The organism is Arcticibacterium sp. GJ41-1 (assembly GCF_055808875.1).
The window spans coordinates 987,917-1,045,587 of sequence record NZ_CM147888.1 but is presented as its reverse complement, the minus strand read 5'-3'; the positions used below and the strand labels follow the sequence as shown (position 1 = coordinate 1,045,587).

Here is a 57,671-nt window from a genome sequence, read left to right as displayed (position 1 = left end):
CACTACCCTCAGCAAAACAAGAACTTTCTCAAAAACTCTATTTCAAAAAAATAAGCTCTTCAGATGGCCTTCCATCTACTGAAATAACCAGCACCTTTCATGACTATCTGGGATACACATGGATTAGCACAGGCAAAGGTGTGGCCCGATATGATGGCTATGATATCAAACTTTACACCACTACTCCAGAGAAAAACATCTATTTAGATGGAGCTAGCAGCTTCTTCGAAGACAACAATAAAAAACTATGGCTCATATCAGGCAATGGTTATTTACACTGGTTTGACAGAAAATTAGACCAATTTGTGGCTAAAACTTCTCACTTCGAAGATGGCTGGGCCATTGAAAAAGGGCACAACTTCTTTTCGGACAGTCTAGGAAACTTTTGGTTTACCGCATATGGAGGACTACAGTATTATGATCAAAAAACCGACAGCATCTCTAGCTTCCCTTTAAATAAGGTGAGAGATCCTAGCTGGCCTCATGAAGAGAAAGTACATTTAGAAAGTATTTTAAAAGACAATCATGGTCAACTATGGTTAGGTAGCAGGAAATTTGGACTGATTAGATTTAACATTAAAAATAAAGAATTCCATTTTTTTCGAGACGTTCCAGGCTTTTATAGCACGCACTTAGAAGAATGGATAAGCGATTTGGCTTTTGATCCAAAAGGAAACATTTGGGCAGCTGATTTATATACTGGCTTATATCTGATAGAGCCTAAAAGTGGAAACATCATTAAGAGAGTTGACTTAGAAAACTTATTGGATACGCCAAAAACCGTTGAAATATGGGACATAGAAGCAAAAGCCAACATTATTTGGCTTGCCACTCAAAACCACGGCCTTATTATTTACGATGCTGAAAAAGACCAGATTTTAAACAACTACACCTTTCAAGAAGACGAAATTCAAGGCATTTCTTCCAACACTATAAAAGACGTTTCTATTGACAATGCTTCAAATGTATGGCTCTCTGGAAATGGGGTAAACATTGGTTCACCTTCTTTTTATAAGTTTCAAAATATTTCTATCCCAAAAGTTGACAAAAACGCACCTCCCATTTATGACCTAAGCACTACAGAAAACGGAACCCTACTTATTTCTACCAAAGAAGGCATACTTAATTACAACTCCCAAAACTCCACATTTAGCAACTACAAAACTTTTGACAAAACGTATAAAGAGACCTTTGGAGTTTTGACTTCTAATGGTAGTGATTTTTGGACAAGTAATGAGCAAGGAATATTTGAATTTAACCCAATAAAAAACAAAAAAACTCAATCGTACTCGCGTTATCATCCTCTCTCTCATGGCAATACATTAAGAACAGGTAGACGTTTTCTAGAAGATAGTGAAGGAACCATCTGGTTCATTGACCACTGGAACAGACTTAAATTCATTAAACCACATACTCAGGAAGTTGGAAACGTTTTTGACCTAGCCCAAGACAAAGAATCTGGACGCTTTATTGAAATTCTTTCTTTAACAGACAACCCAAAAAATAAAGAGATTATAGTAGGCTCAAATTTGGGTACAGCACAAGTCTCTTATCAAAGTCATAACACTAAATGGTTGCCATTAAAGTATCAATCAAAAGACTATGGAAAATCTAAATGCACGTATGCTTATAACGACTTAGATAACAACATTTGGCTTATTATTGAGAATAAAATATTTCAATTAAACACCGAAACTCATGAGCTCAAAGAAATTGAGAACTTCAGTTCTTATAAAACCAAAAGTTTTAAATGGCTGATAGAATCTGAAAAAGGTATACTATGGATTGGTACTTTCGATGGTTTAATACACTATGACAAAGAAAGTAAAGCTTCGCAATTCTATACATCCGATAATGTAAGTGAAGGTACTTTTTCTAAACCTAGTCCAGTGGTTAGCCTAGGAAATCAAATCTACTTTGGAGGACAGAAGGGGCTTACACATATTAATCCATCAAAAATTAACAAAGACCTAAAAGCCCCTATTCCAATTTTAGAAAGGCTAAAATATCCAATTAAGACAGCGACAGGAATCTTAAAAGACACGACTATACAAACCGTTTTAAAAGAAAAAGTAAAGCTCAAACATTTTCAAAACGACTTAAGCTTTAGCTATATAGGTATACATTTAAAAAATCCATTACTTAACTCATTTCAATATCAACTTATAGGCTATGACAAAAATTGGGTAAATGCAGGAAATCAGAGAACTGCTACCTATACTAACTTAAACCCTGGGGAATATACATTCCAGATTAAAACTGCCAATAGTGATGCGGTCTGGAGTACTCCCTCTAAGGCCATAGAAGTCATTATTCTACCTCCTTGGTGGCAAACCTGGTGGGCATATTTAATTTATACCATTTCAGCAGGTCTGCTGCTATATGCTTGGATTCGTTACCGCGTATTTTTAAACCTCGAAAAATATAAAGCCACAGAAAATATCAGAACTAAAATATCAGCAGACCTTCATGATGATGTAGGAAGTATCTTAACAGGGCTTTCTATGAAGTCTGAGTTAATGGCTTTAGGAATAAAAGAAATAGAACCAGAAAGCCTGAATAAAATAAGTGAAATGGCCAGAGAGGCTATGGAGCGTATGCGAGACACTGTATGGGCTATTGACTCCCGAAAAGATAAGTATGAAAACCTCTTAGATAGGATGAATGCTTATGCCAACACTAACCTTCCGCTAAAAAACTTTAAATACAATTTTGACACTACTGGTTTTAATCCAAAATCTTTTATTCAACCAGATATTCGTCAAAACCTCTATCTAATTTTCAAAGAAGCTATCACCAATCTCTTAAAACACTCTAACGGAGATACAGTTTCTATTAATATGCATCAAGAATCGAAAGTATTCTACATGCAAATTAAAGATAACGGTGTTTTGAAAAACAAATTCCCATCTGATGGATTAGGGCAAAGTAACATGAAAGCTCGTGCAGAGAAAATTGGAGGTGTTTTTAAAACTTATTACGACCAAGGTTTTATAGTAGAGGTAGCATTAAAACAAGCCTAAGTACAAAAGTTGGGGGATTGCAGTTAAATAAATTTTATTAAACCCTTAAAATGTCAAAAGCCCTCCTGATTTCTCAAGAGGGCTTTGTGACCCGTACGGGAATCGAACCCGTGTTTCAGCCGTGAAAGGGCCGTGTCCTAACCGCTAGACGAACGGGCCGACTGGTCCCATAATTCGTTGCAAGAAGCGTAAAAACTTACCTGTTTTTGACATTATGTCTCAACTCGTTTCCGAATCGAGATGCAAAAGTAAGGCATGGAATTGGATTACACAACTTCTGGCTAAAAATATTTGATTTATTTTTCAAAATAAATCTCAAACACACCAAATATGGCCTTTCAAGCCAATTATCGTACTTTTGGGTACTTAAAAAAATGAGAAAAATAATTTACACCCTTATTGGATTTTTGGCGTTCATCTCTATAAACGCACAAAATGCCTTTACACCGTCTGAGTTTTTAGATTATGAATTAGGTTCACGTTTTACCTTTCATGCTGATATTGAGCGGTATTGCGATTATCTTGTTAATTCTAACCCACACCAGTTCAAAAAAATCAACTACGGAAAGACAGAAGAGGGCCGAAACCTTTTTGTGGTGATTCATGCTAATGAGTCAAATTTGAAAAACCTCCAATCACTTCGAGAGAATCATCTTAATAACATTGAAATATATAATGGCGAAAAAAAAACGGAGGATGTATTAATTGCATGGTATAGTTTTAACATTCATGGTGATGAGGCCTCCAGTTCTGAGGCTGCATTAAAATACCTTCACCATTTAGCCTCTAGAAATACTTCTTCATCTGAAATCATCATTGTAGACCCATGCCTAAACCCAGATGGTAGAGAGCACTATGTGCAATGGTTTAGTTCTGTTTATCATAATCACAGCCTATATAACGAAAAAGCCAACCAACATCAGAAACCATGGCCCCAAGGAAGGTATAACCATTACTTGAGCGACTTAAATAGAGATTGGGCATGGCAAGTACAAAAGGAAAGCCAACAAAGGCTAGCTCTTTACAACTCATGGATGCCGCATCTTCACGCCGACTTTCATGAAATGGAGCCCAATAAGAGTTATTTTTTCCCTCCTGCAGCAGAACCATTACATGAAGCTGTGGAACCTTATCAAAAAGAAATTCTAGAGACTATTGGGAAAGATTTAGAACGAGGTTTTGATAATCGAAACTGGGACTACTTCTCCAAAAAAGAATTTGACCTCTTATACCCATCTTATGCCGATACCTATGCCACATTTAATGGGGCTATTGGCCTTACCTTAGAGCAAGGCGGTGGTGAGTCGGCTGGCCTAATGTACATTCAGAATAATGGAGACACATTGACTTTGGCGAAAAGAATTGACAAACACTTTTACACCGCAAAAAGCGTACACGAAACAGCCTTCAGAAATAAAACTAATATCATAAGCAGCTTTCAGGGTTTTCATAAAGACACCAGAAAAAATGGAAATGGATCTTACAAAAACTATGTAATCAAAAATGCCCTCAAAGCCAAGACCGTTCCCTTAATCCAGCTTCTTGAAAATAATGGTATTAGCTACCACTATGCTTATGAATCTAAAACATTAGAAGGTTATAACTTTCATAGCAAGGGGCTAGATTCTTTCAAAGTAGAGCCAAATGACCTAATCATTTCTACTTTCCAGCCAAAGGGTAGACTTGTAAGGGTTCTCTTTGAACCAAAAACAGCAATGAACGCTACCAAAACCTATGACATCAGCAGCTGGGCTGTGCCATACTTACACCACATTAACGCATACGCCGTCCCTGACAGCTTTACTTTAATTAAAGGGCAATCTGTACTGCAAATCGAAAACGAAGCCCCAGAGGAAGATTACTTAGCTTTCTCCGCAACTTTAAACTCCGCTGCTTCCACTGCCTTTCTTGCAGAAGCTATTCGAATGAAAGCTCTAATTCGTGAAGACGAAGGTGTTCTTATTATCACCAAAAGCACAAATAAAGATATTTTTGAGAGCTTGTTAGAAAGAGCCAACTCTCTTCAACTTGATATACAAAACTTAAAAAAATCTGACCTCAAACTTCTGAAAAAGAAAGATTTAGATTTTATAGGCAAACCTAAAGTCGCGGTTCTGGTAGGTCCTGGTGTTTTTGAAGAAGAACTTGGAGACCTTTTATTTTATTTAGACAAATATCTCTCTTTCCCCTTTTCTGAAATATCGACCGAAGGTTTTGAGAATATAAACCTCAATGACTTTGATGTCCTGATAGTTTCCAACGGAATCTATAATAAGCTAAAAATGGACGAAGAAAAGCTTAAAAGGTGGCTTGCCGAAGGTGGCAAATTAATTTTAATAGAAGGAGGAATTGCTATTAGTGAATTATTAGACATTGGAAAATTGGCAGAAACCAACACGGACGAAATCAAATACTCCACAGACAAAAACGAACCTTTTAATTTAATTCAAGGTGCCATATTCAATACCAAAATTGACAATGCTAGTTCTTTACGCTTTGGATTAGAAGACGGGCTTAACTTTAACCTAACAGGCATTCCAAAGTATACTTTAAAAAACTCTAAGACCTATTTACCTTCTACCATCAACCCTGGCGACCACTTAAGTGGTTTTGTTGGTAAAAATGCGAATACTTTCCTAAATGATTCTTTTATATTGGGTACCTACTTTTTCGGCAATGGTATAGTGCATCAGTTTGCAATAAATCCGCTATTCAGAGGTATCCTGGAAGATGGTAAAATACTTATGGGAAATGCAATCTTTCTTTCTAAACCAACCAAGCCATTGGCAGATTAAAGTCTTTAGCAGGAATACTAATTCTGAAAATATGCTATGAATTCGCCAAACTATAAATAATCCTACAGTTTGTATTTGTCAAATTAAAGTACACAAAGCGTTCTTTGACCATTCTCGTTTCACAATAAGCCGTCTTAATTAGCTAATACTTTTCTAAACTATACCCTTATTTTTTGACAGCAATTGACTAAAAGCTTCACCAAAACTGTCAGAAAACACTGTCCTTATAAATTCACTTAAAGCGAAGCCTCTACTCTTAAAATTTAAACCAAAGGAAACTCTTCTTGGCTTTAATTAAATCGTCTTACCCTAAGGCAGAATATCTTTTTTTTTAAACTCATTTTGAGCCCTATACGCCAATCTTAGCTAATAATATTGGAATACTTTATTATAAAGTCCGTGAGCCCCGTTAAACCAGTAAAAAGAAGCATCAAAATCACTACACCTTCTGAACACCGTAGGAACAAACACTATTTCTATTCTCATAGACTTATAAATAGCCTTTTCATCTACTACCTTGACACAAAAAAGTCCGCCAAAGCAAAGCTTTGACGGACTCTAGGTTTAAAGTTTAGGTTTATATTATCTAGCTATGGTAATATAACCAACAAGTGGTTTACCAGCACTGTCTGTTTTGATGTTATAGAAGTAAGTGCCATCTGGAACAAACTCTTCACTATCAAATCTCATTCCTTGATTTGAACTACCGTCCCACTCAATAACCGTTTCTAGGTCATCAATGTTATCAGGTCTCCAAACTAAGTGCCCCCATCTATTATAAACTTCAAGGTCGGTGATTCTAACACCTGTTGGCTTATTCAGCTTCCAAGTATCGTTTACTCCGTCACCATTTGGAGAGAAACCACCAGGCATTACCAGAAGAACATCAGAAGAGATTGGAAGATTGATAACCGTAGGCGATGAATCACCAGGGTTAATATCCTCACCATCGTTAGAGTTATCTGTTACCGTGCTATCAGCTCCATGTCCTACTGCCGTTACATAATTGTTATATGGACCTGCATGACCTTCATGATAAAGTCTTACCGTAAAGAATACACTATCCGTATGACCAACTTGTAAGATACTATTGCTATCACCTACCAACAGATTATTGTCAGTTTTACCGTCATAGTTAGTATTCACAGTAAGCTGTCCATTGTTATTTGCCACCGGCGTACCCACTATTTCGAAATCAAGCGTATCGCTGAATGTTAACAATAGACTGTCAATTAACTGAACACTATCAAGGTCAACATTACCGATATTCTTAACCATCACTCTGTAAGTTATGTCATAGCTCAGGTCATCATGCTTCTCAGCATCCACTACACTAAGCCCAACCGCAATTGCTGGAGCAGAAGTAAGACTATCAACATCAAACTTAACTGGTGTTGCTTCATCATTATTTCTTGGGTCTCCGTCATTATCAGGGTCAGCCAATAGTCCGTTTGTAGATGTATCAGAAACTTTGTTAGAATCTGTTCCTGCTTCTGCCATAGCAGTGTTGAAGTATTGGTCTGTACTTGCTCCAGAGATATCTACTATCACCTTAAAGTCAATACTAAACCTATCTCCCACAGCCAATGTACTCAATGAGTCAATTAACAGTGACTGGCCATCTATTCTACCCGTGTAGTTTGGATTAGCGGTTAATGTTCCTGTGGTAGTTACCTCCATAGTGTCACTAACTATTACCGCTCCGTTACCAAATGTTCTATCCAAGTCGTCAGTTACCTGAACATTGTTTAGAACACCACCTCCCATGTTAGAAACATAAATAGTGTATGGTACTTCGAATTGGTTATTTCCAAGACTTACAAAGTCTCCAACAACTTTAGACAATCCAATCAGGTTTCCGTCAATCGGATTGTTGATAACAAACTCACTCACGTTGTTAGACAGGGTATTGTCAATTTGGTCAAGTTCTAGTAACTCAGCCTTGTTAACAATCTTACCAGCTGCAGACACTTTAGATAGGTAAGTTATGCTTACACTTTCTCCAGCTTTCAGCGAGTCGATGCTTGTAGACACTATTCCATTTACAAAGCTTGCATTGCTGCTTGCTGAGATGAACGCTAATCCACCTGGAAGTATATCTCTCACTACCACGCCTGTTGCTGGGAATGTGCTTAGATTCTTCACTGCTACTGTATAAGTAACAGTATCACCAACATCCACCGTGCTTGCTGAACCTGTTTTGCTTACTGCAATATCAACATACTGCGTAGAATCAATTACCACAGGGTCTCCTTCACATTCTGTGATTGACACATTGATAGCCGATGCCTCACTGTAACATCCTAATTTACTTCTCTCAAAGACATAGAACGTTCCTTCTGATACCATTCCGATGTTTGTTACAATCGGAGCGTTGATTGAATTACTTGTATGGAATTCAAAGCTTCCATTTGGCGAGCTCATCATTGCACTACTTAAATCAACCGTTTCAAAAGGACACACATTAGAAATATCAGCAATCACTGTAGGTTTAGACACTGTCGCTCCTACTGTAATTGTTACCTCGTTTGATGTCTCACTCACACAGTCGCCAATGTTAGACCTACAGATGGCAGTGTATTTATAAACACCCGCTTCGGTTGGGTTAATGGCTAGAACGCCACCTTCATCACCTGTTGACCATACAATAGTACCAGTACATCCAGTTCCTGTTAGAGAAGCTGTTTGACCAATACAGATTGAAGAGTTCTTACAGCTAATGAATGGTTTGTTTGGTAAGCCAACTGCTATTTCTAACGAATCAGCACTCTCACTCACACAAATACCATTTGTACAGAATGCTGAGTATTTCGTATTCTCATCTAAGGTTACTGAAATGGTATTTCCAGTAGCTCCCGTTGACCACGTTACTATACCATCACATCCGTAAGCTTTAAGTGTTACAGACTCACCAGGACAAACTAGGTCTGTGCTACATGCTAACGTTGGTTTGTTAGCAGCACCTACCGTAATAGTTACTGGGTCAGATAATACACTTATACAGTTATCACCTTCTTTACAGATGGCCGTGTATTTCGTGGTAGTAAATGGTCTTACTGTGATAGAGCTTGTTGTTTGACCAGAAGACCAAATAACTGCTCCGTTACAATTATCAACAGATAATGTTACATCAGCGATTTCACAAAGGCTTAATGCACTAGCTGTAATAATTGGTTTCACTACATCACAAGTACCACATCCGTTAAACTTGTCTTCTATAATAATTCCTTCAGAACTATCACTAGTACCACAAGTATTAGTACACTTCACAGAATATGTTCCTGCCGAATCAACCACAATGGATGCCGTAATGGCTCCCGTGTTCCAAGTCAATGTGCCCATGCAACCAGATGCTGTAATTATAGCACTCTCATTAGGACATATCTCATTGGTAGTAGTTGACACTACCGGAGCTGATGGCTTACCACCTGAAGTAATGACCTTACTTTCAGAAGGCATACTTGTTCCACATGCATTCGTACATGTAGCGGTGTAAGTTCCTGCTTGAACTACATAAATTGTATCTCCCATAGCACCATTGCTCCACTTCACAGTTCCTGTACAAACATCTCCAATCAGCATAGCTGAATCTGGTAAGCATAAGCTTGTTTTGTTTGCAAGTATTCTTGGAGGCGATGGATTACCATTACTTCCTATTTCTATCACTCCTGACGGAGCACTCTCACCACAACTGTTTACACATTTGACGGTATAAGAACCTGCTCCTACTTTAATCATTTCACCAGTGGCTCCATTACTCCAAACATATTCAAAATCACAACCAATACCTTTCAGAGTAGCCTTCTCTTCTCCACAAACATTTACTCTGTCTGTAGTGATGATTGGCGTATTCGGAACACTAGTCTTAATGATTTGAACTTTGTTACTCACTGGACTATCTCCACAAGTTCCTTGACAAACTGCTGAGTAAGTTCCTGCAACATTGACCGATATAGAAGCTCCAGTGGCTCCTGTTGACCAAAGTATTGTTTCAGTACAATTTACTGCCGTCAGTGTCACACTTTCATCTCCGCATATTTCAAACTTAGGAGCCGAAACAATTGGTGCTTCTGGTGTTTCTACAGTATTAATTGTCAATTCAGTACTCTTGTCAGACAAACCACAAGCACTTGTACATGTTGCTGAGTATGTTCCAGCTCCTACCTGAATAGTTGCTCCGGTCTCACTAGTACTCCATGTTATTACTCCAGAACAGTTAGTAGCTGTTAAAGTTGCCTTATCCGTACCACAAACCTCTGTTTTATCTGAAGTCACATTTGGAGCTATAGGTGTTGAGCCTGTTCCTATTGAGATTGCATCACTATCAGGAGATGTACCACATGCATTACTACATGTTGCTGTATACGATCCTGCTCCCACTTGAATAGTAAGACCAGTTGCTCCTGTGTTCCAAACTACTGTACCGTTACAGTCTGCAGCAGTAAGTGTTGCTTTATCAGTTCCACAAACCTCTGTTGCATTTGAAGTAAGTGTTGGTGCTACTGGTGTAGTTCCACCACCTATGATAACCTCATTACTATCATCGGAAGCTCCACAAGCATTGCTACATGTAGCAGTATAAGTTCCTACGCCTACTTGAATAGTAGTACCAGATGCTCCTGTACTCCATGTTACTGTTCCGTTGCAATTTTCAGCAGTAAGTGTTGCTTTCTCAGCACCACATATTTGCGTATCATTTGCAGAAATCGTAGGTGCATTAGGTGTAACTCCACCACCCACTGTCACCTCATTACTATTGCCCGATGATCCACATGAACTGCCACACGTTGCAGTATAAGTTCCTGCTCCTACTTGAATAGTAGTACCAGTTGCTCCCGTACTCCATGTTACTGTTCCGTTGCAATTTTCAGCAGTAAGTGTCGCTTTTTCAGTTCCACAAACCTGCGTCTTATCTGATGTAATGTTTGGTACATTTGGTGCTTCTCCTCCTCCAATAATTACCACATTGCTGTTTTCAGAGGTTCCACATGAACTACTACACGTTGCGGTGTAAGTTCCTGCTCCTACCTGAATGGAAGTACCAGTTGCTCCTGTGCTCCATGTCACAGTACCATTACAGTTAGTAGCAGTAAGTGTTGCTTTATCAGTTCCACATACTTGGTCTTTATCAGATGCAATGGTTGGTGCGTTTGGCAAGGCTCCATTTCCAATAACAATTGGATTTGAATCACTGCTTTCTCCACATTCATTCACACATTTCACTGTATAAGTTCCTGCTCCTACCGAAATCACATCTCCAGTAGCTCCATTACTCCATACATAATTATAGTTACAACCAAGAGCCATTAAGCTGGCTTTTTCCTCTCCACACACTGTTGTCTTATCAGACGTCACTACTGGAGTGTTTGGTGTTCCTACTTTAGTTATTTTGATAATGTTACTTCCTTCAGATGTTCCACAATCAGTAACACACTTAGCCCAGTAAGAACCAGCTCCTACACTTATAGTCGCTGTATTCGCTCCTGTGCTCCAAAGAAGACTGCCAGTACAACTGCTCGCTGTAATAGTAATTTTCTCATCTCCACATATCTGAACTTTATCAGAAGTGATTACTGGTGCTACTGGTGCTGCTCCTTGACCGATTGTAACTGAACCACTATTTCCTGACGTTCCACACGATGTACTACATGTTGCGTAGTATGGTCCACCTGCTCCAACTTCAATCGTACTACCAGTCGCTCCCGTGCTCCATGTTATCGTTCCCAAACAATTTGATGCCGTCAGAGTCACTTTACCCGTACCACAAACTTCCATTTTACTTGATGAAATAGTTGGGGCATCTGGTGGTGTACCCGTTCCTATTACTACAGGGTTTGAGTTTCCACTCTCTCCACAGCTATTTGTACAAGTCGCTGTGTATGTTCCTGCCCCTACACTTATCGTTGCTGTAGTTGCTCCGGTACTCCACTTAAGACTTCCGTCTGTACAACTTGATGACAAGGTCGCTTTCTCTGTACCACATACTTCTGTCTTGTTTGATGTAATAACAGGAGCCGTTGGTGCTGCTCCCTGGCCAATAGTAACTGAACCACTATTTCCTGAGGTACCACATGAGCTGCTACATGTTGCCGTGTAAGTTCCTGCTCCTACCTGAATAGTAGTACCAGTTGCTCCTGTGCTCCATGTTACTGTTCCGCCACAGTTCGCTGCTGTTAAAGTTGCCTTAACTGTGCCACATACTTCCGTCTTATTCGACGTAATCTGTGGTGCTGTTGGTGGCGTTCCTGTAGTGATGGTTACACTATTTGAAGTGCCACTCTCGCCACAGCTATTACTACATGTCGCTGTATATGTTCCTGCTCCTACACTTATTGTCGCTGTAGTTGCTCCTGTACTCCACTTAAAACTACCTGTACAGTTTGTCGCTGTTATAGTTGCCTTCTCCGTGCCACATACTTCTGTCTTAGTTGAACTGATGCTTGGGGCTGCTGGTACATTTCCTTGACCAATAGTAACGGTGTTACTGTTGGCTGATGTTCCGCATGAACTGCTACATGTTGCCGTGTAAGTGCCCGCTCCTACCTGAATAGTAGTACCAGTTGCTCCTGTGCTCCATGTTACTGTTCCGCCACAGTTCGCTGCTGTAAGTGTCGCTTTATCAGTTCCACATACTTCCGTCTTGTTTGACGTAATGCTTGGTGCTGTTGGTGGCGTTCCTGTAGTGATGGTTACACTATTTGAAGTGCCACTCTCGCCACAGCTATTACTACATGTCGCTGTATATGTTCCTGCTCCTACACTTATTGTCGCTGTAGTTGCTCCTGTACTCCACTTAAGACTACCTGTACAGTTTGTCGCTGTTATAGTTGCCTTCTCCGTGCCACATACTTCTGTCTTAGTTGAACTGATGCTTGGGGCTGCTGGTACATTTCCTTGACCAATAGTAACGGTGTTACTGTTGGCTGATGTTCCGCATGAACTGCTACATGTTGCCGTGTAAGTGCCTGCTCCTACCTGAATAGTAGTGCCAGTTGCTCCTGTGCTCCATGTTACTGTTCCTGTACAGTTAGATACTGTCAAGGTCGCTTTCTCAGTGCTACATACTTCCGTCTTGTTTGAAGTAATATTTGGTGCCGTTGGTGGGATTCCTGTTCCGATTGTTATCGTATTAGAATTTACACTCTCACCACAGCTATTACTACAAGTCGCTGTATATGTTCCTGCTCCTACACTTATTGTTGGCGTAGTTGCATTAGTACTCCACTTAAGACTGCCTGTACAATTTGTCGCTGTCAAAGTAGCCTTCTCGGTTCCACAAACTACTGTCTTGTTTGGTGTAATCTGCGGTGCAGCTGGTGCGTTACCTTGACCAATAGTAACTGTGTTACTGTTGCCTGATGTTCCACATGAACTGCTACATGTTGCCATGTAAGTTCCCGCTCCTACTTGAATAGTAGTACCAGTTGCTCCCGTGCTCCATGTTACTGTTCCGCCACAGTTCGCTGCTGTAAGTGTCGCTTTATCAGTTCCACATACTTCCGTCTTGTTTGAAGTAATGCTTGGTGCTGTTGGTGGCGTTCCTGTAGTGATGGTTACACTATTTGAAGTGCCACTCTCGCCACAGCTATTACTACATGTCGCTGTATATGTTCCTGCTCCTACACTTATTGTCGCTGCAGTTGCTCCTGTACTCCACTTAAGACTACCTATGCAGTTTGCTGCTGTTATAGTCGCCTTCTCTGTGCCACATACTTCTGTCTTGTTAGATGTAATCTGCGGTGCAGCTGGTGGTGTGCCAGTTGTTATCGTTAATGGATTAGATGCTGGACTCTCACCACATAGCGTCTTACATACTGCTGAGTAATTTCCTGCCCCTCCGACCTGAATGGTAGTGCCCGTTGCTCCCGTGTTCCATATTACAGTTCCATTACAGTTATTCGCTGTCAATGTAGCCGTCTCACCTGAACATAACTCGTTATCTGTCGTAATGATAACTGGTGTCGTTGGCTGAGGTGGCGTCTGTATCGTTATTGTCTCTGTGCTTGTTGCACTTCCACAATTTGTCGTACATGTTGCTTTGTAATCGCCTGCAACATTCACATCTATTGTTCTGCCGGCTGAACCATTACTCCATGTAATTGTACCACCTGTACATCCTGTCGCTGTTAACGTCGCATATTCGCCGTCACAACAGATGCCTTTGTTGGTACTAATACCTGGGGCTTCTGGGGCGGTGCCTGTAGTGATAGTAACTGTATTACTATTTCCTGAGGTGCCACATGAGCTGCTACATGTTGCTGTGTAAACTCCTGCTCCTACTTGTATCGTAGTACCAGTTGCTCCTGTGCTCCATGTTACGGTGCCTGTGCAGCTTGTCGCTGTCAAAGTCGCTGTCTCTGTTCCACATACTTCCGTCTTGTTTGAAGTAATATTTGGTGCCGTTGGAGGTGTTCCTGTTGTTATTGTGATAACATTAGATTTAACACTCTCACCACAGCTATTACTACAAGTCGCTGTATATGTTCCTGCTCCTACACTTATTGTTGGTGTAGTTGCATTAGTACTCCACTTAAGACTGCCTGTACAGTTTGTCGCTGTCAAAGTAGCCTTCTCGGTTCCACAAACTACTGTCTTGTTTGGTGTAATCTGCGGTGCAGCTGGTGGAGTGCCTGTCGTTATCGTTATTGGATTCGAGGCTGGACTAACGCCACATAAGGTCTTACACGTTGCCGTGTAAACTCCCCCTGTGCTTACCGTGATGCTTACGCCCGTTGCTCCGTTACTCCAAAGCACATCTCCATTACAGTTCGTCGCTGTTAATGTCGCCGTCGCTCCTGAACATAACTCGTTATCGGTTGTCGTGATAACTGGTGTCGTTGGTTTTGGTGGCGTTTGTATCGTAATCGTTTCTGTGCTCGTCGCTGTTCCACAATTAGTCGTACATGTCGCTTTGTAATCGCCTGCTATATTAACATCTATCGTTCTGCCGGCTGTTCCATTACTCCATGTAATTGTACCACCTGTACATCCTGTCGCTGTTAACGTCGCATATTCGCCGTCACAACAGATGCCTTTGTTGGTACTGATACCTGGGGCTTCTGGAGCAGTGCCTGTACCAATAGTTACTGTATTACTATTTCCTGAAGTTCCACATGAGCTGCTACATGTTGCCGTGTAAGTGCCTGCTCCTACCTGAATAGTAGTGCCAGTTGCTCCTGTGCTCCATGTTACTGTTCCTGTACAGTTAGATACTGTCAAGGTCGCTTTCTCAGTGCTACATACTTCCGTCTTGTTTGAAGTAATATTTGGTGCCGTTGGTGGGATTCCTGTTCCGATTGTTATCGTATTAGAATTTACACTCTCACCACAGCTATTACTACAAGTCGCTGTATATGTTCCTGCTCCTACACTTATTGTTGGCGTAGTTGCATTAGTACTCCACTTAAGACTGCCTGTACAATTTGTCGCTGTCAAAGTAGCCTTCTCGGTTCCACAAACTACTGTCTTGTTTGGTGTAATCTGCGGTGCAGCTGGTGGAGTTCCTGTCGTTATCGTTATCTCATTCGATGCTGGACTCACTCCACATAAGGTCTTACACGTTGCCGTGTAAACTCCCCCTGTGCTTACCGTGATGCTTACGCCCGTTGCTCCGTTACTCCAAAGCACATCTCCATTACAGTTCGTCGCTGTTAATGTCGCCGTCGCTCCTGAACATAACTCGTTATCGGTTGTCGTGATAACTGGTGTCGTTGGTTTTGGTGGCGTTTGTATCGTAATCGTTTCTGTGCTCGTCGCTGTTCCACAATTAGTCGTACATGTCGCTTTGTAATCGCCTGCTATATTAACATCTATCGTTCTGCCGGCTGTTCCATTACTCCATGTAATTGTACCACCTGTACATCCTGTCGCTGTTAACGTCGCATATTCGCCGTCACAACAGATGCCTTTGTTGGTACTGATACCTGGGGCTTCTGGAGCAGTGCCTGTACCAATAGTTACTGTATTACTATTTCCTGAAGTTCCACATGAGCTGCTACATGTTGCCGTGTAAGTGCCTGCTCCTACCTGAATAGTAGTGCCAGTTGCTCCTGTGCTCCATGTTACTGTTCCGCCACAGTTAGATGCTGTCAAGGTCGCTTTCTCAGTGCCACATACTTCCGTCTTGTTTGAAGTAATATTTGGTGCCGTTGGTGGGATTCCTGTTCCGATTGTTATCGTATTAGAATTTACACTCTCACCACAGCTATTACTACAAGTCGCTGTAAATGTTCCTGCTCCTACACTTATTGTTGGCGTAGTTGCATTAGTACTCCACTTAAGACTGCCTGTACAATTTGTCGCTGTCAAAGTAGCCTTCTCGGTTCCACAAACTACTGTCTTGTTTGGTGTAATCTGCGGTGCAGCTGGTGGAGTTCCTGTCGTTATCGTTATCTCATTCGATGCTGGACTCACTCCACATAAGGTCTTACACGTTGCCGTGTAAACTCCCCCTGTGCTTACCGTGATGCTTACGCCCGTTGCTCCGTTACTCCAAAGCACATCTCCATTACAGTTCGTCGCTGTTAATGTCGCCGTCGCTCCTGAACATAACTCGTTATCGGTTGTCGTGATAACTGGTGTCGTTGGTTTTGGTGGCGTTTGTATCGTAATCGTTTCTGTGCTCGTCGCTGTTCCACAATTAGTCGTACATGTCGCTTTGTAATCGCCTGCTATATTAACATCTATCGTTCTGCCGGCTGTTCCATTACTCCATGTAATTGTACCACCTGTACATCCTGTCGCTGTTAACGTCGCATATTCGCCGTCACAACAGATGCCTTTGTTGGTACTGATACCTGGGGCTTCTGGAGCAGTGCCTGTACCAATAGTTACTGTATTACTATTTCCTGAAGTTCCACATGAGCTGCTACATGTTGCCGTGTAAGTGCCTGCTCCTACCTGAATAGTAGTGCCAGTTGCTCCTGTGCTCCATGTTACTGTTCCTGTACAGTTAGATGCTGTCAAGGTCGCTTTCTCAGTGCTACATACTTCCGTCTTGTTTGAAGTAATATTTGGTGCCGTTGGTGGGATTCCTGTTCCGATTGTTATCGTATTAGAATTTACACTCTCACCACAGCTATTACTACAAGTCGCTGTATATGTTCCTGCTCCTACACTTATTGTTGGCGTAGTTGCATTAGTACTCCACTTAAGACTGCCTGTACAATTTGTCGCTGTCAAAGTAGCCTTCTCGGTTCCACAAACTACTGTCTTGTTTGGTGTAATCTGCGGTGCAGCTGGTGGAGTTCCTGTCGTTATCGTTATCTCATTCGATGCTGGACTCACTCCACATAAGGTCTTACACGTTGCCGTGTAAACTCCCCCTGTGCTTACCGTGATGCTTACGCCCGTTGCTCCGTTACTCCAAAGCACATCTCCATTACAGTTCGTCGCTGTTAATGTCGCCGTCGCTCCTGAACATAACTCGTTATCGGTTGTCGTGATAACTGGTGTCGTTGGTTTTGGTGGCGTTTGTATCGTAATCGTTTCTGCGCTCGTCGCTGTTCCACAATTAGTCGTACATGTCGCTTTGTAATCGCCTGCTATATTAACATCTATCGTTCTGCCGGCTGTTCCATTACTCCATGTAATTGTACCACCTGTACATCCTGTCGCTGTTAACGTAGCATATTCGCCGTCACAACAGATGCCTTTGTTTGTACTGATACCTGGGGCTTCTGGAGCGGTGCCTGTACCAATAGTTATTTCATTCGATGCTGGACTAACGCCACATAGTGTCTTACACCTTGCAGTGTAAACTCCCGCTACATTTACCGTAATACTTGGGGTTATTGCTCCATTACTCCATATTATAGATCCATTACAGTTTGTTGCTGTTAATATCGCCGTCTCACTTGCACACAACTCGTTATCAGTTGTCGTAATAACTGGCGTTGTTGGTTGAGGCGGCGTTTGAATCGTAATGACCTCAGTACTTGTTGCAGTTCCACAATCCGTTGTACAAGTTGCTTTATATTCACCCGCTACATTAACATCTATTGTTCTGCCTGCTGAACCATTACTCCATGTAATTGTACCACCCGTACATCCTGTTGCTGTTAACGTCGCATATTCACCGTCGCAACAGATGCCTTTGTTGGTACTAATACCTGGGGCTTCTGGGGCGGTGCCATTGCCAATTGTAATTTCATTTGATTTACCGCTTAGGCAGTCATCTGAAGAAGTACAAGTCGCATAATAAGTGCCTACCTGATTAACAGTAATACTTGCTCCTTTTGCTCCTGTTGACCAAGTGACAGTTCCTACACACTGCTCGGCAGTGATTGTTATAGACTCATTATTACAAATGAAGTCTTTACCATCTATTTTGATTACTGGTGGCTGAGGGTTAGGCTTAACTGTAATTACAGCATAAGACTCAGCATTACAACTTTCGTAGCTAAGTGTCAGCGTATAAGTTCCACTATTAATTGCCTGAACATTAGGTATACTAAATGACCTACCGTTGCTAACAAATCCGTTTGGTCCAGTCCATTTGTAAGAATAACCAGTTCCATAATCTGGTGCAGTAACACTCAACTCTTCACCTAGACATAAGCTTTCGTCTATATCTTGAATCTCAGGCATATCCGTTACTGTCACAGATGTAGTTGCCGTTGCTGAACAGCCATTCGCATCTTTTACCGTTACCGAGTAAACTCCCCCATTTATTGCAGTTGCATTAGAAATAGATGGGTTTTGAAGGTTTGATGTAAAGGTGTTTGGACCAGTCCACGAATAGAATGTTCCTCCATTGGCCGTAAGGTTTATAACTGTTCCTTCACAAACTGGAGAATTACTAGAAGCAGTACCAACTAATTGAGCGGGCTCGCCTACTACAATTCCGGTCACCTCTTTAATACATCCTTGTGCATCAGTCACTACAACAGAATAAATACCTGCAGACAGATTAGTAATCTCTTGACTGGTTGCACCAGTGTTCCATTTGTATTTATAAGGAGCTGTTCCACCGAAAGGTGTAACCTTGGCGGTACCATCAACACCATTGTAACATGTTACATCAACCGTTGAAGGATTTGCTCCTAGAACTGTTGGTTGACCGATAGCTACTGTCGCTGTGGCTGTACATAAGTTCGCATCGGTTACTGTTACTGTGTAAGTTCCTGCCGATAGGCCAGTTGCGTTAGCAGTTTTTTGACCATTACTCCAGCTATAAGTATAGCCTGGCGTTCCGTCTTTGCCGACTGCCGTTGCTGTTCCGTCTGCTGAACCATAACACTTAGCATCTACACCTGTAGTCTCGGCTACCAATAAAGTTGGTTGACCGATAGCTACTGTCGCTGTGGCGGTACATAAGTTCGCATCGGTTACTGTTACCGTATAAGTTCCTGCCGATAGGCCTGTTGCTTTCGCTGTTTCTTGACCATTGCTCCAGCTATAAGTATAGCCTGGTGTTCCGTCTATTCCTACAGCGGTCGCTGTTCCATCCGCTGAACCATAACACTTAGCATCTACACCTGTAGTCTCGGCTACCAATAAGGTTGGTTGACCGATAGCTACTGTTGCTGTTGCGGTACATAAGTTCGCATCGGTTACTGTTACCGTATAAGTTCCTGCCGATAGGCCTGTTGCTTTCGCTGTTTCTTGACCATTACTCCAGCTATAAGTATAGCCTGGTGTTCCGTCTATTCCTACAGCGGTCGCTGTTCCATCCGCTGAACCATAACATTTAGCATCTACACCTACAGTTTCTGCCACCAATAAGGTTGGTTGACCGATAGCTACTGTTGCTGTGGCGGTACATAAGTTTGCATCGGTTACTGTTACCGTATAAGTTCCTGCCGATAGGCCTGTTGCTTTCGCTGTTTCTTGACCATTGCTCCAGCTATAAGTATAGCCTGGTGTTCCGTCTATTCCTACAGCGGTCGCTGTTCCATCCGCTGAACCATAACACTTAGCATCTACACCTGTAGTCTCGGCTACCAATAAGGTTGGTTGACCGATAGCTACTGTTGCTGTTGCGGTACATAAGTTCGCATCCGTTACTGTTACCGTATAAGTTCCTGCCGCTAGGCCTGTTGCTTTCGCTGTTTCTTGACCATTGCTCCAGCTATAGGTATAGCCTGGTGTTCCGTCTATTCCTACAGCGGTCGCTGTTCCATCCGCTGAACCAAAACACTTAGCATCTACACCTGTAGTCTCGGCTACCAATAATGGTGGTTGCGTTACTTCTACTGTCGCTGTTGCTGTACAATGCTTATAGTCTGTTACAGTCACTGTGTAAGTTCCTGCTATCAGCCCGGTCGCAGTTTGCGTTATTTGACCATTGCTCCAGGAGTAAGTATATGGTGAAGTACCGCCCGTTGGATTAGCTTTCGCTGTTCCTGTCATATCTCCATAACAATTCAAGGCACTGCCTTCTGTCGTTAATTTCAATAATGGTGGTTGCGTTACTTCTACTGTCGCCGTTGCTGTACAATGCTTATAGTCTGTTACAGTCACTGTGTAAGTTCCTGCTATCAGTCCGGTCGCAGTTTGCGTTATTTGACCATTGCTCCAGGAGTAAGTATATGGTGAAGTACCGCCCGTTGGATTAGCTTTCGCTGTTCCTGTCATATCTCCATAACAATTTAAGGCACTGCCTTCTGTCGTTAATTTCAATAATGGTGGTTGCGTTACTTCTACTGTCGCTGTTGCTGTACAATGCTTATAGTCTGTTACAGTCACTGTGTAAGTTCCTGCTATCAGTCCGGTCGCGGTTTGCGTTATTTGACCATTGCTCCAGGAGTAAGTATATGGTGAAGTACCGCCCGTTGGATTAGCTTTCGCTGTTCCTGTCATATCTCCATAACAATTCAAGGCACTGCCTTCTGTCGTTAATTTCAATAATGGTGGTTGCGTTACTTCTACTGTCGCTGTTGCTGTACAATGCTTATAGTCTGTTACAGTCACTGTATAAGTTCCTGCTATCAGCCCGGTCGCAGTTTGCGTTATTTGACCATTGCTCCAGGAGTAAGTATATGGTGAAGTACCGCCCGTTGGATTAGCTTTCGCTGTTCCTGTCATATCTCCATAACAATTCAAGGCACTGCCTTCTGTCGTTAATTTCAATAATGGTGGTTGCGTTACTTCTACTGTCGCTGTTGCTGTACAATGCTTATAGTCTGTTACAGTCACTGTGTAAGTTCCTGCTATCAGTCCGGTCGCAGTTTGCGTTATTTGACCATTGCTCCAGGAGTAAGTATATGGTGAAGTACCGCCCGTTGGATTAGCTTTCGCTGTTCCTGTCATATCTCCATAACAATTCAATGCACTGCCTTCTGTTGTTACTTTCAATATTGGTGGTTGCGTTACTTCTACTGTCGCCGTTGCTGTACAATGCTTATAGTCTGTTACAGTCACTGTATAAGTTCCTGCTATCAGTCCGGTCGCAGTTTGCGTTATTTGACCATTGCTCCAGGAGTAAGTATATGGTGAAGTACCGCCCGTTGGATTAGCTTTCGCTGTTCCTGTCATATCTCCATAACAATTCAAGGCACTGCCTTCTGTCGTTAATTTCAATAATGGTGGTTGCGTTACTTCTACTGTCGCTGTTGCTGTACAATGCTTATAGTCTGTTACAGTCACTGTGTAAGTTCCTGCTATCAGTCCGGTCGCAGTTTGCGTTATTTGACCATTGCTCCAGGAGTAAGTATATGGTGAAGTACCGCCCGTTGGATTAGCTTTCGCTGTTCCTGTCATATCTCCATAACAATTCAAGGCACTGCCTTCTGTTGTTACTTTCAATATTGGTGGTTGCGTTACTTCTACTGTCGCCGTTGCTGTACAATGCTTATAGTCTGTTACAGTCACTGTATAAGTTCCTGCTATCAGTCCGGTCGCAGTTTGCGTTATTTGACCATTGCTCCAGGAGTAAGTATATGGTGAAGTACCGCCCGTTGGATTAGCTTTCGCTGTTCCTGTCATATCTCCATAACAATTCAAGGCACTGCCTTCTGTTGTTACTTTCAATAATGGTGGTTGCGTTACTTCTACTGTCGCTGTTGCTGTACAGCCATTAACATCTTTCACCGTTACAGAATAAGTACCGACCGTAAGACCTGTAATGTCTTCTGTTGTTGCTCCATTGCTCCAACTGTAAGCTATTGGATCTGTGGCATTGGATACTGTTAAATCAACTTTACCATCATTCCCTTCGAAACAAGAAACATTAGTAACAACTGTTGATACCGTAGTAGTACATGGTACTACTGGTTCATTATCCTCGTCATCTTCACCGTCCGTATCAACACTTCCATCGTTTAGATTAGTATCTTCTGTACCAATCAAACCATCTCCGTCAGGGTCAATACCTGAGTTTGGATTTGAATCAGGGTCAAATTGGTCAGATTTTGTAATCTCTGCAATGTTATCGTAATCAGAGCCTGCTGTTGGTGCAAGTACTTCCACATCAAAGGTTAGTAATGGTATTGCATCATTTGGTGCACTTAAACCTGTCCAAGTAATTACATTACCAACAGCTAATCCTCCATTACTAATATTTTGAATATTAGTAAATCCATTAGGTACATAATCAGTTACCTCTACGTTTGTACCATCCTGTGGCCCAGCATTACGAAGTTCTATTGTAAACGTTACGGTGTCTCCTACATTTGGAGTAGCATCACTCACAACTTTCACAATGCTTAAATCAGCTACTTGTGGGGTTACTGGCTCATCATCTGCATCATCCTCATCGTCTGGGTCAATACCAGTATCGTTTGGATTATCATCTACAGAACCAATTAGACCATCAGCGTCAATATCCACATCGTTTGTTGGATCCGAATCTGAATCGAATTGGTCTACAGCAGTAATCTTAGCTATGTTGTTATAAACAACTCCTGGAAGTGGAGCTTTTACTTTTACATCAAACGTTAAATCTTTCGTATCGCCATTTGCTATGCTTGCTATACTCCAATTGATGATACTTCCTGTCGCTACGCCTAAATCACTAATATTAGTAATTGCTTCGTAGCCATTCGGTACTACATCTTCTACTTTAACATTCGTTGCTGTTTGAGGGCCTTTGTTGGTCACCTTGATAGTAAACGTTACTACATCTCCTACGTTTGGTGTACCATCATTTACCAACTTCACTAACTCTAGGTCAGCTACTTGTGGTGCTACTGGCTCATCATCTGCATCATCCTCATCGTCTGGGTCAATACCAGTATCGTTTGGATTATTATCTACTGAACCGATTAGACCGTCACCGTCTGTATCTGCATCATTCGTTGGGTCTGAATCTGAATCATACTGGTCTACGTCTGTAATCTTAGCGATGTTGTTATAAACAATACCTGCTAATGGTGCTTTCACTTTCGCATCAAACGTTAACTCTTCTGTTACGCCGTTTGGTATGCTTGCTATACTCCAGTTGATAGTACTTCCTGTTGCTACACCTGCATCACTAATGTTAGCGATTGCCTCGTATCCGTTTGGTACTACATCTTCAACTTTTACATTCGTTGCTTCTTGTGGCCCTTTGTTGGTCACCTGGATAGTAAACGTTACTACGTCTCCTACGTTTGGTGTCCCATCATTTACCAATTTCACTAACTCTAGGTCGGCTACTTGTGGTGTTACTGGCTCATCGTCCGCATCATCCTCATCGTCTGGGTCAATACCAGTATCGTTTGGATTATTATCTACTGAACCGATTAGACCGTCACCGTCTGTATCTGCATCATTCGTTGGGTCTGAATCTGAATCATACTGGTCTACGTCTGTAATCTTAGCGATGTTGTTATAAACAATACCTGCTAATGGTGCTTTCACTTTCGCATCAAACGTTAACTCTTCTGTTACGCCGTTTGGTATGCTTGCTATACTCCAGTTGATAGTACTTCCTGTTGCTACACCTGCATCACTAATATTAGTAATTGCTTCGTAACCATTCGGTACTACATCTTCTACTTTAACATTTGTTGCTGCTTGAGGGCCTTTGTTGGTCACCTTGATGGTAAACGTTACTACGTCTCCTACGTTCGGTGTACCATCATTTACCAATTTCACTAACTCTAGGTCAGCTACCTGTGTAAATCCTGCATCAATTGTTGTATCATTTTCAGCAGATACCAAAACGATAATTTGAGATTTACCATTTGTAGTGTTAGCATCACTATCCTTAGTGTCATCACCACCTTGATTTTGTGGAGATGCCATATAGTCCGTTGGACCCGTAAATACAACTACATATTCTAACCCTGGTTTAAGGTTAGTGAAGCTATATTCACCGTTTGGACCCGTAATTACATTTGCAACCACATTTCCATCAGCATCAAGAGCTGGATTTCCTGAAGCACCTTCCAACTTAACTGTTAAGTCAGGAATACCACTTTCATCATCATCCTGAATACCGTCATTATTGTAATCATACCATACATAATTCCCTAAGCTAGCTGGCACGAAATATCCAGCGTCAATGTCTGGCTCATTCTCTCCACTTGTTAAAGTAATAGTATCAGTTAAACCTGTTCCAACATTCGCATCACTATCGTCTGCTCCTTCGTCATCCGCTTCGCCATTGGCATTCTCATCTGTTAATTGACCTGTTAGGCCGTCTACATCGGCTGTCGTTGGGAATGTTACTACATAGTCCCCTGGTACTAGACCCGTGAACTCATAATAACCATCACCATTTGTGCTCGTTGTTTCATTCACTGGCTCGCCGTCGCCGGTTGTTCCTGTTAAAATAACAATAACCCCTTCGATACCTGGCTCACCTGCATCTTGAAGTCCGTTTCCGTTGGTGTCAACAAAGACTGTATCTCCTAAGCTCGCTGGTACATAGTAACCTGCATCGATATCTTTCTCGTCTTCGCCACTTGTTAACGTAATCGTATCTGTCGTTCCGTCTGTCTCATTCGCATCACTATCGTCTGCTCCTTCGTCATCCGCTTCGCCATTGGCATTCTCATCTGTTAATTGACCTGTTAGGCCGTCTACATCGGCTGTCGTTGGGAATGTTACTACATAGTCCCCTGGTACTAGACCCGTGAACTCATAATAACCATCACCATTTGTGCTCGTTGTTTCATTTACTGGGTCACCGTCGCCGGTTGTTCCTGTTAAAATAACAGTAACCCCTTCGATACCTGGCTCACCTGCATCTTGGATTCCGTTTCCGTTGGTGTCAACAAAGACTGTATCTCCTAAGCTCGCTGGTACATAGTAACCTGCATCGATATCTTTCTCGTCTTCGCCACTTGTTAACGTAATCGTATCTGTCGTTCCGTCTGTCTCATTCGCATCACTATCGTCTGCTCCTTCGTCATCCGCTTCGCCATTGGCATTCTCATCTGTTAATTGACCTGTTAGGCCGTCTACATCGGCTGTCGTTGGGAATGTTACTACATAGTCCCCTGGTACTAGACCCGTGAACTCATAATAACCATTATCATCCGTAGTCGTTGTTTCATTCACTGGCTCGCCGTCGCCGGTTGTTCCTGTTAAAATAACAATAACCCCTTCGATACCTGGCTCACCTGCATCTTGAAGTCCGTTTCCGTTGGTGTCAACAAAGACTGTATCTCCTAAGCTCGCTGGTACATAGTAACCTGCATCGATATCTTTCTCGTCTTCGCCACTTGTTAACGTAATCGTATCTGTCGTTCCGTCTGTCTCATTCGCATCACTATCGTCTGCTCCTTCGTCATCCGCTTCGCCATTGGCATTCTCATCTGTTAATTGACCTGTTAGGCCGTCTACATCGGCTGTCGTTGGGAATGTTACTACATAGTCCCCTGGTACTAGACCCGTGAACTCATAATAACCATTATCATCCGTAGTCGTTGTTTCATTCACTGGCTCGCCGTCGCCGGTTGTTCCTGTTAAAATAACAATAACCCCTTCGATACCTGGCTCACCTGCATCTTGAAGTCCGTTTCCGTTGGTGTCAACAAAGACTGTATCTCCTAAGCTCGCTGGTACATAGTAACCTGCATCGATATCTTTCTCGTCTTCGCCACTTGTTAACGTAATCGTATCTGTCGTTCCGTCTGTCTCATTCGCATCACTATCGTCTGCTCCTTCGTCATCCGCTTCGCCATTGGCATTCTCATCTGTTAATTGACCTGTTAGGCCGTCTACATCGGCTGTCGTTGGGAATGTTACTACATAGTCCCCTGGTACTAGACCCGTGAACTCATAATAACCATCACCATTTGTGCTCGTTGTTTCATTCACTGGCTCGCCGTCGCCGGTTGTTCCTGTTAAAATAACAATAACCCCTTCGATACCTGGCTCACCTGCATCTTGAAGTCCGTTTCCGTTGGTGTCAACAAAGACTGTATCTCCTAAGCTCGCTGGTACATAGTAACCTGCATCGATATCTTTCTCGTCTTCGCCACTTGTTAACGTAATCGTATCTGTCGTTCCGTCTGTCTCATTCGCATCACTATCGTCTGCTCCTTCGTCATCCGCTTCGCCATTGGCATTCTCATCTGTTAATTGACCTGTTAGGCCGTCTACATCGGCTGTCGTTGGGAATGTTACTACATAGTCCCCTGGTACTAGACCCGTGAACTCATAATAACCATCACCATTTGTGCTCGTTGTTTCATTCACTGGCTCGCCGTCGCCGGTTGTTCCTGTTAAAATAACAATAACCCCTTCGATACCTGGCTCACCTGCATCTTGAAGTCCGTTTCCGTTGGTGTCAACAAAGACTGTATCTCCTAAGCTCGCTGGTACATAGTAACCTGCATCGATATCTTTCTCGTCTTCGCCACTTGTTAACGTAATCGTATCTGTCGTTCCGTCTGTCTCATTCGCATCACTATCGTCTGCTCCTTCGTCATCCGCTTCGCCATTGGCATTCTCATCTGTTAATTGACCTGTTAGGCCGTCTACATCGGCTGTCGTTGGGAATGTTACTACATAGTCCCCTGGTACTAGACCCGTGAACTCATAATAACCATCACCATTTGTGCTCGTTGTTTCATTCACTGGCTCGCCGTCGCCGGTTGTTCCTGTTAAAATAACAGTAACCCCTTCGATACCTGGCTCACCTGCATCTTGGATTCCGTTTCCGTTGGTGTCAACAAAAACTGTATCTCCTAAGCTCGCTGGTACATAATAACCTGCATCGATATCATTTTCTTCTTCGCCACTTGTTAACGTAATCGTATCTGTCGTTCCGTCTGTCTCATTCGCATCACTATCGTCTGCTCCTTCGTCATCCGCTTCGCCATTGGCATTCTCATCTGTTAATTGACCTGTTAGGCCGTCTACATCGGCTGTCGTTGGGAATGTTACTACATAGTCCCCTGGTACTAGACCCGTGAACTCATAATAACCATCACCATTTGTGCTCGTTGTTTCATTCACTGGCTCGCCGTCGCCGGTTGTTCCTGTTAAAATAACAATAACCCCTTCGATACCTGGCTCACCTGCATCTTGAAGTCCGTTTCCGTTGGTGTCAACAAAGACTGTATCTCCTAAGCTCGCTGGTACATAGTAACCTGCATCGATATCTTTCTCGTCTTCGCCACTTGTTAACGTAATCGTATCTGTCGTTCCGTCTGTCTCATTCGCATCACTATCGTCTGCTCCTTCGTCATCCGCTTCGCCATTGGCATTCTCATCTGTTAATTGACCTGTTAGGCCGTCTACATCGGCTGTCGTTGGGAATGTTACTACATAGTCCCCTGGTACTAGACCCGTGAACTCATAATAACCATCACCATTTGTGCTCGTTGTTTCATTCACTGGCTCGCCGTCGCCGGTTGTTCCTGTTAAAATAACAATAACCCCTTCGATACCTGGCTCACCTGCATCTTGAAGTCCGTTTCCGTTGGTGTCAACAAAGACTGTATCTCCTAAGCTCGCTGGTACATAGTAACCTGCATCGATATCTTTCTCGTCTTCGCCACTTGTTAACGTAATCGTATCTGTCGTTCCGTCTGTCTCATTCGCATCACTATCGTCTGCTCCTTCGTCATCCGCTTCGCCATTGGCATTCTCATCTGTTAATTGACCTGTTAGGCCGTCTACATCGGCTGTCGTTGGGAATGTTACTACATAGTCCCCTGGTACTAGACCCGTGAACTCATAATAACCATCACCATTTGTGCTCGTTGTTTCATTCACTGGCTCGCCGTCGCCGGTTGTTCCTGTTAAAATAACAGTAACCCCTTCGATACCTGGCTCACCTGCATCTTGGATTCCGTTTCCGTTGGTGTCAACAAAAACTGTATCTCCTAAGCTCGCTGGTACATAATAACCTGCATCGATATCATTTTCTTCTTCGCCACTTGTTAACGTAATCGTATCTGTCGTTCCGTCTGTCTCATTCGCATCACTATCGTCTGCTCCTTCGTCATCCGCTTCGCCATTGGCATTCTCATCTGTTAATTGACCTGTTAGGCCGTCTACATCGGCTGTCGTTGGGAATGTTACTACATAGTCCCCTGGTACTAGACCCGTGAACTCATAATAACCATTATCATCCGTAGTCGTTGTTTCATTCACTGGCTCGCCGTCGCCGGTTGTTCCTGTTAAAATAACAATAACCCCTTCGATACCTGGCTCACCTGCATCTTGAAGTCCGTTTCCGTTGGTGTCAACAAAGACTGTATCTCCTAAGCTCGCTGGTACATAGTAACCTGCATCGATATCTTTCTCGTCTTCGCCACTTGTTAACGTAATCGTATCTGTCGTTCCGTCTGTCTCATTCGCATCACTATCGTCTGCTCCTTCGTCATCCGCTTCGCCATTGGCATTCTCATCTGTTAATTGACCTGTTAGGCCGTCTACATCGGCTGTCGTTGGGAATGTTACTACATAGTCCCCTGGTACTAGACCCGTGAACTCATAATAACCATCACCATTTGTGCTCGTTGTTTCATTCACTGGCTCGCCGTCGCCGGTTGTTCCTGTTAAAATAACAATAACCCCTTCGATACCTGGCTCACCTGCATCTTGAAGTCCGTTTCCGTTGGTGTCAACAAAGACTGTATCTCCTAAGCTCGCTGGTACATAGTAACCTGCATCGATATCTTTCTCGTCTTCGCCACTTGTTAACGTAATCGTATCTGTCGTTCCGTCTGTCTCATTCGCATCACTATCGTCTGCTCCTTCGTCATCCGCTTCGCCATTGGCATTCTCATCTGTTAATTGACCTGTTAGGCCGTCTACATCGGCTGTCGTTGGGAATGTTACTACATAGTCCCCTGGTACTAGACCCGTGAACTCATAATAACCATCACCATTTGTGCTCGTTGTTTCATTTACTGGGTCACCGTCGCCGGTTGTTCCTGTTAAAATAACAGTAACCCCTTCGATACCTGGCTCACCTGCATCTTGGATTCCGTTTCCGTTGGTGTCAACAAATACCGTATCTCCTAAGCTTGCTGGTAAGTAATATCCTGCATCTACCCTTGGCTCAAATTCACCGTAAGATAGCGTATATGTTCCTGTTAAGCCTGTGCCTCTGTCAGCATCAGAATCTTTATTTGTATCATTCCCGTCTGTATTTCCTCCTGTAACATCTGCCGTAGTCAATTTACCACCAGCATTACCTCCAATCGTAGCCGTAGTTGGGAAAGTCACTGTATAGTCACCTGGCTCTAATCCTATAAACTCATAGAAACCATTAGCATCTGTAGTAGCCGTTTGAGGAGTAATTGTAACTCCATCAACTGTTCCATTTAAGGTAACAGTTACGTTAGGAATACCTTCTTCTCCTACATCTTGTAAACCATTACCGTTAATATCTACAAAAACAGTATCACCTAGAGCAGCTAACAAGTCAATGCAAGCTGTATCTCTAGCTATTTCTAGTTCATTTAAATCTAATAAGATTGACTCATTGAAAAGACCATGTCCTTTTGTGAAAGAATCCCCAGTATTAGAATTAGAACATTCGTTGTAAACATTATCGCCCGAAGAACCCTCTTCTAGATTTAGTTTAACATCTACTGCTACTATATATGTATGTTTTTGACCCACAGCCAAATTAACATCTTCAGAAAGTGTCCAAACAGCGTCCCCTACATTTAAAGTATTAAGAGCGACGCCAGCATTGTTCGTGTAACTCACTGACTGAATCTCAACATCCGAGTCAAAACCAGGAGCATCTTGAAGACCGTAAACACCCTCTTTACCTCCTTTGTTCTCAACCTCAATCGTATACTCTATGGTATAATCATCACGGTCTATTTGAGTTCTATTTGAAGCAATTTTAGTGTGAACAATATATGGTAAATCTCCACAAGCCGTATCTTTTTCGATAACCGTTCCTTCAAAGTCGGTCAACAAGGACTCATTGAATAATCCTTCACCTGCTTCAAACTCCGTTCCGCCTGCTTTTGAACCACATGCTTCATAAACGTTATCACCGTCTGAACTTGATGACAAGTCTATCTCCGTAGTAACTTTTACAGCATAAGTGTGACTGCCGCCTGCTGCTAGAGAAACGCCGCTAGCTAAGTTCCAAACATTATCGGTTGGATTAAGGGCCGCAGTCGGCACGCCAGATGTAGTCGTATAGCTTACATCTAATATATTGATGTCATCTTCAAAAGAGGTATCATCTTTTAAGCCATATACTCCTGAAGCACCTCCTTCATTATTTACAACAATGTCATAAACAACGTCATACTTATTATCGCCTAAGGCTGTCGTAGATGAAAGTGTTTTCAAATGTGTTATGAAAGGTAAGTCGCCACATGCGGTGTCTTTTGCAATGACCATTCCTTCGCTATCCTTAAGTATAGACTCATTGAATAAGCCTTCGCCTGCTGTATACTCTGTCGTTGTGCTTTTAGAACCACACGCTGTATAAACATTGTCGCCACCCGAACCTTCACTAAGGTCTATCTTCACTTTTACAACTACCTGATAGGTTTCTGTTGCTCCAGCAAGAAGAGTATTGTTCGTAGTTAATGTTAATGGGAATGCATCTCCTGTAAAGGCTGCCGCTCCAGTCTCCGGTGAACTGAAACTTCCATCTATTATCTGAATATCATCCTCAAAGTTTGCATCATCTTCAAGGCTATAAGTCGTGCTTAAGCCTCCCTTGTTTTCTATTTTGATTTCATAGACTACATTAAACTCGTTATTACCTAAATCAGTAATACTTGCTAATGTTTTCTCTTGTACTAAATATGGTAAATCTCCACAAGCTGTATCTTTTTCGATAACCGTTCCTTCAAAGTCGGTTAATAAGGACTCATTGAATAATCCTTCACCTGCTTCAAACTCTGTTCCGCCTGCTTTTGAACCACATGCTTCATAAACGTTGTCACCATCTGAACTTGATGACAAGTCTATCTGTGTAGTAACTTTTACGGAATAAGTGTGACTGCCGCCTGCTGCGAGAGAAACGCCGCTAGCTAAGTTCCAAACATTATCGGTTGGATTAAGGGCCACAGTCGGCACCCCAGATGTAGTCGTATAGCTTACATCTAATATATTGATGTCATCTTCAAAAGAGGCATCATCTTTTAAGCCATATACTCCTGAAGCCCCTCCTTCATTATTTACAACAATGTCATAAACAACGTCATACTTATTATCGCCTAAGGCTGTCGTAGACGAAAGTGTTTTCGAATGTGTTATGAAAGGTAAGTCGCCACATGCGGTGTCTTTTGCAATGACCATTCCTTCGCTATCCTTAAGAATAGACTCATTGAATAAGCCTTCGCCTGCTGTATACTCTGTCGTTGTGCTTTTAGAACCACACGCTGTATAAACATTGTCGCCACCCGAACCTTCACTAAGGTCTATCTTCACTTTTACAACTACCTGATAGGTTTCTGTTGCTCCAGCAAGAAGAGTATTGTTCGTAGTTAATGTTAATGGGAATGCATCACCTGTAAAGGCTGCCGCTCCAGTTTCCGGTGAACTGAAACTTCCATCTATTATCTCAATATCATCCTCAAAGTTTGCATTATCTTCAAGGCTGTAAGTCGTGCTTAAGCCTCCCTTGTTTTCAACTTTGATTTCATAGACTACATTAAACTCGTTATTACCTAAATCAGTAATACTTGCTAATGTTTTCTCTTGTACTAAATATGGTAAATCTCCACAAGCTGTATCTTTTTCGATAACCGTTCCTTCAAAGTCGGTCAATAAGGACTCATTGAATAATCCTTCACCTGCTTCAAACTCTGTTCCGCCTGCTTTTGAACCACATGCTTCATAAACGTTATCACCATCTGAACTTGATGACAAGTCTATCTCTGTAGTAACTTTTACGGAATAAGTGTGACTGCCGCCTGCTGCTAGAGAAACCCCGCTAGCTAAGTTCCAAACATTATCGGTTGGATTGAGGGCCACAGTCGGCACGCCAGATGTAGTCGTATAACTTACATCTAATATACTGATGTCATCTTCAAAAGAGGCATCATCTTTTAAGCCATATACTCCTGAAGCTCCTCCTTCATTATTTACAACAATGTCATAAACAACGTCATACTTATTATCGCCTAAAGCTGTCGTAGACGAAAGTGTTTTCGAATGTGTTATGAAAGGTAAGTCGCCACATGCTGAATCTTTATCTATTACTAATTCATTTCCATCCAAAAGTGAAGCTACATTAAACAAGCCCTCCCCAGCACTAATTGTTGAAGAACCTCCCGAGCCACATTTTTTATAAGTATCATCACCAGAAACCCCATCAGTCAAATCGATTGCAACCTTAACTTTCAATGTGTAAGTATGCTCTAAGCCTCCTCCTAACGTTACATCCGTAGAAAGTGACCAAGGTCCATTTCCTGTTAAATTAGCCCCAGAAAAACCAGGAGCATCTGAAGTATAAGAGGCTTCTAAAATATTCACATCGTTATCGAATGATGGTAGGTCAGATAAACCATAAATAGTCTTAGCACTACCTGAGTTATCAACTACAATATTATAAAGAAGCTCAAATTGATTATTACCTAGGTCGGTGGCTGAAACAAATGTTTTGTTAATATTCAATTTCGGATTCAAAATCAATCCGAAATCAACTGTCATATCACCATAGGAATCCCTTGAATCATCTTGTGCACCACCAGTTTGGTTGTCAGAATTACCTAGTAATTCGTCATTTCCCGTTGGTTCACCGTTTGCTTCCAATGTTACAACTTGCGAACTTATATCTTGACCTCCTGCTACCTGCGACCCATTGTTGTTTCCATCAATTTCCTCTGTATCAATCGTAGTTTCACTAGCATATTGATATTGCGTAGGTAAGTCCGTTCCTAAGATTTTAACCTCGTATTGACCTGGGGCTAGCTCATCGAAGAAGTAATTACCATCTGCATCAGTTGGAACACTTTCAATGAAATTATTTAAACCATCATAAAGAGAGACCGTAACTCCAGATATTCCATCTTCGTTAGCATCTATAATTCCATCATTATCACTATCAATCCAAACCGTTGAACCAATACTTCCACACTGCACAACATTTACCATAACAGTAGCTGTAGCTGTACAATTTTCAGCCGATGTAACTGTCAATGTATAAACACCTTGAGTACTTTCCGTAATACTATTAATTACTGGATTTTGCTGATTTGAAGTATAGGAATTTGGACCAGCCCATGAGTACGAATTTCCATTAGTCCAAGTTCCAGATTGTATCGTTAAATTACCTCCTTCACAAGCATCTGCAACCGCCGGAATAGAACCCACAGGTTTAGGATGTACAATAATTTCTACTTTAGCCGTCTCTTCACAAATTTTACTTGGAGGAGTACACTTTTCCACGGCTGCTGAAACAGCACCAATACCAAAAGAATCACCATTACCATCTGGAGAACAAACTGTTATTTCAGCTATTTCAGCTGTTGCTGGCACATTGCTTAAAGTAATTGAGACTAAGCCAGCTCCATTTGTTCCATTGAGGTTTGATACACTCTGAGTTACACCTCCTGCTGTGATAGTTACAGTTACTGGTCTTACATTGTCAACTTCATGCAAAGGAATTTTAAAATCTATATCCCTTGCTGACGAACTTCCACCAATAGGAATATTAACCGTTACACAATCATCACCTCCAGAAACATATCCATGATACAAGTCAGTATCGCTAGACAAATATGATGATGCACCACCCATCTGATCTCTTTCTACATATGCAGCAACACTACTCATTTGACATGAGCTACTACCAGCAGAAATATTTATTACTCCGTCAGCACTAATACTAGAAAGCGTTGTTCTAAAAATCTTTTCACTATCCGGCTGACCATTAGTTCTAACCACAAACTGACCGGTAACTACCTGACCTTCAATAGTCATAGTATTTGAACATGAACCATTTTCTACCCATACCTCTACAATTACTTTGTTAAGGTTGGATGGATTAGGAACATTTATAGTGTTAGACTGCCCACCGTTTTCCAAGCCTTTTACATAGGTATCTATTATTTTATTAGTACCACAGCCATTTAAAACAGCATCATCAGTAGAATATCCTTGAATAGAATCATTTATTTTATAAACCTGCTTATAAATAAAATTATCCACTCCTGAAAATCCAGGAGTAGGAGTATAAATGAATTCACCATTATTAGATAAATTCAATGTTCCATTAGAAACATTTGAATTTAAGCTATAAGTAATATCAAAAGCATCACTTGGTAATTGATCATTACTTGCAACATTTTCTGTAAGAACTTCGTCTTCACAAATTTCAAAATCATCATCCGTTGGAGGGATGCAATCTTCGTTACAATTCTGAACGAGTATTATTCCCGAAGCAGAACCTGTACAACCATCTTCAGTACACATTGCAGTGTATTCTGTGGTTACCGTAGGATTGTTTATAGTTAATGTATTACCCGTAGCTCCCGTATTCCAAGATACACTTCCATTACAACCAGATGCTGTTAAACTAGCAGAAACACCAGCACAAGTAGTTGTATTACTTACTGTAATTGTAGGTTGATCTTTGAAAACAACCTGTGTGGTAGCGGTTGCAGTACAACTATTTGTTGAGGTTACTGTTATTGTATAAACCCCAGCTTCTGTAGTAGTTACAGTAGAACCCGAAGCACTAAAACCGTTTGGTCCAGTCCAGTCATATGTTAAATTTGATGCCCCTGAATTAACAGATAAAGTTACATCACCACCAATACAAATATTTCCATTATTTGAAGCCGTGGCGGTAATAGCATCTGATTTATTACAAGCTATTATTTCAATGTTGTCTAAATCCCAAGCAGAAATACTTGCTCCATTTCCAACTGGAGAAAAAGCTGTCATTCTAAATTCAAACTCAGTTTCATCACTGAATTTAAAGTCTGGGTCATTACTCAAATCGAACTCCTCTGTACTCCAATTCGTTGGATTAGTTGAACGATTCAAAGATTCATAAACTAAAGCACCTTCTTTATATATTCTCAGAGAGTACCTAGTTGGGTAATTATTATTTGCGGAGCCACCACTTGATGACGGTTCTGGAGCATAATTCAACGTTGCCGTAGCCCTCTGTTTAAATCTCAATTTAGTTATTTCACCTAACTGAGATGGTTTAAAAGTAGCTTTAAACCTGACAGCTTTGTCCCAATCTGCAGAAGATTGTTTATTTGCAGAAATACACATTGCTCTGTCAGTACCTGAATTTCCAGAAGAACCAACTACACAACTATGGAAATTTTCATTTGGATTATTTCTATAAACGTTCGTTGCAGAAACTGATGTAAAATTACCTGAATTAGGATAGTCAGGTAAAAACTCACTATAAGTATAGGCTTCGGTCAAAGCTAAACACTGATCTAGATCCCATTTTACAACTGTTTTTGGCTGACATGTCAAACAAATGTTATTATTACAGTTAGGATCTACAGTTACTTCTACAGATTGTTGGGCACTACAAGAACCCAAAGAACAACTAACTAAATAACTAGTTGTGGATTGAGGGCTTACTATGATCTGAGCAGTAGTAGCTCCAGTACTCCACTGTAAAGTGCCAGAACAATTTGAGGCTGTAAGCGTTACAGACTCTCCTTTACAAATATTTGCATTACTTACGTTAATAATTGGCTTAGCTACAGAATTTCCACAGCAACCTTTTAATTTAACTTCGTCTATTTCCCAAACAGTACATCCACCAGTAGGATTAAATCCAATTAATTCAAATTCATAAGTGGTAGCTGCATCAGAAATAAAATCTTCCGTTTCTGCGAAACTTACTGTTTTCGTTTTCCAAGACTTAGTTAAACCGGTTATCGTTTCTTCATAGACCTTAGTTCCATTTTTGAAAACATATAATACAAGAGACTGAGAACCACCATCATTACACTGATAGCCACTCCTCTTATAACTAAATTGTAAATCACTTAATTTATATGACTTTCCACTTGAAGGAGAAATTGTGGTTGCAAAACGAACAGCTCTATCATTTCCCGAACTAGGTTTCGATGTAGAGTTTATACCATTAATACACATTGCGTCACCAGAAATTCCTGAAGCACACGAATGCTTGTTCACATCTGGGTTTACTCTATATATTGTACTTGCCTCTACCTCGCCGCAGCCACCAGAATTTATACTCGGTGTAAACTCACCATACCAGTTACCTCCAGTACCTGTATTGCAATTATCTAAGTCCCAAGAAACTAAAGAAACTGGTGTACAATCTGGAACACAGACGGGAGTACCTTCACAATTGTCATCTACAATAATATTGACCGTAGCGGTAGCACTACAAACCTGCCCTCCAGAAATAAATGAAGCAGTTACTGTGTAAACACCAGCATCATTTTCGTCAACATTACTAATAGAGAATGACTGAGTAGAACTAACCGACACATTATCAGGTGATTTCCAAGAATAAGAAAGATTACAATCTTCTGGAACCTCTCCCTTAAACTGAGCATTAAAAGTAACTGAACCTTCTAGACATACTGATTGCGAACTTGCCGAAGCCTCTAGTTCAAAAGGAACAATGTTTCCTAGATTAAAGTTGAAATCACCGTGAGACGTTCTTTTTGACCATCCATTACTTCCAGAATTTGTGATATTCATTTCAAACCAACCACTAGCTCCAAAATTATTGGTATTTACATTTCCTCCAGTTCCTAATTGGAAAGCTGGCATTGAATTACTTTGATTGTCAGAAATGCTAATTTCAAGACCATTATAAATCCCGCTTGAAGAACCCTTTATAGTTCCGACCGCATCCTTATAATAGTATAAATCATTTCCATAAGTAGTACATGAGTTTGGCTTAGGACTATTTGAAGGAGTAGTTGCTGTTCGATTTGAAAGGAAATATTCAACATTTATACAATCATTACTTCCTCCACCTGCTGCACAAACTTTACCCCAAATTTTGGCAGTGCCATTACAATATTCTTCAAACTTCAAATCAGAAGTCTGAAAATGTTGATAATTAGGTTTTCCGTTCGAAGAGTTTAAATCTAACCACACCGAATAATAAGTACTAGAAGAAGGCTTACATGCTCCTTCTAATTGATTATCAGTAACAGTTCTTGCCCCAGACAAACAAACAGGGTCATTGGTCCCAATGTTTTTAACTGTAATTATATGTTTAGCAAAAGTACCACAAGGGTCCAATGGCTTAAAACAAGCATAATAATAATAAGTACCTGTAGAAGATGGAGCTGTAGTTTGAATTGTAACACCACCATTAGAAACGTACCCACCACCAACTACTGTTTTAGTTGTTAATTGATCTAACGAATTAACATTCTGTGTTGACCTTACCCATTCTATATAAACCGAACTTGGAGCGTCGGACTTAACGGATAAGTCAAATACTTGACTTGGGTTAACTTCTGCAGAGGTAGGATCTGGTTCTGTTATGGAATAAGGGCAGTAATCTTCACAATCAAGAGTTACAGAAGTAGTTTTCTTACATGTACTGTTTTTATCTTTTACCTCTACTGTGTAAGTACCTTGACCTAAGCCAGTGAATTTATTAGATGTCTGATAACTACCGTTATTAATTCTATACTGATAATCACCACTCCCTCCAGATGCTTGAACCTCTATAGAACCATCTGATGAACCACATTGTGGTTTCACTTTTATTGTATTATTTATAGCAACCTCTGAGTAGCAGGTGTTTAAAACAATATTATCAAACTTTAAAGCTGTTTTTCTAGCATAACCGTAAATACGAACTTTATTAGTTCCTGGTGGTGTATAGCCTTCTATCGGTGTTATACTTTGTAAAGTGCCATCATAGTTCTTGGTGATATTAAAATCAGGCGACATACTAATTAATGTATTTCCTTGATAAAACTCTAATCTCAAGTATGCATTATTACTTGTACCATGCTTTGCCGCATCACCTGTTAATTTGTAATATTTATTTTCACCTAAAGCAATATCTTGATAGACTGTATAGTCATTATCGTAATTGCTATTATTAAGAATACCATATCCTGCAGAAGGTCCACCAGTATATCTTCCAAATTGCCCCTGAGGTGCTATCCAATTATTATCATTAGAATCAAAGTTAGGATTTGATGCAAGATTGTTAGACAAACAAGCACATGATAGTGGAGCTGGATTACACTCTCCATTAATAGCAATAGCACTACCTAAAACCCAAGACTGACCATTTACTCCAGACTGACCATTTTGATTATGTCTTGTGTCTACTTGAATAGCAATACTGTTTACGTTAGCAGGAACATTATTAAGTTCCAGCGTTACAATATTTAAACAACAGTCTCCTAAAGTCTTATCTGAACTATAAATAAATTTCGAAGTCGAACTTGAACCAGCAGTCGCCTTAATCATAAGGTACCTGTTATCGTTCGTCATTTCAGAAATAGGAACATTAATAGTCAAATTCCTCGAAGAAGATGATGTTGGAATTGACATATTGATGGTTTGCACATCATTATAACCACTCCTTTTAGCAAACACACCTGAACTTTGAAAGCCTACAACACTTCTCTCTACATATAATACTAATGACTGAAGATTTGAAGTACTACTTGAATTTGTATATGTCACAGAGGATGCTGCAGAAAGCTCAGCTCTATAAACATAAACGTCAGAGCTACCTCCTACTGGAGTAGTTCTCGATGCTGTCTGCCCTTGAATAGTAATAGAAGACCCCGGATTACCACCCTTATATATTACTTCTGCATAAATACGGCTTACATTACTCGCATTCGGAATACTAATAGTCGAGGTTGTCTGTCCCTTGATACCCCTACCGTAAACATCCATAATCTTTCCATCTGCACATGAATAGTTCCAATCTGAATCAACTCCAGAAGCAACAACTCTTGCTGACACCATTTTGTTAGAGACTACCCCTTCATCATTTTTTACAAAGTCAGAAGTCATGTATCTCTCGACCCTCTCTAGTCGCTCTAAAGCATGTTCATCCCCTTGAAGAAACGGAGCAGCTTTTAAAACAGCAGCTTCGGCCTCTTTAAAGGAAAGACTCTCACCAGCAGTGGAGGATTGCTGATTTAAAGCATTTTTTAACGAAGTGCTTTGGCCCGTTATCCCAGCCCCTTTACTTTGAGCAAAAGTCGGCGAACCAAAGAATGATAAAAGTGTAATTAAAGATAAGGCACTAAATAGCCTTCTCTTCGTTTTTGAAGATAATCTGGACAGACTTCTCATTTCAGTTTTAAGTAAGTGTTCTCTCAATAGAACTAGTTTTTAAATAAATTCAATCAGCAACGTTAAATTCTTTATCAGAATTATCAGTTTTTTTCTAAATAAAAAAAAGCAACATCCAGTTTTCCATATATAAACGACAGTATTCCAAGGGCAGAAACGCCCTTAAAAATTATGCCAAAATACAGGATTGCACGATGTTACTTTCTAAAAAGTCCTCCTAAACACCAATCAAGGCATTTTTTAAGACTTATTTTATTTTACTCTCAAAACGGCATTAGACGTTTTAAGAATACCTAAATATTAGTGCAAATACCGTGCTAAAAATGACCCCGCTTAATATTTCCCCTTTTCAGATTATTAGACTGAGATTTCTCTTTTAGGTCACTTTCTTTGTTTCTTTGTGAGGTTGATAATTAAAAAAATAAGTACATCGTGAAACTGTGGAGTAAAAGCAATGGTAAGAAAGTTCAGGAAAACATTGAACAATTTACCGTAGGTCAAGATAGAGAACTAGATATTCATTTAGCCCGATTTGATGTATTCGGGTCTATGGCTCATGCCATTATGCTAGAAAGCATTGGACTTCTAGAAAAAAAGGAGCTAGAATCACTCCTAAAAGAGTGCAAGAGTATTATATCTGACATTGATAATGGCATTTTTAAGATTGAAGATGATGTAGAAGACGTTCACAGTCAGGTAGAACTAATACTTACTCAGCGATTAGGAGACATTGGAAAGAAGATTCATAGCGGCCGCTCTAGAAACGACCAAGTTTTAGTGGATCTTAAGATGTATCTTAGAAGTAAGATAGAAGACATCTCCTCTCAAACGAATTCGCTTTTTCAAACTCTTATTGAGAAAAGTAATTTACATAGAGGAGATTTACTACCTGGATACACCCACCTTCAGATAGCTATGCCATCTTCTTTCGGCCTTTGGTTTGGAGCGTATGCAGAAAGTCTTATTGATGATATAACACTACTTCAAGCGGCTTATAAGGTAGTCAACAAAAACCCTTTAGGTAGTGGTGCTGGTTATGGTTCTTCTTTCCCACTCAATAGAACCATGACTACAGAGCTACTAGGCTTTGACGACCTTAACTATAATGTAGTATATGCTCAAATGACTCGTGGAAAAATGGAGTATGCGGTTTCTTCCGCTTTGAGTAACATTGCCAATACTATATCAAGGCTAGCAATGGATGTTTGCCTTTACAACAGCCAGAACTTTGCTTTCATTAAGTTACCAGAGGAAATCACAACGGGTAGTAGCATTATGCCTCACAAAAAGAACCCCGATGTTGCCGAAATACTAAGAGGTAAAGCCAATCTTTTAAAAAACCTACCTACACAGATAAACAGCCTACTGTCTAATTTACCGAGCGGCTATCACAGAGAACTTCAATTACTAAAGGAAATCCTTATCCCAGCATTTGATAGCTTTTCAGAGTGCTTAGAGATAACAGAATTTATGGTGCGAGAAATGCAGGTAAAAGAGAATATCCTTGATGACCCTAAATATGACTTACTTTTCAGTGTGGAAAACGTAAATAACCTAGTATTAAAAGGTACACCATTTAGAGATGCTTATAAAATAACTGGCGAAGGCATTAATGATGGCAACTTTGTACCAGACAGAAGCCTTAACCACACCTTAGAAGGAAGTATTGGCAACCTATGTAATGATGCTTTGGTTAAAAACATGAAAAAGCTTATTGAAGGATTTGGATTCAATAAAGTAGATACAGCATTTGAGAGTTTACTAAATCGTTAAAAACTAGCATTTCATTCTATTCCATAAAAAAAGCATCCCTTTTGGAATGCTTTTTTTATATATCTAAAATGAATAGATTCTTAGAAACAAGAATCATCTCCGTTTGAGCAACATCTTGAGAATCTCTTACCCATTTTCTTGTATTGGTTCTCTGTGATTTCTATGTAAACTTTACCATCATCACCTACTTGCATTTCTTGTTTAGTAAAACTTGCATCAAGCTCAATTGGTAAGTCAATGTTTTTATCAGCTGGCTCATCTCCTTCGCCATCACAAATTTCTAATGCGTGAGTAAGATTGCTACTTCCAGTTAGCATATATTTTAGAGCAGAAGCTCCAGCAACACTATACTGACCCAAACATAAATATTTATCAGCCGACTCTCCTTTAGAAAGTTTACCCATTTTCTTGGCATGAGCAATCACAGTTACTGTAGGGTTGTGCTCTTTACTTACCACTTCACTTATGGCATCATTTCCTGCAAAGAACATAGTTTGTTTTTTCTTACCAATCACTCCGTCAGAGGCAGCTTCTGCAACTACTGCATCAGTTGATTCAATTTCTGTAGCAGAAAGACCTTCCATCTCTGTTCCAGCCATATCAGCAGGACATAAAGCATAATCTTTTTTCAAGACAGCAAATCTCTTTTTAGTAACGTCCATTCTAATGGCTCCGTTATCACCAAAACTTGTCTGACCTTCTTCTACATCAAAATCTAAGTTTACTGGAATTTTCAAATCTACAGCAGAAAGTGCATTTCCATTTTGGTTATCTACTCTAACTACTTCCGAAGCACTTGTAGAACCAGATGCTGCATATTCATATGTCACACTTACAGGAACTGTCAATTTACCTAAGCAAAGGCTCTGACCACCATAAGATGCTACTAATTCCACTTCTTTAGTTTCCGTTACTCTGTCTCCACTGGTTATCTCTCCAGCACCTGACAAGTTTATTGTTTGGTCTACTGTATCTTGACAATCTGGGCAAGGCGTACAGTTACAAAATGGATTGGCAGTGTTATTGGCACTCCAAGAAGAGAAATTGTTACACTCTGGGCATGGAATATTTTGGTCACATGAAGGAATGTCTTGGAAGAAGATATTACCACATGTCTTCATTATATAAATGAAACAAGGCCCGTCTTTAACAAAGATTTGAAATCCTTCAAAATCTTTTCCAAACTGAGCTTTGATATATCTCTTACTTCCAGAACCCATCCATCCTACTGAACCGGCTGGTACAATTACAGGAGTAATATCGTCTTTGTCAAATTCAGGATCATTAGAGCCTATATAACCTAGGGTTTTTAAAAGTCTATCAAGTTCGGCACCATTTCTTTTGCTTCTTCTTTTTACTGCTTTAAGATGAGCATAAGCTGAGGCTGAAGTATGTCTTCTAATTCGTCCAAACTGAGGGTTAGTACCAAGCCTATTAAGAACGACTGGAGCCGCCCCTTCTGGCATAGCCTTCACTACCTCCTCATGAAAAAACTGATTAATAGTTTCAACACATGGTACAGTACCTTGAGCATTAGATTGCGTACTAAATGCTACTGTGAGCAAAAAAGCACCGATAAGAAATAAAGGATTCTTCATTGGAAAAATTGTTCTTATTTAGTTATTAGAGGGTAAAAATACAACAAAGAATTAATAGATATAAGCAAACTATCTACTAAAATATTAAACAAAAACATGGTACGATTTTTTACGGTAAAGGCTTTTTTGTCAAAACCAGTCAGTATGGTTCAGGAAATTCAAATGTTACTATTCGGAGAATCGTAGTATTTTTGCATAAAATTTTAAAACTAAACATCATTCATGAGTTTATTAACTGTAGGTTCTGTAGCATTTGACAAAATAGAGACACCTTTTGGCAAGACAGATAAAATTATTGGTGGAGCTGCCACTTATATCTCTTTAACTGCTTCTTACTTTACTAAGAAGAATAATTTAGTGGGGATAGTTGGGGCAGATTTTCCTGCTGAAATGATTGAAACATTTCATAAGCATGGTATTAATACGGATGGACTAGAAATTGACCCAACTGGTAAAACATTTTTCTGGAGCGGTAAGTATCATAATGATATGAATAGCCGCGACACACTAGAGACTCAATTAAATGTTTTAGACGGTTATGAGCCAAAACTACCTGAGCAATACCAAGAATGCGATTACTTAATGTTAGGAAACATGGTGCCTGGTGTGCAGCATGCTACTTTGAATAAGTTTAGCAAACGTCCAAAATTTGTCATGTTGGACACTATGAACTTATGGATGGATATAGCCATGGATGAGTTAAAGGCAGTTATTGCTGACATAGATTGTTTGACAATTAATGACTCTGAAGCAAGGCAGCTGTCTGGAGACTACTCTTTAAGAAAAGCGGCAAAAACAATTATGGCAATGGGGCCTAAAACTTTGGTTATAAAAAAAGGTGAGCATGGTGCCCTTCTTTTCCAAGGAGATAAGATATTCTTTTGTCCTGCATTACCTTTAGAAGATGTTTTTGACCCAACGGGTGCTGGTGACTGTTTTGCCGGAGGCTTTATTGGCTATTTGGCGAAGTCTGACGATTTATCTTTCAACAATCTTAAAAGAGCTATGATTTATGGTTCTGCTATGGCTTCTTTCTGTGTTGAGAAATTTGGCGTTGAAAAAATGCTAAATCTTACAGAAAAAGATATTAGCGATAGAGTAATGGAATTTGTGCAGCTAGCTAGTTTCGAAATTAGCTAATCAAATATTTATAAGGACAGTGTTATGGCTAGAAACCTCCTCGGTCATAATACTGTCTTCTTCTACTTACTTTTAAATCTTTAAGCAGCGAAGAACGAACCCTCAAATCAAAACTATAGTTTGAGGCCCTTGCTGCATTACCTGCTATAGGTGTCCAGTTAAAGCTCATATCCCAGCAGTGTAGCTCACGCATCATACCCACCGTAGTAAGTGTTACATCTTTATATACAAAGTCCCAACCTGTACTATAGGTTACCTTCCACTTTGGTGTCAAACTAAAATCTCCTCTAAAAGACAGAGCTTGTGTAACTCTGGCGTCTGCCAGGCCTTGCTTAGAATAGTTTAAAGAATAAGCCACTGTCAAACTCCAAGGGATTGAAAAATCGACATAAGCCATAGGATTAGCCTTTATAAATTTTTCCATGGCAGCTTTGGCAGGATCTACATTTTCGTCTGTTCCTTTTTGACCTTTTTTGTCTTTATTAAAGGTTTTAGGACTAAGCGTGGTATTCATAGACAGGTTAAAACTACTAAGATAGTCTCCCACATCTACTCCGGCATCTTTATTCCATTTGAACTTTGTAACCCTTTGCCCTGCTAAGTTACTGCTAATCAAATCATCTGTAACATACTGATAAGGATCTATGGTCCCGCCTGTGTTTAGCCTTATCAAACCTTTAAATAGCGATGTATTAGCACTTAAATTGATATTAGATAGTGCAAATTCGCCTAAACCTTTCTTAGCAAGAAGATTATAACTACCATTTATACTGAAATTATCTAGCAACGAAACCTTCTCAAATTCGCTTTGACCAGTATCTGACTTACTTCGCATTTTAGCTTCTAGCTGATTAGTTATTCCGAAACTAATATTGGCGGAAGCCGAACCTGTTCTCGCTGATGAATTGACAAATCTTGGCAAATACTTCTCTGTTGTAGCCCCCGTACTATCCTGCCTAATCACAGTTTTATAAGCATATTGCCCTTCGGTATCTGGTGTATAGCTCAAACTCATAGAAGGAGAAACGGTATGCCTAATAGCTTGCATTCTCCCTTTTTCGTTAAATCTATAAGTTCCATAAACTCTAGTGTTTAAACTTGTCCCAAAAGAATAACTTTGACCAAAAGAAGGTTTATTTAATGTGTCTATTACAACTACACCTCCACCATTAGGGTCAACCAAAACTCTTAAATTTTGTAAATCATCATAACTATATGAAACAGAATCATAGCCAGCTACCCCTTGGACCGTGACTGTTCGTCCGTCATCTAAAGTAACAACCTCCTCTTCGTCCCCAGGATTAACAAACTTATAATTCAACTCTTTAGTAAAAACATCTCCTTTATAGGAAATACTTGGCGTCAAGTTTATGTACTTGGCAATTTTAATGTTTGGTAGCGAAATAGGCACATTATAAGAAGTATTAAACACGCCATTTTTAAGAATATTATCAATTCCCTCAATAACTGGGCTATCTAAAGCTGCGAGCTGCTCTTCATAGAGAATCCTTTCTTCATCAGTTAAGTTATTTGATAGTAGAAGCTGCTCTAGCTCTTGCTTTCTTCTTTCTTCTATTGCTGAAATAGGCTCGTTAGAAACCCCTGCAATATTGTAATCATTATAACTGGTAGAGCGAGTGTTATTTTGATTAGTTACAGAATAACCTCCATTAACCGAAAGGCCTGTTCTAAAAGACTCATACCATCTTCCTATTTGTTTTTTCTCTGGCACAAATGGGTTAAACTGACTGACAGCTAAACTATAAGTAGCTCCAGCATTCAAAACCTTGGTAGACACGTTTTGATTTACTCGTAAAGCTCCACTGGTTCTTATAAGTTTTCCAAAGTCTTTTGAATATTGAATAGAAGAACCGAAAGTATTGCTGGTGTATTGGTCTACGGCATCTAATCGTCTATTGTTTTGATTAAAACCATTACTTACCAGATTGACCGAAGCAGAAAAACTTCTATCAGGTCTTTTATTTTGGGGAGAATGCGACCATGAAATATTGAAATCTCTTGATGTTTCTTGAAGAGATAGCTCATCCCCAGGTTTATTGACATTGAACTGGACATTCACATTTCCAGCGTACTTATACTTTTTGGTGTATTGCGACTGCACGCCAAGCCCAAAACTTCCTTTTGAATAAATTTGGGCTAATACTTTTGCACCTATATACTCATTAAAGGCATGATAGTAACCAAAGTCTCTAAAATAGTAACCTCTATTATTGGGCTCTTCGCCATAGCTACCCATGATAAAACCAGATGTACCTATCTCCTTTTTCTTTGGCACAGGGAAAAAACCAAAAGGAAAACCTATGGGCAATGGAATACCTGCCAAAACCAAATTAAATGGTCCAGAAATAATGGAGCGTTTATTAACGAGTTTAATTTTCTTTGCAGCAATATGAAAATGTGGCTCTGCCAAATCACAGGTAGAATACTTGGCATCTACCAAATAAAGGTTATCCTTTGGGTCTTTCTTTACTTTCTCTCCCTGAATAATACCTTCTCCTTCTTGCGTTACAATTCCCTTAATAATAGCCTTCCTAGACTTAAAGTTATACCTAATAGTATCTGTGTTATAAGATTCTGCTCCTTGTGTAAAAATTGGCTTCCCTTTTACCTTCTCTCCTACCAATTTTGTAGAATCTGGCACACCGTGTGCGTAAATCTCACTATCTACCCAACTAAAGCGAATAAAATCAGCTTTTAAATTAACATCTCCATACTCTACCGAAGCATTACCGTATAAAAAAACAGTCTCTCCATCCACTTCCATTACTATGGTGTCAGCAGAATAAACCACAGTGGTTTCTAGGTTATTATCTACACTCACTAGCGAGTCAGCAATTAAGCTCTTAGGAAGGGTATCTTGTGAAAGCACTAAGGAGTCAGAAATTAAACCCTCTTTAATAGTATTCTGAGACACCACTAGTGAGTCTGCTTGAGCATAAGCCAAACCAGAAACTAAGCAGCACAACAAAAGAATAGGACACAAAAAACGGAATTTGCGACCTATGATTTTAGGGGAAAGCCTCAGGACAATATTTTTAAATTTTTCCTGTTTTATCAAAAAAGTTAAATTTGAAGCACAAAAGTACTTTAATTGTGCTTCCTAATAACGTAAATTGTACAAATCTCGTGTTAAATTTACCTAAATAACACTACATCATGCTTTCTAATAAAACATTCATAATAGCCTTTTTACTTACATCTGCCACGTTTTTCTCGTTTTGCAGGCTTAATAATTACCCATTAAACACTGTCAAAAAAGTAGTAATAGATGCAGGACATGGCGGCAAAGACCCTGGTACTGGAAATGGTAGAGAAAAAAGATTTGCTCTAGATATAGCACTCCGCTTAGGTAAAATGATAAAAAACAACCTAAAAGATGTTGAGGTAATATACACTCGCGACTCCGATGTATTTATACCTCTAAACGAACGAGCCGAAATTGCCAATAAAAATAAGGCCGACCTTTTTATCTCTATACACTGTAATGCGTTCACATCTGCAAATGCAAGCGGTACAGAAACTTACGTAATGGGACTTCATAAAAGTGAGGCTAACCTTAACCTAGCAAAGAGAGAGAACAATGTAATTTTGATGGAAGACAATTACAAAAAATCCTATAAAGGTTTTAACCCAAACTCTCCACTAGCACATATCATGCTAGCCAATTATCAAAGTGCTTTCATGAATCAAAGTATGGATTTCGCCTCAAGAGTGGAACGTCAATTTGTAAATCATGGAAATAAAAGCCGTGGGGTTAAGCAAGCAGGTTTTTTGGTTATCTGGGAAACTACCATGCCGAGCGTGTTAATTGAAACGGGTTACCTCTCTAACCCTGCTGATGCTAGGAAATTAGCTTCAGAAAGTGGTAGGGAGAATATCGCGAAAGCTATATACACAGCTTTCAATTCCTACAAATCTGACGTAGAAAGAAACCAATAAGGCATTATATTTGTGTCATAGTTGTAATCACTGGCATAAACAGCAAAAAATGAAAATAAGTAAAGAAGCGAAGGTTGGTTTATTAGGTATCATTTCGCTAGTTATCTTATACCTAGGTTTCAATTATCTTAAAGGTCTTGATGTATTTTCTACCGAAAATGAATACCAAGTAGTATTTAGTGATGTACAGGGGCTTCAAACCTCAAACGCCGTTACTTTTAAAGGAGTAAATGTAGGGCGAGTTATGGCCATGGAAACAGACCAAGAGAATAATCAAATAAATGTAACACTGGCCGTAAGAAAGCACATAGAACTTACAGACCAAACTGTAGCTCTCTTATCAGACGATGGACTTATAGGTGGTAAACTAATAAAGCTGCAAATAGAGCCTGGCACAAGCTTACCTGAGGGTGGATTACTAAAAGGGAAAGCAGAACTAGGTTTGGCTGACGAAGCTATATCTACCATTACTCCTGCTCTTCAGAATGTAGACTCATTACTAATAAATCTTAATAGAGTGGTAAAGCAGTTTGACGAGACTGGTTATGCTTTAAATGCACTATTAAAATCGGCAAATAAAACTACTGATGGCTTAAATGTGGTGGTAGCTCAAAATACTACTGGTTTGGCACAAGTTATTTCTAATGCTCAAACACTAACTGAAAACCTTGGCGTGGTTACAGGAAACTTAGATTCTCAAATAGCCCCTATTATGAAACGTACGGGCGAGTTTACCGAAAACTTAAGTACGTTAGAATTAGAAAAAACAGTTAGCAACCTTAATACTGCCATTGCTGGCTTGCAGGCCATTTTGACCAATGTAAATGAGGGTCAAGGAACTTTAGGGAAATTAACTTCTGACCAGTCGCTATATTCTAATCTAGACGAAACAGCCTCCTCTTTAGACGCCCTCCTTTCAGATTTGAAAGAAAACCCGAGACGTTATGTTCACTTTTCTCTTTTTAAAGGGAAGGATAAGGAAGGGAAGAAGAAGGATAAGACGGAGTAGATATTCAGAAAAAACTAGTTCGCAACACTTCGAGTCTTAGATTTCCTATACGCTTCAACAGCAATTTCAAACTGAGCCCAAGCAACCGAAAAACCAACTACAGCTACCAAAAAAACTAATACTTTTAAAAGTTGAGAATCTCCATTTGAAAAAGTATTCCAGCTTTGAAAAATCAAATTACAAACAAGAAAAAAGCCTATAAAGCTTTGCATTAAGATTCTTTGATGCGTTTTCTTGAAAAGAGAATGCTTTTTCCTTTTACCCAACTCCGTTTCTTCTAAGGAAAGCCATCTGGAACTCTTTTTGAATAAATCCTCAAAGCCTATAAGAAAGATAGGCGAAACGTAAAGTCCACAAAAAATCATGAGTAAAGGCCATAAGAATATTTCGTTTGAACTTTCAAAAAACTTATATCCCAAAAATAAACCTAGGAGCCAAAACAGAATTCGAAAAGTAGTAAACTGCTCCGCTATATTCTGTATTAATTGCTTCTTTAATTCTTTCTTGATGCTTTCTGCATACTCCATCTCAAAAGCTTTTAAACCTCGATAGCCCTTAAATATCCTTCCGGCAAAGTCTTTTTTCACTTCCGAGAATGCTTCTTCAAAACTTTCATGATTTTCTAAAGTATTTTCCATTCTAGTGATAAAATGGTCTAACACTTCGTCATAAAAATCTTTAAACTCTAGCCCCCAGTCTAGTAGATAAAGCTCTATTGTTTCTATTTGTGGTGTGGTGAGTTTCATGCAATCAAAGTCCTTTTAATAGCAATGGAGTAAATAGACCAAGCAAATAATAAGGACAGCCATATCAAAACCACACTGCCTAAATGAGGCAGCTCAAAGAAAAAATTAAGCTCATAGTTTAATAGAAAAAGTAAGACTGGTATCTGCCATAATTTAAGCCAAGCATGTTTCTCTGCTGAAGTTGGTCTTAGCATTTTATAAATCTTGGGTAAAAACTTAAACACTGTGTAAGTATCTGAATTCCATAGTGGCGTCTTAGAAAAAAATGTCGCAAGAGAAAACCCAAATAAAGCACCCATTATCCCTGTTACAAAGCCACTAGAAAAAGTACCAGCGTTTAGTAACGAAAAATCAAAGGCAAAGCGGCTTAGTAGCCAAAACAGCACTACCCAAAATATTATTCTAAAGGAAAATAACTGTTTTTTTATAGACTTAAGAAAACTAGCATAAAGCCTTTTCTCAATGCCCCTGAAACGCCTTAACTCTATCGCTTTTAATCCAGAATAATACCCCTGATTTCCATAAGTTCCGAGAGATTCGTATTCTTCATCAAAAGAATAAATAAGCTCATTTACTTTAAATTGAATTTCTGCTTCCTCTAGCTCTGACTCCTCGAAAGAAGTACAAATATGGTCTAACATTTCAGCCTCAAACTCCTTAAAGCAGAGCTCTTGAGCAGCCAAATCTTCCTTAATACTTTCTATTTGTGGTGTGGTGAGTTTCATAAACTTTCCAGATTAAAGTCTATTTTCCTACTTCTAACATATTTATTCACACCCAAAGAAAACGGGAGCAATAATAATCCGATTACAATTAAATATGGGTTTCCCCATGTGGGCGAAGCTTCTGAGGGACTAAAAAACATTTCATAATACCGAGGAATATGAGTTAGTTGAAAATTAACCAGCCATATTAAATGATATCCAGGTTGGTAACTTAGTTTCTTTCGTTTGAGCTCAGGTAATTCTAATTTTTCTTCAAATTGAAATATTGACTTAAACATTTCAAAAGAACCTTTCAAAGTCCACTTTTTAATTATAGGCCAATATGGAATAAAAGTATTGGCGAAAAATAATACAAACATTAGTGGTTTGATAATTCCAACTTGATATAGTTGAAAACAACAAAGAGCAATCAAAACCCAAATAAAAACCCATCTACTCTTCAAAAGTGAGAAAGTGGCACTTAAAATATTTTTAAATCCATTTTTTTTTGATTTAGCTAAAAAACGCATTTCCATGGCTTTAATACCATAGAATTCCATTCCAATTTTTCCTTTTTGATACAAGTCATCAGCAAATAAGTAACTCACTTCAGGAAAAGCAATGTGGAACTCTTCGTTCGTGTCGTCCATTCTACTTTCTGTAGCAGAAATAAAATGGTCTAAAATTTCATAGTAGAAAGTCTTATTGTATATATCCCAGCTAAGAATATATCGCTCTATTGTTTCTATTTGTGGTGTGGTGAGGTTCATGTCTTATCAAATCAAAAATTTACTTTTCAATCTCATGTGAGTCCAGTTTCATCCCAAGCTGATTTTAGGATTCAGTATCAAATTCAAATTATCAGCAAAAGCCCTAAGTTCCGCTATGCGGTCAATGGCTTCGGCATTACCTTTTGGTGTAATCTTATAATACTTCCGAATTCGGCCGTCTACCTTTTCTGTTTCCGGCGTAAGAATATCTTCCGCCTCCAGTTTATGAAGTATAGGGTAAAGTGCCCCTTCTGTAATCTTAATGTCATTTTGGGTGAGTTCTTTTACCTTTTGGGTAATCTCATAGCCATACATACGGCCATTATCGTGCAGTAATTTCAGAACAATTGTACTCAGACTCCCCTTAATATGCTTCTCCACTTATATCTATTCGTTATTGAAAACAAATATACATAAATTTCTTATGCATCAAATTCTTAGGTATAAGAATTGAAACCTTCTCTACTAACAATCAGCTTACTAGCTAAAGCCTAATTTTATATTATTCGGATTCTTTCTGAACCAATCTTATCCCTTCAGGTTCAATAACAATAAGCTTCTGCTTGTACAAAGTGCCTATTGCTCTTTTGAAAGCTTTCTTGCTCATTTCTAATCTGCCTTGAATATCTGCAGAATCAGATTTGTCTGAAAGTTCTAGACTGCCATCATTGGCTTTAAGTGTATCTAGTATTTTTTGTGCGTTTGGTTCGTTGATGTTTTCAAAACCTTGCTTTCGTAATGTAATGTCAATTTTCCCATCTTCACGAACAACCTTTACAAATCCTTTAGTTGTATCTCCCCAAGCTACACGTTGGAAAATCTCGTTTTCGTAAATTAGTCCACGGTATTTATGATTGACAGCTACATTATAACCTAGGTCGGTTTTGTCCAAAATAAGTAAGTCAACCTCCTCCCCTTCTTTCAGGTCAATATTCTCAAACTCAAAATGCCTATTTAGTCGGCAAGAGCCTACGAGCCTGTCCGTGTCTTCATCTAAATAAAGATAAACCACCGTATAATCGCCTTCTCTTAGTTTTTGATTTTGCTCTCTAAAAGGCACAAACAAATCTTTTTCTAAACCCCAGTCTAAAAAAGCTCCTATTCTAGTGTCGGCTGTTACCTGAAGACACGCAAACTGATTAAGTTTTATAAGCGGCTCTAAAGTGGTAGCAATAATTCTATCTTCCGAGTCACGGTATAGAAAAACCTCCACCTCATCACCTACATTAAGGTTTTCAGGAATATATTTATGAGGTAATAAGACATCATTATTTTCGTCGTCTCCAAGGAAAAAACCTACCGATGTACCTCTTAAAACCTCTAACTTATTTAATTGACCTACTTTTAGCATGTTCAAAGCTAGCTAATGTTCATCGGACATTAATTAATATTTCATAATTTTGCATTCTTTTTAGATAAAGAGAGCTTGAAATGACCTAATCATTTCATTATACAAAGAATTAATATAGATGTTACTGAACGAGCAAGAAATCCTTAGAAGACAAAAGAGAGAAGAGCTAATGCGAATGGGTATCAATCCCTTCCCACCAGAGCTTTTTGAAATCAATGCAACGTCTGCCGAAATAAAGGCAAACTTTGACGCAGAAAAAGGAAACTATAAACAGATAAGCCTTGCTGGTAGACTCATGAGTGTGCGTGGTAAGGGGAGTGCTGCTTTTGCCGAACTTCAGGACAGCTCTGGAAGAATCCAGGTTTACTTCAGAAGAGATGACATTTGCCCAGAAGAAGACAAAACGATGTACAACATTGTTTTCAAAAAGCTTCTTGACATTGGCGACATTCTTGGAATTCAGGGATATGCCTTTGTAACGCAAGTGGGAGAAATTTCTATTCACGTAACATCTTTCAAAATACTTAACAAAGCACTTAAGCCACTTCCGATAGTTAAGCGAGATAAAGACGGCAATGTACATGATGGCTTTACCGACCCAGAATTAAGATACCGTCAGCGTTATGTTGACCTTATTGTAAATCCTGAGGTTAAAGACATCTTTATAAAGAGAGCAAAGATTATCTCTACCATGAGAAGCATCTTTGACGAAAAAGGCTGGCTAGAAGTAGAAACACCAATTTTACAGCCAATACATGGTGGTGCTGCCGCACAACCTTTTAAAACGCATCATAACTCATTAGATATGCCTCTCTATATGAGAATAGCCAATGAGCTTTATTTGAAAAGATTGATTGTTGGTGGTTTTGATGGTGTTTATGAGTTTGGTAAAATGTTCAGAAATGAAGGCATGGACCGTACCCATAATCCAGAGTTCACTGCCTTAGAATTTTACGTAGCTTATAAAGACTACGAATGGATGATGGACATGACTGAAACCATTCTAGAAAAAGTGGCCATAGCCGTACATGGTAAAACGTCTTTTCCTGTAGGTGAAAACGAAATTAACTTTGCAGGACCTTTTGAAAGGTTAAGCATCTTAGGTTCTATTGAAAAGTATACGGGTGTAGACTTAACAGACCTTTCTGAAGAAGAGACACGTGGATACTGTAAGCAGTGGGGCATCGAAATTGACGATTCAATGGGTAAAGCGAAGTTGATTGACGAGATTTTTGGCGAGAAAGTAGAGGAACATTTGATACAGCCTACGTTCATTATTGACTACCCGGTAGAAATGTCTCCTTTGACTAAAAAGCACAGGAGCAAAGAAGGTTTAGTAGAGCGTTTTGAGCTATTTGTAAATGGTAAAGAACTAGCTAATGCTTATACCGAGCTTAATGACCCTATTGACCAAAAAGAACGTTTTGAAGACCAGCTTAAACTAGCTGCAAGAGGAGACGAAGAAGCCATGGCTATGGATGACGATTTCTTAAGGTCTTTAGAGTATGGAATGCCGCCTACGTCAGGCATAGGTATCGGAATTGACAGGTTGACTATGTTTTTAACGAACAATAGCAGCATTCAAGAAGTATTGTTTTTCCCTCAGATGCGTCCTGAAAAGAAAATTTTAGCCGCTACCGTAGCTGACTATGAAGCGGTTGGCGTTCCGGAAATTTGGATACCTGCTTTGCAAAAAATGGGATTCTTCACCATTGAAGCTTTAAAAGAAGCAAACCCAAACAAAGTTTTCAATGACCTTGGCGGTATGCGTAAAAAACTAAAAATTGATGCTAAACTTCCTTCTAAAGAAGAAGTAGAAAACTGGGTGTCATAAAAAACGCACAAGTTTTTAATAAAGTAAGACTCAACACTTAAGCCTCCATTGCAAATCTGCAATGGAGGCTTTTTTTATTCCAAATAGCCCATAAAGCATTTAAAGCACTGTTATCTAAGTTCCAATCAAGCTACTCTTCCTATTCCTTAGTAATCTTTAAGAAGGATTCTAAATAACGGAATAATACAATCATACGCCACCAAGCACTCTTCATCCAATATCAATCACTTTCAGTTTAGATATTGTATTTATTTTATATTATGTTATAATCATTTATCTTTTTTATGGCAATTGGTCACTTTTGCCATATTAAATTTTTTTAAAAACAAATAGTGCAGTACACTTGAACTGTATTTAGAACGAAATACAAAATTTAGCAAGCGAAACTTCCCATCCCGACCGCAACAATGGCGAAAGTTTTACAGAAGCTATGTGTAGAAACATGGCGACTGTAGACAACGGTGTCTAGTGTGTGTGGTAATAATAATTCTAAACTAACCTTAAGAAAATTTCATCACGAAATCGAAAGTCGTGGTTTCAAGAAATAAAATGTTTTCTCCGCCTTTGGTCAATGTTAAGAACCGAGCGGTCGGGGAACTCCATTTTCCGGGCGGAGAAAACATTTAAAGAACTTGTTAAAATGAACCTTAAGCTAAACTGAACCTAAATGAAAAAATTTCTACTTTTAAACAGAGTCTTAGTTCTGCTGCTTTTTGCCCTTACGGCAAATGCTCAGACTATCTCAGGGGTAGTGTCATCTGCAGAAGACGGCCCTCTACCTGGCGTATCCATTGCTATTAAAGGTACCACCGTAGGTACCATATCAGATTTTGATGGTAAATTTTCTTTAAAAGCACCTTCTAAAGAATCAATCTTAGTTTTTAGTGCAATTGCCTTTGCAACACAAGAAGTAACGGTAGGAAACCAAACCACTTTTAATGTTACACTTGTCTCAGACAACAAACTACTTAACGAAGTGGTAGTAACAGCCTTAGGAATTAGTCGGGAAAAGAAATCTCTTGGTTTTTCCCAACAAGAGTTATCTGGCGAGGCCTTAACTGAGTCTAGATCAAATAACGTAGTAAATGGTTTATCTGGTAAAGTAGCCGGTGTACGTATATCTAGTAACGGAGGTCCAGGTAGTGGCTCAAATATTCAAATAAGAGGCTCCTCTTCTGTATCTGGTAATAACCAACCATTGATAGTAATTAATGGTGTGCCAATGCAGCAAACTACTAGTAATCAGTATGGTGGTGGTATATCTGAGGTTAATCCAGACAATATTAAAACTATGTCGGTTCTTAAAGGACCAAACGCAGCAGCACTTTACGGCTCTAGAGCGGCAAATGGTGTTATTTTGATAACAACGAAAGACGGAAGTTCTACAAAAGGGATTGGCGTAGAATACAATGCAAACTTTACAGTAGAAAGACCTTTTGTTAAGCCTGATTTCCAAAACACATATGGTGGAGGTAATGGTTATAGAACTTGGTATGCTGATGGTTGGAGTGGTGTAATACAGCCAGATGCTTATGACCAATACCAAGCTGCTTATGGCAACTTAAATCCAGGTTCAACTACAGGTACTGCTGGTACTGATGAAAGCTGGGGTGCTCCTTTAGACGGAAGGCTTACAAGACAATGGTGGACAGGTACAGACGTAGCTCCTTTAACTCCACAACCAAACAACTGGGATGAGTTTTGGGAAACTGGTACTACGTTAACTAATAGCATTGCACTTTCAGGAGGAAACGAAGATGGTAACTTCAGATTAGCTTACAGCAAATTGAATCAAAAAGGTATCTCTTCATTTAATGATTATAACAGAGATAACTTTACTTTATCTTCGGGATATAACCTGACTAAATGGTTAAAAGCAAACTTTAATGCTGACTACATTAAAACTGGTGGTAATAGAAACTATCAATCAGGTCAGCAATTTATATGGGCTCACCGTCATATCTCTTGGGACAGACTAGCTAACTGGGCTGATTATACAGATACGCATATCCAAAAAGAAGGAGACACTGACCCGCCAAACTGGCAGCATACGTATTTCACTAACCCTGACTTTTCAAATGAGCTTTTGCCTACAACAAACGACAAAGACCGATTATTAGGAAATGTCTCTATTCAAGCAAGTATTACAGATAACCTTAACTTAATGCTAAGAACAGGTACAGATGTTTGGACTGATACTAGAATAAACGTTTCGAGTTTTGAACGTACTAGAAATGGCAATACATCTCCAGGTAGATATTCTGAAACTGTATTAAGAGAGCAAGAAAACAATCATGATTTCTTATTGTCTTATGACAAAATGTTCTCTAGTGATTTCTCTTTTGTAGGTCAAGTTGGTGGAGCTATTAGAACAAATTACTACAAGCGTAATTATACATATGTAGGTGAATTAATAGTAGATGGTATTTACAACCTTTCAAATGCTAACCCTAGCCAAAACACTGCAGAAAGTGATATAGAAGAATCAGAAGTACAAAGTTTATATGGTTCATTCCAAATGGGATACCTAAATGCTCTTTTCTTAGACTTAACAGCTAGAAACGACTGGTCAAGTACACTTCCAAACGGAAACAATTCTTACTTCTACCCGTCTGCTTCTGTTAGTGCTGTATTTACAGACCTATGGGATATCAACAGTTCTGTGCTTTCTTTTGGTAAATTAAGAGCCAGTTGGGCACAAGTTGGAAACGATGCTGATCCTTATCAATTAAGTCAAACATTCGTTGCTTCAGGTTCTTGGGATGGTTCTATTGCAGAATATTCTGAAAACACAGAAATAGCCAACGCTACACTTAAACCTGAGATTACAACAGGTGTTGAGCTAGGTGCTGATTTAAGATTCTTCAAAAGCCGTTTAGGTTTAGATGTAACTTACTATGACCAAACTACTAAGAACCAAATTTTAGGTGTTGAAATATCAAAAGCAAGTGGATACAATTCTAGAATCCTTAATGCAGGTAAAGTAAACAATAAAGGAATTGAGGTAAGCTTAAGCGGAACAGCCTTTGAGTCTGCTTCAGGATTCAAGTGGGATGTTTTAGTAAACTACTCGAAAAACAAAAACAAAGTAGTAGAACTAGCCGAAGGCTTAGACACTTATACTTTACAAGAGCGTAGAGGTTTGACTTCAATAGCGACTATAGGTGAGCCTTACGGTACACTTTACGGTATCGGTTTTGCAAAAAGCCCAGATGGACAAATAATCTACGAAAACGGTTTACCACAAGTAGAAAGCACTCCTCAAGTATTGGGTAATGTTCAGCCAGATTGGACTGGTGGTTTCATGAATACTTTCAGCTACAAAAACGTAACCCTTACAGCTCTTATTGATGCAAGATTTGGTGGAGACTTCTATGACGAAGGAACCGCTACTGCAAGATGGACTGGTCAGT

At 39.9% G+C, this 57,671-nt stretch carries 16 protein-coding genes and 1 tRNA gene (2 of these 17 running past the window's edge); 8 read left to right on the top strand and 9 right to left on the bottom strand.

Annotation, left to right across the window (positions count from 1 at the left end; translation table 11 throughout):
- Positions 1 to 3,023 carry the 3' portion of a sensor histidine kinase gene (locus AC0L6O_RS04080; protein WP_473306525.1) on the top strand. Its footprint begins 121 nt before the window's first position, so 3,023 of the gene's 3,144 nt are visible here — the last part of the coding sequence; its start codon lies off the left edge, out of view; it ends in the stop codon at positions 3,021 to 3,023.
- Between the two features lie 87 nt (positions 3,024 to 3,110).
- Here the strand turns inward: AC0L6O_RS04080 and AC0L6O_RS04075 are convergent.
- Positions 3,111 to 3,182: transfer RNA gene (locus AC0L6O_RS04075), tRNA-Glu, on the bottom strand.
- A 215-nt stretch (positions 3,183 to 3,397) separates the two neighbouring features.
- Here AC0L6O_RS04075 and AC0L6O_RS04070 point away from each other — a divergent pair.
- Positions 3,398 to 5,818: a M14 family zinc carboxypeptidase gene (locus AC0L6O_RS04070; protein WP_473306524.1), complete on the top strand. Its 2,421-nt coding sequence runs from the start codon at positions 3,398 to 3,400 to the stop codon at positions 5,816 to 5,818.
- Positions 5,819 to 6,400: 582 nt separating this feature from the next.
- Here the strand turns inward: AC0L6O_RS04070 and AC0L6O_RS04065 are convergent.
- Positions 6,401 to 39,373, bottom strand: coding sequence for an SdrD B-like domain-containing protein (locus AC0L6O_RS04065; protein ID WP_473306522.1), 32,973 nt, complete (start codon positions 39,371 to 39,373; stop codon positions 6,401 to 6,403).
- Between the two features lie 432 nt (positions 39,374 to 39,805).
- Here AC0L6O_RS04065 and argH point away from each other — a divergent pair, with 432 nt between their 5' ends.
- Positions 39,806 to 41,146: an argininosuccinate lyase gene (gene argH / locus AC0L6O_RS04060; protein ID WP_473306521.1), complete on the top strand. Its 1,341-nt coding sequence runs from the start codon at positions 39,806 to 39,808 to the stop codon at positions 41,144 to 41,146.
- Positions 41,147 to 41,226: 80 nt separating this feature from the next.
- On the opposite strand, the gene AC0L6O_RS04055 is transcribed toward argH, so the two are convergent.
- Complete coding sequence (locus AC0L6O_RS04055; RefSeq protein ID WP_473306520.1) at positions 41,227 to 42,744, bottom strand: DNA gyrase inhibitor YacG; 1,518 nt, start codon at positions 42,742 to 42,744, stop codon at positions 41,227 to 41,229.
- Between the two features lie 222 nt (positions 42,745 to 42,966).
- On the opposite strand from AC0L6O_RS04055, the gene AC0L6O_RS04050 reads away from it, so the two are divergent.
- A complete protein-coding gene (locus tag AC0L6O_RS04050; protein ID WP_473306518.1) occupies positions 42,967 to 43,884 on the top strand; it encodes a PfkB family carbohydrate kinase in 918 nt (305 codons plus the stop codon).
- Positions 43,885 to 43,912: 28 nt separating this feature from the next.
- Here the strand turns inward: AC0L6O_RS04050 and AC0L6O_RS04045 are convergent, their stop codons facing one another.
- Complete coding sequence (locus tag AC0L6O_RS04045) at positions 43,913 to 46,963, bottom strand: putative LPS assembly protein LptD (RefSeq protein WP_473306517.1); 3,051 nt, start codon at positions 46,961 to 46,963, stop codon at positions 43,913 to 43,915.
- A 98-nt stretch (positions 46,964 to 47,061) separates the two neighbouring features.
- On the opposite strand from AC0L6O_RS04045, the gene AC0L6O_RS04040 reads away from it, so the two are divergent.
- Together AC0L6O_RS04040 and AC0L6O_RS04035 are read left to right on the top strand one after the other, a co-directional pair.
- A complete protein-coding gene (locus AC0L6O_RS04040) occupies positions 47,062 to 47,844 on the top strand; it encodes an N-acetylmuramoyl-L-alanine amidase family protein (RefSeq protein WP_473306516.1) in 783 nt (260 codons plus the stop codon).
- A gap of 49 nt (positions 47,845 to 47,893) precedes the next feature.
- Complete coding sequence (locus AC0L6O_RS04035) at positions 47,894 to 48,853, top strand: MlaD family protein (RefSeq protein ID WP_473306514.1); 960 nt, start codon at positions 47,894 to 47,896, stop codon at positions 48,851 to 48,853.
- Between the two features lie 14 nt (positions 48,854 to 48,867).
- Here the strand turns inward: AC0L6O_RS04035 and AC0L6O_RS04030 are convergent, their stop codons facing one another.
- The 5 genes from AC0L6O_RS04030 to AC0L6O_RS04010 form a co-directional block, all read right to left on the bottom strand.
- Complete coding sequence (locus AC0L6O_RS04030) at positions 48,868 to 49,599, bottom strand: hypothetical protein (protein WP_473306512.1); 732 nt, start codon at positions 49,597 to 49,599, stop codon at positions 48,868 to 48,870.
- Positions 49,596 to 50,324 carry a hypothetical protein gene (locus AC0L6O_RS04025; protein ID WP_473306510.1) on the bottom strand — a complete coding sequence of 243 codons (729 nt, stop codon included), beginning with the start codon at positions 50,322 to 50,324 and terminating at the stop codon, positions 49,596 to 49,598. The genes AC0L6O_RS04030 and AC0L6O_RS04025 overlap by 4 nt, the downstream gene beginning before the upstream one ends.
- Positions 50,321 to 51,073, bottom strand: a complete 753-nt coding sequence (locus AC0L6O_RS04020; RefSeq protein WP_473306509.1) for a hypothetical protein — start codon at positions 51,071 to 51,073, stop codon at positions 50,321 to 50,323. Before AC0L6O_RS04020 ends, AC0L6O_RS04025 begins: the two co-directional genes overlap by 4 nt.
- Positions 51,074 to 51,121: 48 nt before the next feature.
- The gene (locus AC0L6O_RS04015; protein WP_473306507.1) at positions 51,122 to 51,454 is read right to left on the bottom strand and encodes a PadR family transcriptional regulator; all 333 of its coding nucleotides are present in this window, start codon (positions 51,452 to 51,454) and stop codon (positions 51,122 to 51,124) included.
- A gap of 121 nt (positions 51,455 to 51,575) precedes the next feature.
- Positions 51,576 to 52,424 carry a CvfB family protein gene (locus AC0L6O_RS04010; RefSeq protein WP_473306506.1) on the bottom strand — a complete coding sequence of 283 codons (849 nt, stop codon included), beginning with the start codon at positions 52,422 to 52,424 and terminating at the stop codon, positions 51,576 to 51,578.
- Positions 52,425 to 52,542: 118 nt separating this feature from the next.
- Here AC0L6O_RS04010 and lysS point away from each other — a divergent pair, with 118 nt between their 5' ends.
- Positions 52,543 to 54,258: a lysine--tRNA ligase gene (lysS, locus tag AC0L6O_RS04005; protein ID WP_473306504.1), complete on the top strand. Its 1,716-nt coding sequence runs from the start codon at positions 52,543 to 52,545 to the stop codon at positions 54,256 to 54,258.
- Positions 54,259 to 54,925: 667 nt separating this feature from the next.
- Positions 54,926 to 57,671 carry the 5' portion of a SusC/RagA family TonB-linked outer membrane protein gene (locus tag AC0L6O_RS04000; RefSeq protein ID WP_473306503.1) on the top strand. 410 nt of this gene lie beyond the right edge of the window, so the window shows 2,746 of its 3,156 coding nt (coding positions 1-2,746); its start codon is at positions 54,926 to 54,928; its stop codon lies off the right edge, out of view.

Coding starts and splice junctions, on each gene's coding strand:
- AC0L6O_RS04070 (WP_473306524.1), top strand. CDS start 3,398: ATGAGAAAAATAATTTACACCCTTATTGGATTTTTGGCGTTCATCTCT.
- AC0L6O_RS04065 (WP_473306522.1), bottom strand. CDS start 39,373: ATGAGAAGTCTGTCCAGATTATCTTCAAAAACGAAGAGAAGGCTATTT.
- AC0L6O_RS04055 (WP_473306520.1), bottom strand. CDS start 42,744: ATGAAGAATCCTTTATTTCTTATCGGTGCTTTTTTGCTCACAGTAGCA.
- AC0L6O_RS04050 (WP_473306518.1), top strand. CDS start 42,967: ATGAGTTTATTAACTGTAGGTTCTGTAGCATTTGACAAAATAGAGACA.
- AC0L6O_RS04040 (WP_473306516.1), top strand. CDS start 47,062: ATGCTTTCTAATAAAACATTCATAATAGCCTTTTTACTTACATCTGCC.
- AC0L6O_RS04035 (WP_473306514.1), top strand. CDS start 47,894: ATGAAAATAAGTAAAGAAGCGAAGGTTGGTTTATTAGGTATCATTTCG.
- AC0L6O_RS04030 (WP_473306512.1), bottom strand. CDS start 49,599: ATGAAACTCACCACACCACAAATAGAAACAATAGAGCTTTATCTACTA.
- AC0L6O_RS04025 (WP_473306510.1), bottom strand. CDS start 50,324: ATGAAACTCACCACACCACAAATAGAAAGTATTAAGGAAGATTTGGCT.
- AC0L6O_RS04020 (WP_473306509.1), bottom strand. CDS start 51,073: ATGAACCTCACCACACCACAAATAGAAACAATAGAGCGATATATTCTT.
- AC0L6O_RS04010 (WP_473306506.1), bottom strand. CDS start 52,424: ATGCTAAAAGTAGGTCAATTAAATAAGTTAGAGGTTTTAAGAGGTACA.
- lysS (WP_473306504.1), top strand. CDS start 52,543: ATGTTACTGAACGAGCAAGAAATCCTTAGAAGACAAAAGAGAGAAGAG.